The following is a 57,671-nucleotide window of genomic DNA, read 5'->3' as shown; positions in this document are numbered from 1 at the left end:
TACGTAGCGCAGGACGCCCCACATGGCGCGCTCGTCGGCATGTGGGGCGTCGTCGCGCCGGCATGCGTCGAGTTCCTTGCCCAGGGCCGCGGTGTCGATGCCGGAGCCGATGAGGACGAGCTGGGTGAGGCGGGGCTCGGCGGGCGGCCAGGGTTCCGGGTAGAAGCGCAGGAAGCGGCCGACGGCGTGCACGACGTACCGGTTGGCGGGGTCGTGGGCGCCGAAGCCGACGTACCCCTTGATCCGGTACAGCCCCTCGGGCCGGCTGTCGAGGAACTCCATCGACCGGCGCGGGTCGAGGGCGGTCTCGGAGACGAAGGACAGGCTGTCGTAGCCGGTGTGCAGGTGCTCGGCGTGGGGATCGTCGTCGTGCTCGTGCAGGTCGTCGAAGGAGAGCTGCCCGATGCGCTCCCGGCTCGGCCGGCAGTCGAAGAGGAGTTCGGGGTCGATGCGGCCGTAGGCGGCCGGGACGACGGCGGCCCGGTCGGTCAGGGACCGGACGAGCCCGAGGACGCGGTCGGCGTCGGGCGCCCGGTCGAGCTTGTTGACCACGACGAGGTCGGCGAGCGCGAGGTGCCGGTCGATCTCGGGGTGCTTCGCGCGGGTCTCCTCGAACTCGGCGGCGTCGACGACCTCGACGAGCCCGCCGTACACGATCCCCGGGTGCTCGCTGGCCAGCACCATCCGCACGAGCTCCTGGGGTTCGGCCAGGCCGCTGGCCTCGATGACGACGACGTCGAGGCCGGCGGAGGGACGGGCCAGCCGCTCGAGGTAGACGTCGAGCTCACTGGCGTCGACGGCGCAGCACAGGCAGCCGTTGCCGAGGGAGACGGTGGAGTCGCCGAGCGCGCCCGCCACGGCGAGGGCGTCGATCTCGATGGCGCCGAAGTCGTTGACGATCGCGCCGATCCGGCTGCCTCCGCTGCGGTGCAGGAGATGGTTGAGCAGGGTCGTCTTCCCGGAGCCGAGGAACCCGGCGAGAACGACGACCGGGATCTGCCGCGGACTGGGGCTCTGCGTCACGTGCGACCTCTCTGGCGCCTCCGCGTGCACCGGCTCACGGCCGGGCGCGCGTCCGGGGATGGAATGCCGACCCAGGATACGAGCCGTGGGAATCACCCCGGAGTGAACGCTTGTCAACCGCCCGCGCGGGGCAGACGTTGGGCAAGGCGCCCTGGCGTGCGACCCTCGCTTCCCTCCGTGCGCCTCCCCTCCGCCTCCCCCGCCGATCAGAGCCGCTCGGCACTCTGGGAGACGGCACGCGCCGCCCGCCGCTCGCCGGTCCCCGTCAGCCCGCCCGCACCCCGACGACCGGCGCACGGCCGCCCGATCGGGGGTTTTTGACATGGCCACACAGAAATCCGGGGTCCGCGGACTCGGCGCGGTCGCCGCGGCGGCCGCCGGCATGGCCGCGGGCGCTCTCGTCACCATGGCGGCCCAGCGCCATGCGCTGGAGGCACTGCGCGTACGGCTGGAACACCTGGAACGCACCGCCCACTCCCAGCAGCACACCAACCTGGCCAACCAGCAGCGCCTGCACTGGGAACTGCTGAGCAAGGCCATCGACGACCCCGAACTGGCGGAGGTGCTGGATCTCTTCGAGGCGCCCGTGTCCACCAAGCAGCGACGTCAGTACCTCTACGCCAACGCGCTCTACACGAACGCGCTCTTTTATTACCGGATCGGCAATATCTCCCGCGAAGAGTTCTTCGGTTACATCCGGGGCATTCTGCAGAATCCTGTCGTACGGGAGTACTGGTACGCGACCAGACACCAGCGGGCCACCATTGCCGACGGCTCGGACGAGGCGGAACTCGGCCGCATGGTGGACGAACTCCTGACACAACTCGAGGAGTCCGACACGGACGAATGGTGGGTGGTCGGCGAACCTCCGAGCACCTGACTTACCCCGGTCCTCGGCGCACTCCGGCAGCCGAGGGCTCGCACTTCCGGCCTCGCGACCCCGTCGGCGAATTCACACCCACGGCCCATAACGAACAGGTGAAGTACGCGGTTAAGCGGGACGTCAGGGAGTTGACTCACGCTTGATCGCGTAGGGGACCCCACCAGACCGCCGCCTACGCCGCCGGATGACGAGCGCACCCCACAGGGACCGCCTTGCGCCGCGCAGTCGTCGTGCGCAAGCCATCGGACCCAAGGGAAGCAACAGTGAGTCAGATCATCCGTCGGATCGGTGCATCTCCGCACGCTCGGGGAAGTGTGAGCGGAGCGAATTGCCCCGATATTTTCGAGCTTGCCGACGGGAATTTCGCCGTTATCGGTACGGATGCCACGGATTCACTGGACCCCGGCCTTCCGTCCGACGCCTCCCGCGCCGACTACGAACGCATCGTCGTCATCTCCCGCGAGACCCTCATTCGCGCGAAGGCCGATATTCCGGACGCCTGAGACCGGCCCGGGACAAACGCCCGGGCTCTTTTCGAGAAAGGCCCCGGACCGCCGAGCGCGACGCCGGGGCCTTCTTCTGTCACGTCGACGGGCGCCGCGCTGCCACTACGGTGACCCCCATGCGCGATCAAGACCCCGGCCCCGGCCGCCCCGACCGACGGCTGAGCACCAAGGAGGCCGCCGAACTGCTCGGTGTGAAACCCGAGACCGTGTACGCGTACGTCAGCCGCGGCCGGCTCAGCAGCCGGCGGGTGTCCGGCGGCCGGGGCAGCACCTTCGACGCCGAGGAGGTCGGGGCGCTCGCCCGGCGCAACAGGCGGGAGAGCGCCGGGAGTCCAGGATCGGGCGCCGACCTGTCCGTACGCACCCGCCTCACGTTCATCGACACGGACCGGTACTACTTCCGGGGCGTCGACGCGACCGAGTTGGCCGCCCGGCACTCCTACGAAGAGGTCGCCGAGTGGCTGTGGACCGGCCGGATGCACCCCGGAGCCGCCTTCACCGCGCCGGAGCCCTCGGTCGAGGCCGCCCGCCACGCGGTCGCCGCGCTGCCCGAGCACACCGGCCCCGTCGACCGGTTGCGGGTCGCCGCCATCGCCGCCTCGGTCGCGGACCCCCTGCGCTACGACCTGTCCGAGGAGGCCGTGCTCGGCACCGCGCGCATCCTGATCCCCACCCTAGTCGCCGCCCTCCCGCCGAAGCCGCTCACCTACCAAGACGAGGACCGGGAACAGCACCCGGACGAGGGCTCCCTGGCCCGCCGCCTGTGGAGGCGGCTCAGCGGGCGGCCTGCCGAGCAGGCGCGGCTGCGCGTGCTGGACACGGCGCTGGGCCTGCTCGCCGACCACGACCTGGCCGCCTCGACGCTCGCGGTGCGCGTCGCCGCGTCGGCCCGGGCACACGCCTACGCGGCCGTCTCCGCCGGGCTCGGCGTCATCGAGGGACCGCTGCACGGCGCGGCGAGCGGCCTCGCCCACCGCCTGCTGCTCGAGGTGCTGGACCTCGGCACGGCCGCCCCCGTGATCGCGGAGGAGCTGCGCGCGGGCCGCCGGATCCCGGGCCTCGGCCACCGGCTCTACCCCGGCGAGGACCCACGCGCGCGTGCCCTCTTCGCCCTCCTGGAGGACATCCCCGACGCCGCGCCCGCGCTCGCCGCGGCCCGCGACATCGCGGCGACGACCGCCCGGCACGCCCCGCTGCACGCCAACGTGGACCTGGCGCTGGCGGTGTTCACCGCGTCCTGCGGGATGGAGGCCTCGGCGGGCGAGACGATCTTCGCCGTCGCCCGTACGGCGGGCTGGATCGCCCACACCCTGGAGGAGTACGGCGAGCGCCCGCTCCGTATGCGCCCCAGCGGCCACTACGTGGGCCCTCAGCCGCCCCGACCGCTGCCGACGTAGGCAGGCTGGACGGGCCACGTGGGCGGGCAGGGGACGCTGTCCCGGTTTCACGTGCACCCACGCGCGCGTGGACGCGGGGCGGGAGCCGGGGGGGCAGAGCGGGAGCGGGGGGCGGGAGCCGGGGACGGGGGCGGGGGCGGGAGCCGGGGACGCGGGCGGGGGCGGGAGCCGGGGACGCGGGCGGGAGCCGGGGACGCGGGCGGGAGCCGGGGACGCGGGCGGGAGCCGGGGACGCGGGCGGGCGGGGGCGGGAAACATGCCCCGCCGGAAGTCACGTCGCGTCAAGTCAGGTTAGGCTCACCTCTGTGAGTACGTGCGCGACCGTCTCGCGGGACCTCGACGAGCCCCTGTCCGGAACCGCGGCCACGGCAACGACCTGGCTCCTGCTGGAACAGCCCGGCCCTTGGGGCGCCGACGCGCTGGTCTCGAGCCACCTGGACCGAGCGCTGGGCCGCGCCCTGGAGGCGGCCGTGCGGGACACGGGCGTACGGATCGCGCTCATCCGGCGTCCCGGACGTCACGCGGACTTCGGCGCGCCGCCGCTGCGCCAGGTGTACGCGGCCCACACGGCCCCCGGGAAGACGTGGCTGCGCAGCGCCGCGACCCACGATCCGGGGCAGCTGCTGGACATCGACTTCGCCGCGCTCGGCCGGGGCGACCACCACACCTTCGACACCGCGGTCCGGGGCCGTGCCCACACCGGGGATCCGCTCGCCCTCGTCTGCACCAACGGCAAGCGCGACCGCTGCTGCGCCCTGCTCGGCCGCCCGCTCGCCGCCGAACTCGCCGCGTCGGGGGTGGCGGGCGCCTGGGAGGTCACTCATCTGGGCGGACATCGCTTCTCCCCCACACTGCTCGTCCTGCCGTACGGCTACGCGTACGGGCGCGCCGAGGCCCACACCGTCAAGGAGGTCCTGCACGGCGTCCAGGAGGGCCGGATCGTCCTGGAGGGGTGCCGAGGACGTTCGGCCTGGGAGCGGCCCGGCCAGGCGGCGGAGCTGGCCGTGCGCGGGGTGACCGGCGAGGACGCGGCAGAGGCGCTCGGCGTCGTCCTCACCGCCGGGGAGGCGCCGCGCTGGGAGGTGACCGTCGCGCACACCGACGGACGCCGCTGGCGGGTCGTCGTGGCCCAGGTCGCGTCGCAGCCGCCGCGCGCGGAGAGCTGCGGGGCGTCGGTCCTCGGTTCACCCGGGCGGATGGACGTGGTGGCGGTGGAGGAGTTGCCGGCGACGCAGAAGCCGGCAGCGACGCACGCGCGGACAGCAGCGCACGAGCCGACAGCGGCGCACGCGCGGACGGCGACGCACCGGCTGACGGCGACGGCGCGCTGAAGCCCCGTATCCCCGTCCCGCACCACCCGTACCGCCCATCCCGACCGCCCATCCCGTAACCCCGTCCGGACCTCGTCCCAGGCGCGGCCGAACCGTTTCCTCTTGAGCCGGTCAAGAGATCCACACCACACACCCCTACGGCTGCGCGGGTCCACCCACGTACCGTCTTGGGTATGAGCCCCTCTCCCCCCGCCCGTCGCCTGCGCCTCGGCATGCCGCGGCGCATGTTCTCGCAGCTCCTGCTCATGCAGCTGGCGATCACCGCGGGGGTCGTGGTGCTCGCGACCGGGCTGTTCCTGGCCCCGCTCGGCGACCAGCTGGACGACCAGGCGATGAGCCGCGCGCTGGCCATCGCGCAGACCACCGCGGCGGTGCCGCAGATCGCCGAGGATCTGCGCACCACAGCCCCGACGGTCGACGGCCCGGTGCAGCAGGAGGCCGAACGGATCCGCAAGGCCAGCGGCGCGGAGTACGTCGTGGTGATGGACCTCAACGGCACGCGTTGGTCGCACACCGACCCCAAGCAGGTCGGCGGCCATGTCTCCACGGACCCGAGCCAGGCCCTGGCCGGCAAGGACGTGATGGAGATCGACAACGGCACCCTGGGGCGCTCCGCCCGCGGCAAGGTCCCCCTGCGCGACAGCGACGGCACGATCGTCGGAGCGGTCTCGGTCGGCATCGAGTACAACAGCGTGCGGGCCCGCCTGATCCACGCCATCCCGGGGCTGTTCGCGTACGCGGGCGGCGCACTCGCCGTGGGCGCGCTGGCCGCCTGGCTGATCTCCCGCCGCGTCCAGCGGCAGACCCGTGACCTGGCCTTCTCCGATATCTCGGCGCTGCTCGCCGAGCGCGAGGCGATGCTGCACGGCATCCGGGAAGGCGTCGTCGCCCTGGACCGGGCCGGCCGCGTCCGGCTGCTCAACGACGAGGCCCAGCGCCTCCTGGGCATCGGGGAGGAGGCGGTCGGCCGCTCCCCCGACGAGGCGCTCGGGGAGGGCCGTACGGCCGACGTGCTGGCCGGCCGGGTGACCGGCACGGATCTGATCGCCGTCCGCGGGCACCGCGTCCTGGTCGTCAACCGGATGCCCACCGACGACGACGGCGCCGTGGCCACCCTGCGCGACCGCACCGAGCTGGAGCAGCTCGGCCGCGAGCTGGACTCCACGCACGGCCTGATCGACGCGCTGCGCGCCCAGGACCATGAACACGCCAATCGCATGCACACGTTGCTCGGCCTGCTCGAACTGGAGATGTACGACGACGCCGTGGACTTCGTCGGAGAGGTGGTCGGCGACCACCGGGTCACCGCGGAGCAGGTGACCGAGAAGATCGGGGACCCGCTGCTCGCCGCCCTGCTGGTCGGCAAGGCCACCGTCGCGGCGGAGCGCGGGGTCGCCCTGTGGGTCTCGGACCGCACCCGGCTGCCCGACCGGCTGGTCGATCCGCGCGGGCTGGTCACCGTCGTGGGCAACCTCGTGGACAACGCGCTCGACGCCGTCGCGGGCACCCCCCACGCGCGCGTGGAGATCGAACTGCGCGCCGAGGGCCGCACCGCCGTCCTCAGGGTGTGCGACACCGGGCCCGGGATCCCGGCCGAGCAGCGGGAGCTGGTCTTCACCGAGGGCTGGTCCACGAAGAAGCCGCCGGCGCACGGCAAGCGGGGCATCGGGCTCTCCCTGGTCCGCAGGCTCGCCGAGCGGCAGGGCGGCAGCGCCGCGGTCGGCGAGGCGACCGGCGGGGGCGCGGAGTTCACCGTCGTCCTGCCGGAGGCGCTGGCCGAGCCCGCACCGGAATCCGCACCGGAATCCGCTCTGACAGGCCCCCTGGAGCCCGCTCTGGCCGCACCGGCGCGGAGCACGGCCGAGGAGGACACGCGATGATCGAGGTCCTGGTGGTGGACGACGACACCAGAGTCGCCCGGGTCAACGCCGCCTACGTCGAGAAGGTGCCGGGCTTCCATGTCGCCGGCGAGGCGCACAACGCGGCCGACGCCCTGCGCCAGCTCGAACTGCTGCCCCATCTGGATCTGGTCCTGCTGGACCACTATCTGCCCGACGAGACGGGTCTCGAGGTCGTCCAGGAGATGCGCCGGCGCGGCCACCAGACCGACGTGATCATGGTGACCGCGGCGCGGGACGTCACCACGGTGCAGGCCGCGATGCGCCACGGCGCCCTGCAGTACCTGGTGAAACCGTTCGCCTTCGCGGGCCTGCGCGCCAAGCTGGAGGCGTACGCCGATCTGCGCCGCACCCTGGACGGCGGCGGCGAGGCCGAGCAGGCCGACGTCGACCGCATCTTCGGCGCCCTGTCCGCGCCCTCGGAGCCCGGGCTGCCCAAAGGGCACTCCCCCACCACCGCCGAGCTCGTACGCCAGTCCCTGATGAACGCCGAAGGGCCCCTGTCGGCCCAGGAGATCGCGGATCGGACGGGAGTGAGCCGACAGACCGCCCAGCGCTATCTGAAGCTCCTGGAGCGCACGGGGAGGGCCCGGCTGACCCTGAAGTACGGCGACGCGGGCCGCCCGGAACACCGCTACGTGTGGGCGACCCGCGCCTGAGGGCACGGCCCATGGGGGCGGGGGAAGGAACCGTGCCCTCCTGGGATACGGATTCCGGCCCACCGCCCACTCGACCGTCAGACGGTCATTCCGTCAGACGGTCATTCCGTCATCCCACACCTCGTCACCCTGTCGCCTTGTCCACGAACTCGGTCGTGTAGGTCTTGCTCAGGTCCACCGTGGCGTTCTGGATGGTGGGGTTGAACGCCTTGAGGACCTTCTCCACGGTCTCGGGGCCGTCCTTGGGCATCACGCCGTCGTCGGTGAACATCGGCAGCGTGTTCTTGATGGCCACCGCGTACAGCAGCTTGCTGCCCTGGGAGTAGTCCGCCGGCATCTTGTCAGCTATGTCGGTCGCGCCGTGGGTGGACATCCACTTGAGCGTCTTGACGAATGCATTGGCCAACTTCTGGACCGTGTCCTTGTGACTGTTGACCCAGTCCGTCTGCATGTACAGGCTTGACGACGGATACGGCCCGCCGAGCGCGTCCTCGGAGCCCTGCGGAGTGCGCATGTCGAGGAGGACCTTCCCCGCCTTCTTGTCGAGGATGGTCGCCACGGTCGGGTCGGTCGTCATGCCGCCGTCGATCGCGCCCTGCTGGAGCGCCGCGATGAAGGTCGGCCCCGCGCCCACGGCGACCGGCGTGAACTCGCTGACCTTCACGCCGTTCTTGACGGCGAGGTACTTGGTGAGGAAGTCGGTCGAGGACCCGAGGCCGGTGACGCCGAGCTTCTTGCCCTTGAAGTCCTTGGGCGAGGTGATGTCGTCCTCCGCCTTGGTGGAGACGATCTCCACCTCGCCGGGAGCGTGCGAGAACTGCACGACGGACTCGACCGCCTTGCCCTTCACCTGAAGGTCGAGGGTGTGGTCGTAGAAGCCGACGGCGCCCTGGACCTGGCCGGAGACGAGCGCGGTCTCGGCCTGCACGCCGGCCGGCTCGCTCAGCAGCTCGACGTCGAGTCCCTCGGCGTCGAAGTAGCCCAGGCGCTGGGTGAGCATCGCGGGCAGGTAGATGACCTTGTCCAGGCCGCCGACCATGATCTTGACCTTCGTCCCCTTGCCGTCCCCCTTGCTGCCGGAGCCGGTGGAGGCGGTGGAGGCCGCGTCGTTGGCGCAGGCGGTGAGCGAGGAGAGGGCCAGCAGGCCGGCGGCGGCCAGGGCGGTGTATCTGGCGGTGATGCGCATGGCGGGTTCACGTCCTTGTGAGAGGGCGATGCGGGGGTGAGGCATGTGGGGGTGAGGCATGTGAGGGTGCGGATCGTTCAACGAAGGGGGAGCCGGCGGCGCCCTGAAGGGTCAGCTCTGGGAACTGGGCGGGAACCGGAGGAATCAGTGGTCCGAGCCCGCCGGCTTCCACCGGAAGATGCGGCTCTCGGCGAAGGTCAGCAGTCCCTCGGCGACGAGTGCGACGACGGCGAGGATGACCATCGCGGCGTACACGCCGGCCGCGTTGAAGGTGCCCTGGGACTGCGCGACGAGCAGACCGATGCCCTTGGTCGCGCCGATGTACTCGCCGACGATGGCGCCGATGAGGGCGAAGCCGAAGCTGACGTGGAGGCTGGTGAAGATCCATGACGTGGCGGACGGGACGACCACCTGAAGGGTCACCCTGCGGTCGCTCGCGCCGAGGATGCGGGCGTTGGCCACGAGGTTGCGGTCGACCTCGCGGGCTCCCTGGAAGGCGTTGAAGAAGACCGGGAAGAACACCAGCACGACCGCCGAGGCGACCTTGGAGGCGGGGCCGAGTCCGAACCAGATCACGAAGATCGGCGCCAGGACGATCCTGGGTATGGAGTTGAGCACCTTGATGTATGGACCAAGGACGTCGGCTAGGAAGGCGATGCGCCCGAGCGCGATCCCGCACACGACCCCGGCGGCCACCCCGATGACCCAGCCGAGCAGCGCCTCGTGGAGCGTGTACCAGATCTGTTCGCCCAGGGAGCCGAGGGCGGTCCCGTGCGTCACCCAGGTGTGGATCTGGTCCCAGATCTTCGAGGGCATCGAGAAGTTGAACGGGTCGATGACCTTGGCCCGGGAGAGCCCCTCCCAGAGGCCGAGCACCGCCACCAGGAGCAGCAGGCGGCACACGCTGACGAGGATCTTGCGTCTGCGTGCGGCACGCGCGCGTGAGTGCGCGCGATCCGGCGTCTTGACCGTGTCGACGACCGGTGTGCTGAGGACGTCAGGCGACATGGGAGGCACTCCTCTCGCGGGTGATGCGGACCTCTTCGCCGAGGGACTCCCAGATCTCGCGGTAGATCTCGATGAACCGCGGCTCCAGACGCACCGCCTCGACCTTGCGGGGCCGCGGCAGGTCGATGTCGAAGACGTGCTTCACGGTGGCGGGCCCCGCGGTCATGACGACGACCTTGTCGGCCAGCGCGATGGACTCCTCCAGGTCGTGGGTGACGAAGACGACGGACGCGCCGGTGCCCTCCCACAGCTCGAGGAGCTCGTCCGACATCAGGGCCCGGGTCTGCACGTCGAGCGCCGAGAACGGCTCGTCCATGAGCAGGATCTCCGGGTCGTTGACAAAGGTCGCGGCGAGGGCGACGCGCTTGCGCTGACCGCCGGAGAGCTGGTGCGGGTAGCGGTCCTCGAAGGCGGCGAGCCCGACCCGGGCCAGCCACTCGCGTGCCTGCCGCTTCGCCTCCGCCTTGGGCACGCCCCGGAAACGCGGGCCCGCCATCACGTTGGACAGGACCGTGCGCCAGGGGAACGTCGCATCCTGCTGGAAGACGAAGCCGACCTTGTCGCCGACGCCCCGCACGGGCTGCCCGGCGACCAGAACCTCGCCCTGGGTGGGCTCTTCCAGGCCGCTGACCAGGGTCAGCGTGGTCGACTTGCCGCAGCCGGTCGGTCCGACGACGGCCACGAACTCGCCGCGGCCGACCGTGAGGTCGAGGTCCCGCACGGCCGTGTGCGGGGCCCCCGACGGGGTCCTGAAGACCTTGCTCGCACCCCGCAGCTCGATGGCGGGGCTGGTGTGTGCGCTCATGGCCGGGGACGGTAGAGGTGACCAGGGAGACGGCATCAGCCTTCTGAGCGCATGCGCTTCTTTTGCTTGCAAGAGCCTGTTGTGCTCGTTTTGCGCGCGCTACAACAGCGGAGCCGAAACATGGGCTTAACGCCCTCCTGGCCTTGACGGAGAGAGGCCCGATGATTGACGTCCTGGTGGTGGACGACGACTTCCGTGTCGCCGAGATCAACGCCAAGTACGTGGGAAAGGTTCCCGGATTCCGGGTGGCCGCCCGCGCGCACAGTGCCGCCCAAGCGCTCGCCAGCGTGCAGCGCGGGACCATCGACCTGGTCCTGCTCGACCACTACCTGCCCGACGGGACGGGCCTCGAACTCGTCCACCGCATGCGGGAACAGGGGCACGGCACCGACGTCATCATGATCACGGCGGCCGGCGACGTCACGACGGTGCAGACCGCGATGCGCCTCGGCGCCCTCCACTACCTGGTCAAGCCGTTCACCTTCGCCGCGCTGCGCACCCGCCTCGACTCCTACGCCGCCCTGCGCCGCACGGTGGACCGGGTCGGCGGCCACGGCATCGCCGGCCAGGAACAGGTCGACCGGATCTTCGGCGCCCTGCGCACGGCGCCCGCGCCGTCGATCCCCGGGCTGCCGAGCGGCCACTCGGAGCCGACCACGGACCTGATCTGCGCCGTCCTGCACCGCGCCGACCACCCCCTCTCGGCCCACGAGGTCGCCGCCGAGACCGGCCTGAGCCGCTCCACCGCCCAGCGCTACCTCCGCCATCTGGAACAGGCCGGCCGCCTGCACCTCTCCCTCAAGTACGGAGACACAGGCCGCCCGGAACACCGCTACGCCTGGGTGGCCCCATAGAACAACTCCCTGACGCCCTACGAAGGCGAGGGAGCCCTACGAAGACGAGGGGTCCCTACGAGCATGAGGGTCCCTACGAGGATGAAGGGTCCCTACGAGGGTGAAGGGTCCCTACGACGATGAGGGAGCCGCCCGCTAAACGGCGCCCGCCCCCGTCAGCGACCGCACCTCGGTCTCCGCGTGCTTGGCCTCGTCCGCGACCTCGGCCGAGGTGACCGTCCCGAGCCAGCCGGCGAGGAAACCCAGCGGGATCGAGACCAGGCCGGGGTTCTGCAGCGGGAAGTACTGGAAGTCCACGCCGGGGAAGAGCGACTCGGGGCTGCCCGACACCACCGGCGACAGCACGACGAGCGCCAGGGCCGGCACCAGCCCGCCGTACACCGCCCACACGGCGCCCCGTGTGGTGAAGCCCCGCCAGAACAGGGAGTACATCAGCACCGGCAGATTTGCGGACGCTGCGACCGCGAAGGCCAGCCCGACCAGGAAGGCGACGTTCAGATCGCGGGCCAGCAGACCGAGGGCGATCGCGACCACTCCGATACCCACGGCGGCGATGCGCGCCACCGCCACCTCACTACGCGGCTTGGCGTGCTTGCGACGTAGGGACGCGTACAGGTCGTGCGCCACCGACGCCGAGGAAGCCAGCGTGATCCCGGCGACGACCGCGAGAATCGTTGCGAAGGCAATGGCCGCCACGACCGCGAACAGGACCGTGCCTCCCGTGGAGTCGGCGCCGCCGCCCAGGTCCAGCGCCAGGAGCGGCACCGCCGTGTTCCCGGCCGCGTTCGAGCCGCGTACGGCCTGGGGGCCGACGATCGCCGCCGCGCCGAAGCCGAGCACGATCGTCATCAGGTAGAAGCCGCCGATGAGCCCGATCGACCAGACCACGGACCGCCGGGCCGCCCGCGCGGTCGGAACGGTGTAGAAGCGCGACAGGATGTGCGGCAGCCCCGCCGTGCCCAGCACCAGTGCCAGCCCCAGGCTCATGAAGTCGAAGCGCGACGTCCAGTCCCCGCCGTACTTGAGCCCGGGCGCCAGGAACGCCGTGCCGTGCCCGCTGCGCTCGGCCGCCGTGCGCAGCAACAGGTCGAAGTCGCCGTGGAAGCGCACCAGAACGAGCGCCGTGAGCGCGATGGTGCCGCCCAGCAGCAGAACCGCCTTCACGATCTGAATCCACGTGGTGGCCCGCATCCCTCCCAACGACACATAGATCACCATCAGCGCGCCGACCCCGATGACCGCCCAGGACTGCGCCGCCTCGCCGGTGTTCCCCAGGAGCAGCGCGACCAGGCTGCCCGCACCCACCATCTGCGCCACCAGATAGAGAACGGACACCGTGACCGAAGAAGTTCCCGCCGCGATCCGCACCGGCCGCTCGCTCATCCGCGCGGCGACCACGTCGGCGAGCGTGAACCGCCCGCAGTTGCGCACCAGTTCGGCGACGAGGAACAGCACCACCAGCCAGGCGACCAGGAAGCCCACCGAGTACAGCAGCCCGTCGTAGCCGAAGAGCGCGATCAGCCCGGAGATGCCGAGGAAGGAGGCCGCCGACATGTAGTCGCCCGCGATGGCAAAACCATTCTCCATCGGCGAGAACAGCCGCCCGCCGACATAGAACTCCTCCTCCGAACCATGCCGGTTGCGACTCACCCACGTCGTGATCCCCAGCGTGACCGCGACGAAGGCGCTGAACAGCAGCAACGCCAGCGTCTGATGATGGCCGGTCACGACACACCGCCCGTCGCGCCACGCGTCAGTTCCTGTGTGTCCCAGCGCAGTTCGAGCGCCGCACGGTCCCGGCGCAGCCGTGCGTGCCGGGCGTAGGCCCAGGTGAGCAGGAACGTGCTGAGGAACTGTCCGAGCCCGGCGAGCAACGCCACGTTCACCGCGCCGACCACCGGCCGCGCCATGAACCCGGGCGCGGTCGTCGCCGTCACGACGTACGCCACGTACCAGAGGAAGAAGCCGGCGACCGCCGGCGTCACGAACTTCCGGTACCGGCTGCGCACCTCCTGGAAGGCCTCGCTGCGCTGGACCTCCAGATAGACCTGGGCGGCTGCCAGACGTCCGTCCTCCCGGCTTCGGCGCCCCGCCGGGACCTCGGCCGGGGGCACGTTCACGGTGCCCGACTCGCCCCAGCCCGACGCCAGGGCGTCGTACCACGGGTCCTCGTAGCACACCTCTCCCGGCGCCTCGACGAACGGCGGGCCCTGGGCTTGGCGGTACTCGCCGGATCTCTCGGGACCGTCCCCGTTGCTACGGGCACGACCGTTGCTTGACTGCATGCCCAAGGATGGACAGAACGGATAGATCCCCGACTTCTCTTCCCTGCGTACTTCACCCCATCAGGTGACCAACAAGCCATTCACCCTGCAGGCGGTCGCACCAACCCCTTGCCGAACGCGTAACGCACCGCCTGGGCACGACCCTTGAGTCCCGTCTTGGCGAACATGTTGTTGATGTGGGTCTTCACCGTCGCCGTGGACACATGGAGCCTGCGGGCGATCTCCTGGTTGTCGAGCCCTTCGGCGATCAGCATCAGCACCTCCGTCTCCCGCACCGTGAGCCCGTCCGGCGGGACGGCGGCCTCCACCGGCTCCGGCTCCGGCGCCGACAGACGCTCCAGAAGCCGACGCTGAACGCTCGGCGACAGCCCCGCGTCCCCGGACAGGACACTGTGCACGGCCCGTACGATCTCGTCCCCGCCCGCGTCCTTGGTGAGATATCCCCGCGCCCCCGCTCTCAGCGCCGGGAACAGGGACTCGTCGTCCGCATAGGTCGTGAGCACCACGACCTGCGTTCCGGGATGCTCGGCCCGGATGCGTCGTGTGGCCTCCACCCCGTCGCAGCGGGGCATACGCAGGTCCATCAGCACCACGTCCGGAGCGAGCTCAGCGACGAGCCTCACCGCCTCGTTCCCGTCCCCGGCGGCGCCCACGACCTCGACCCCCGGCAGCAGCCCGAGCAGCATCACGATGCCTTCCCGGACGACGGTCTGGTCGTCCGCGACCACGACCCGGGCGGTCTTCATCTCCGCCTCCTCCGTCATACCGGCACCTTCAGCGTCACCACGAATCCTTCCTCGTCCGGTCCGGCGTCGAGCGACCCGCCCAGCAGCTCGGCACGCTCCCGCATCCCCAACAGACCGTACCCGCCGCCCGCCTGGGCGAGTTCCCCCGGCGAACCCCCCGAGTCCCGCACGTCCAGAGTCACTTCATGGGCGCCGTACTCCAGCCGCACCCGCACTTTCGCCCCCGGGGCGTGCTTGCGGGCGTTCGTCAGGGCTTCCTGGGCGACCCTGCGCACCGCCTGGGACGCCTCGGCCGGCAGCGCTCTGCGTTCACCCCCGACAGTGACCTCGGCGCCCTCGGCCGTCCGCACGAGGTCGGTCAGGAAGTCCTCCAGCGGCGTCAGCTCGCCTCGCAGCGCGGACAGCGCCTGCCGGGTCTCGTCGAGACCGTCGCGTGCCATCCCGCGAGCCGCCACCACACGCTCGAGGATCCGATCGCGGTCCGCACCCCGCTCGATCAGCAGCCGGGCGGCTTCCAGATGCACGAGCTGCGCCGACAGGCTGTGCGCCAGCACGTCGTGGATCTCCCGGGCGATACGGGACCGCTCCGCGAGCGCGGCCGACTCCGCCTCGGCCGCCCTCGCCGCACGCTCCTGGGCGAGCAGCCGCTGGGCGCTGCCCCGAGCTTCGGCGTCCAGACGCAGTGCGTATCCCGCCAGGGCCATGCCCCCGATGGCGGCGGCCGTGGTCAGCCATACGTCGTCGTCCACCGCGGCGAAGGCGGCGAGGCCGACCGAGGCCACGGGCAGCGCGGCCCCCAGCGGCAGCCGCTCCAACGCAGCGATGGCGCACCCGCACCACAGAACGACGGCCGGAGACCGGAAGCCGGCGGCCTGGGCCCCGACCGCGAGCCCCAGCAACAGGAGGATGAGCGCCATGGACGACCACAGTCGGTGGTCAAGTGTCGTCTGGAAGAAGGCCCAGGCCAACGCACCTGCCGCAAGGACTCCGCCGACGCCGGCGACCGCGCCCCATCCATGGACGCGGCTGTCGTGGAAGGCGCTCCACAGCAGCGCCCCGAGCACCAGCAGCCGGACGGACCAGGCCAGCAGCCGCCTGGGCCGGGTGACCTGCTTGCGGTCCAGCGCCTCCCGAGAGGGCCAGCGGGTCCAGGCGTTCTCCGTCACACGCGCTCCTTCCACGCGGACCGGACCTCGTGGTCACCGTACGCCGTGCCGTGTACGGAGGGCTGGTGCGCGGACGCGGACGACCGGTGCAGGGACTGTGCGCGCCACCTCAGGATCCCGGAGCGGACCAGCAGGGTGCCCGCGAGCGCCAGCAGCAGGGCCGAGCTGTTCTGGTGGACGCCCAGCAGCGCGCCGAACGCGAAGAGACCCAGGCGCAGACCGATGCCGACGCCCCAGACGCCCGCACTCGCCTTGGTGCTCTTGCTCCACACCGCGCCGTCCGGCTCCACCCAGACCCGGGTGGTCCACGCCCAGCCGGCTCCGGTCGCCAGGCCCACCGTCAGCTCGGCGGCGATCAGCAGCACCGAAGCGGTGTGGTGATGAGCATCCAGCAGACCATGGTCACGCAGCGCTATGACGGCCAGGACGCCGGGCAGGATCCACCATCGGCGGTCCGTGTCGACGCGGTTTGCGCGGAACTGCCGCACGATCACCAGTGCGACCACGGCCACGATCACCAGTGTGTTGACTAGCCCGGACATCGCTGCCTCCGTGAGCGGGAAGACGATGCCGACAGCCAGCGCTGCCGACGCCTTCGACGCTACGGAATCGTGCAGGTCCGCAGATCGGAGCCAGGGTGGATCATGGGTGGATTCGGGGAGGTCAGGAGCTCCACCCCTGGGTGGAGAACCCTGCTGAACACCGCTGGTCGCGGACTGGCCGGCAGCCTCGTCCTCTCGCCCGGCGGGCGGACCGAACAGGCTGGGCACCGGGCAGAGAACCCGGGTCGGCGGGCCGACCGGACGGACGGCGTGAGCCAGACGGACCAGACGGACCAGATGAGCCAGACGGGCCGGATGAGCCGGATGAGCCGGATGAGCCGACCGGGCCGGACAGACTGGGTGAGGTGGTCGGACCGGATGGCAGCGCCGAGCGGGCCTCACCGACACAAGCGCGCTCGCACCAGATCAGCCCGGCCACGAGGCCCGGCTGTCCGGCTCGGTCAGCCCGTCCGGCCCGGTCGGCCCGACCGCCGGAACGCGCTCCGCAGCCGGTCACCCCGAGCAGGCCGCCGGTCGCGTCCCGGCACCCGGCACCCGGGCTGGTTGCCCAACCCGAAGTCCCCGCCCGGAGCCGATCACCGAATCCGGCCGCGCTCAGGCAGCCCCAGCCGACGGCACGCAGCCCCAGCCAGCTCAGCGCCATCCAACCCAGTCGTCCACCCCCGACCACCCGACCAACGGCCCGGCCCCTGAACGGAGCCGAGCCGCAGCCAAGGGCAGCCGAGCGGAGCGCCTACGCGTCGATGCGTGACCGGTCCAGCGTCGCCGCCGAGCTGGAGATGAACTCCTTGCGCGGGGCCACATCGTTGCCCATGAGCAGGTCGAACACCTGTTCCGCCGACTCCAGGTCGGAGAGGTTGATGCGACGCAGGGTGCGATGGCGCGGATCCATCGTCGTCTCGGCCAGCTGGTCGGCGTCCATCTCGCCCAGACCCTTGTAGCGCTGGATCGAGTCCTTGTAGCGGACGTTCTTGCTCTGGAACTCCATCAGCTTGTCGCGCAGCTCACGGTCCGAGTACGTGTACACGTACTTGTCCTGGCCCTTCTTGGGCTGGACGAGCTCGATGCGATGCAGCGGGGGCACCGCGGCGAACACCCGGCCCGACTCGACCATGGGCCGCATGTAGCGGTGGAAGAGCGTCAGGAGCAGGGTCCGGATGTGGGAGCCGTCGACGTCGGCGTCGGTCATCATGATGATCTTGCCGTAGCGGGCGGCGTCGATGTCGAAGGTGCGCCCGGAGCCCGCCCCTATGACCTGGATGATCGCGCCGCACTCGGCGTTCTTGAGCATGTCGGTCACGGACGACTTCTGGACGTTGAGGATCTTGCCCCGGATCGGCAGCAGCGCCTGGAACTCGGAGTTCCGGGCGAGCTTCGCCGTACCGAGCGCGGAGTCTCCCTCGACGATGAACAGCTCACTGCGCTCGACGTCGTCGCTACGGCAGTCGGCGAGCTTGGCGGGCAGGGACGAGGACTCCAGGGCCGTCTTACGGCGCTGCGCGTCCTTGTGCTGCCGGGCCGCGATACGCGTTCGCGCGGCGGCGACCGCCTTCTCCATGACGACGCGCGCCTGAGCTGCGGCATCACGCTTGGTGGAGGTCAGGAACGCCTTGAGCTCCTTGGAGATCACGGTGTTCACGATGCGGCGGGCCGCCGAGGTGCCCAGGATCTCCTTGGTCTGACCTTCGAACTGGGGTTCGGCGAGACGGACCGTGACGACGGCGGTCAGGCCCTCCAGGGCATCGTCCTTGACGATGTCGTCCTCGGCGACGCGCAGCAGCTTCTTGGCGCGCAGCACCTCGTTCATCGTCTTGGCGACCGCCTGCTCGAAGCCCGCGACATGGGTGCCGCCCTTGGGCGTGGCGATGATGTTGACGAACGACCGGAGGGTCGTGTCGTAACCGGTGCCCCACCGCATCGCCACGTCGACGCCGAGCTCGCGGGTGACCTCCGTGGGGGTCATCTGGCCGTGCTCGTCCAGGACCGGGACGGTCTCCTTGAAGGTGCCCTGCCCGGTGAAGCGGAGGACGTCGCAGACGGCCTTGTCGGTGGCCAGGTACTCGCAGAACTCGCTGATGCCGCCGTCGAAGCGGAAGGACTCCTCCCCCTTGCTGCCGCCTTCTCCGAGGCCGTACTCGTCACGGACGACGAGGGTCAGGCCCGGCACCAGGAACGCGGTCTGGCGAGCGCGCTGGTGGAGGTGCTCCAGGGAGAGCTTGGCGTCCTTGAGGAAGATCTGCCGGTCGGCCCAGTACCGCACGCGCGTGCCGGTGCGGGTCCTGGCGATCCGCTTGGTCTTGCGCAGGCCGCCCGTCTCGAACTTGGCGTCGGGACCGTCCGCGGCGAAGGCGCCGGGAACGCCGCGCCGGAAACTGATCGCATGGGTGTTGCCACTGCGGTCGACCTCGACGTCGAGGCGGGCCGACAGGGCGTTGACCACGGAGGCGCCGACGCCGTGCAGACCGCCGGAGGCGGCATAGGAGCCGCCGCCGAACTTTCCGCCGGCGTGCAGCTTGGTCATGACGACCTCGACCCCGGAGAGGCCGGTCTTGGGCTCGACGTCGACGGGGATGCCACGACCGTTGTCGCGCACCTCGACCGAGGCGTCGTCGTGGAGGATCACCTCGATGTGGTCGCAGTAGCCACCGAGGGCTTCGTCGACGGAGTTGTCGATGATCTCCCACAGGCAGTGCATCAGACCACGGCTGTCGGTCGAGCCGATGTACATACCCGGGCGCTTCCGCACGGCCTCGAGACCTTCGAGGACGAGCAGGTGCCGCGCGGTGTAGTTGGAACCGTCCCGGTCTGCTCCTGTCAGCAGCGCTGTGGACGGCACGGACGTCTCGGCGGTCACGCGGTTCGCTCCTCGCTGAATTTCAGGTGGGGCCCTTCTGGGTAAGGGCGCGGCTTCATTCGCCGCCAAGAGGGTACCGAGGCCTGGTAGAGCCGTTGTAACGCCACCCTCGTCTCAACTCAGACTAGTCCAGCGTCGCATGAGTGTTCGATCCCTCGATGGAGTGAAGTACATATCACGTTCCCTTCGACGCATGAACCATTTAGGCTCCGGGCACGTCCTCATGAACAAACCGGCAACCCAGCCGGGAGGACCGAACCATGACCGACAGCGCGAACCCGTAAGCACCACAGACACGCAATACGGCACATTCGCCGCCAAACCGGCAGCAGACGGCCACCTGGAAAGATTTTTTCGAGGAGAAGCCACGAGCGGGAACGTTTTGGGGCTGGTTGGATGTTGACCCTGGTACGACAGCTCGTCGAGCTAGAGAAGAGGCGACGTGACTACTGTTCTGACCCCCGCGAGCCCGATGACGGCCGCTGACCGCTGCGACCGCTGCGGCGCCCAGGCGTACGTGCGCGTCGTCCTGCTCAGCGGCGGAGAACTGCTCTTCTGCGCCCACCACGGCCGCAAGTTCGAGCCGGAACTCAAGAAGATCGCCGCTGAGATACAGGACGAGACGGAGCGGCTGACGACCGCTCCCGCATCCGCCTCTGAGGAAGAGCGCTGATCCTGCACGTCGACGACGAGCCAGAACCGGCATAGGCCGGCGCACGGGCGGCCGCCCCTGGAAACAAGGGCGGCCGCCCGTTCTCATGGGCGTTGCAGGCCTCCCCGTGGTGAAGAACTCCACGGGGACGGCACAGCCCCTTCGGGCACCCTCAGCGGGCCGTTTCGAGCGCCCTCAGCGGGCCGTGTGCGGCCTCCGGGCACCACCGCCGGGAGTCAGCGCTCGCACGACGTCCGAGACGCGCGTGTAGACGCCTGGGCTCCCCGGCCTCCCGCAGCCGCTGCCCCAGGACACCAGTCCGATCAGCCGCCCCTGTGCGACCAGCGGCCCGCCGCTGTCCCCCTGACAGCCGTCGCGACCGCCCCGCGCCTCTCCCGCGCACACCATGGTCTGCGCGAGGTAGGTGCCGTCCGTCGAGCCGGGATACGCCCGTTGGCAGAGCGCGTCGGCCAGCACATGGACGCGGGCGGCTCGCAGGCTGTGGGCGTAGGCGCCGAACCCCGTGGTGTCGCCCCAGCCGTAGACCGTGGCTTCCGTTCCGGGCGTGTACGCCGCGTCGCCCGCGGCGGCCAAACCGATGACCTCTGCTGCCGGGATGGGCTCGGCAAGCGTCAGCACGGCGAAGTCCCCGGCGTTACTGGAACTGTCGTAGGCCGGATTGACCCAGACGGCGCGGACGGGGATCTCCCGGCCCGCGGCCGTGTACAGGTCTGTACGGCCCGTGATGACCTTCAGGTCGCGCGCCCGGCCCGGCGGCGCTCCCAGGACGTCCTCGCCCATGCAGTGGGCCGCTGTGAGCACCAGGGTCGTACTGACCGCCACGCCGCCGCAGAACTGTCCCGACCGCATGCCTCCGAACCGGTCACGGCTGGACAGCGCGACCGTCCACGGGCTTTGGGAGACATCGACGGGAAGGCCGCCCACGACGACGTCGTCGGAGGCCGCCGGGGCGGCTGAGAGCAGTGGTATGGCGATCGCCGCGGCCGCCAGGGCCAACGGCCGGGCCAGCGCCCGGACCAAGGGACGACGCATGCAGGACTCCTCACTCTGGAGTGATCGGTGGACACCCAGAGTGATCCAGTGCGCGGCGCCCCGCACCCGCGCACCTCAGCCGGAAGGCCCGGTTCCCTGATCGGGAACCGGGCCTTCCGCGTCGTAGCGCCACGACGTGTCGCGCGAGAGCGACCTAGTCGAGGTAGTCGCGCAGGACCTGCGAACGCGACGGGTGGCGCAGCTTCGACATGGTCTTGGACTCGATCTGGCGGATGCGCTCGCGCGTGACGCCGTACACCTTGCCGATCTCGTCGAGGGTCTTCGGCTGACCGTCGGTGAGACCGAACCGCATGGAGACGACGCCGGCCTCGCGCTCCGACAGCGTGTCGAGGACCGAGTGCAGCTGCTCCTGCAGCAGCGTGAAGCTGACCGCGTCCGCGGGGACGACGGCCTCGGAGTCCTCGATGAGGTCACCGAACTCGCTGTCGCCGTCCTCGCCCAGCGGCGTGTGCAGGGAGATGGGCTCGCGGCCGTACTTCTGGACCTCGATGACCTTCTCGGGGGTCATGTCGAGTTCCTTGGCCAGCTCCTCCGGGGTGGGCTCGCGGCCCAGGTCCTGGAGCATCTGGCGCTGCACGCGCGCGAGCTTGTTGATGACCTCGACCATGTGCACCGGGATACGGATGGTGCGGGCCTGGTCGGCCATCGCGCGGGTGATCGCCTGACGGATCCACCAGGTGGCGTACGTGGAGAACTTGTAGCCCTTGGTGTAGTCGAACTTCTCGACCGCACGGATCAGACCGAGGTTGCCCTCTTGGATGAGGTCCAGGAAGAGCATGCCGCGGCCGGTGTAACGCTTGGCCAGGGAGACCACCAGACGGAGGTTCGCCTCCAGGAGGTGGTTCTTGGCGCGGCGACCGTCCTCGGCGATGATCTCCAGCTCGCGCTTGAGCTTCGGCGCGAGCTTGTCGGCGTTGGCCAGCTTGTCCTCGGCGAACAGGCCCGCCTCGATGCGCTTGGCGAGCTCGACCTCCTGCTCGGCGTTGAGCAGCGGGACCTTGCCGATCTGCTTGAGGTAGTCCTTGACGGGGTCGGCGGTGGCGCCGGCCACGGCGACCTGCTGCGCCGGCGCGTCGTCCTCGTCGTCGTCGGAGAGGACGAAGCCCTTGTTCTCGGCCCCTTCCTCCTCCTCTTCACCAGGCTTGGGAGCGTCCTCGAGGACCTCTTCCTCGACCAGCTCGGCGTCGTCGCCCTTGGCGGTGGTCTTCTTGGCCACCGTCTTCTTGGCGACGGTCTTCTTCGCGACCGTCTTCTTGGCGGTCGTCTTCTTGGCAGCCGCCTTCTTGGCGGGGGCGGCTTCCTCTGCGGGATCGTCGACAGCGGGCGCGACCGGGGCGGCCGTGGTGGCGGTGGCCTTCCTGGTGGTCACCGTCTTCGCCGCGACCGTCTTGGTGGCGGTGCGCTTGGCCGGACTCTTCGCTGCGACGCTCTTTCGGGTGCGCTTGGGCTCCGCGGCACTGACCATCAGCGTCACACCCTCTTCCTCGAGGATCTGGTTGAGGCTGCGCAGTACGTTCTTCCACTGAGTGGCCGGAATCTGGTCAGCTTCGAAGGCCCGACGCACATCGTCGCCGGCGATCTGCCCCTCAGCCTTTCCCCGCTCAATGAGCGCCATGACAGAGACGGACTCGGCGATCTCCGGCGGGAGCGTACGGGATGTGCTGGCCGACACGAACAACCTCTCGGAACGTTGGAAAACGGCTTCCGGCCCCGTCCACAGTGGACAGGAGCCGACCACCGGCCTGGGGGTGGGCCGACGGCGCGGGCGGGGGCCGGGAAGATGCACAGCGCCTTGAACGGCGTCCGTATTCCCTCCGCGGCTGTCACCTCTTAGGTCATCGCGTTGTTCCCACAAGCGTTACGCCCAATCTTCGTGGCCCGAGTCACACCCCGTAACCGCTCAAAAGCGGTCAGAGAAGGGCAGAAGAGGTCACCCCTGGCGTCCGGCGGGCTGCCACGACCGAACCGACCCCGTTGCGCGGTCGGACCCCGCAGGTCCCGTGACGGGCTCTGCGGGGTCCGACGGGAGGGCGGGGAAGCGACCGAGGACGACACAGGAGGGGGGGCGTCCCCGGGCCGTACCACCCACGGTGTGCGGTCAGTGTTCGCGCGGCGCCGGTACGACGCGCTCCACCTCGGGATGAACGGTGAGCAGCTGACGCATGGCCGTCTCGGCCCCGCTGCCGTCGCCCGCCGCCAGGGCGTCGACGATCCTGCCGTGATGCCCCAGCGATGCCTCGTTCGGCCGGTCACAGCCCGTGACCGGGCCGCCGGAGACCTGGAGGGCGGCCGACACGATCCCGGAGAGGTGCTCCAGCATGCGGTTGCCTGCGACCTGGATGAGCAGGTTGTGGAACTCGGCGTCGGCCCGGGAGTAGGTGAGCGCGTCGCCCTGCCCCATGGCATGCCCCATGATCTCGACCATGTCGGCCAGTCGCTGCTGGACGTCCTCGCGCCCGTGTCCGGCGGCGAGGCGGGCGGCGAGCGGCTCGATCGTCCAGCGCAGCTCGCTCAGCTCGCGCCGCTGGTCGTCGCGCTGCGGACCGTAGGCGCGCCACTCGATGATGTCCGGGTCGAGGAGGTTCCAGTCGCTGACGGGACGCACGCGCGTGCCGACGTTCGGCCGGGCGCTGACCAGGCCCTTGGCCTCCAGGACGCGAAGCGACTCACGGACGACGGTGCGGGAGACCTCGAAGCGCTGGCCGATCTCCTCGGGCACGAGCGGACGGTCGGCGCCCAGGTCACCCGAGACGATCATCTGGCCCAGTTGCTGAACGAGTTGGCCGTGCAGTCCGCGGCCGCGGCTGCCCGCACTGCGCCGGCCCACGCGGCCCAGCTCGGGCTCCGCGCTCTCCCAGACGGAAGCTCCGATGCGGTCGACGGCAGGGGTCTCGGCGTAGGGGTAGCGGTCGAGTTCGCCCGGGCCGGCCAGACCGGAGTCGGTGGAGCGGGCGGCGGTCATCATGGTGTGCGCAAGGGTACTCACGGATCCTTTGTCGGCTCTGTCTCCAACTCCCTTGAGGTCTTTGGTGAAAAGCACACGAAAGGGTGATCGCTCACCCCGTCGCAATTGACGCCTTATCGGAAAGAAATGGGCTTTCTCCGGGGAGTTGTGCACACGCCAGGATCGGATGGGCTCGGACGGTCGTCATCGCACCCTGCTCCGCAGGGTCGTGAGCAGATACGCACACAGCAAAGTGGCCAGCGACAACGTCAGTGCTCCGCCGACGGGTTGGGCGATCACCCCTGCCACGGCGGACAGATAGCGCTCTCCCCCGAAGGGCCACTGCACCAGAAGCGTCTCGCGCAGCCGCATCGAGAACCCGGCCGCCGTCCGCACGGACGCGCCCTCCACGGACTTCTGCACGACCGGGACGACGGCGACCGGTACGGCGACCACCGCGGCGAGTCCTGCCGTGGCGGACCGGAAGACTCCGGCGGCCAGGACGCCGGCCCAGGCGCAGCCGATCACGAGGCCGAGCCAACTCGCGCTCAGCGGAAGCCAGTCCGCGGGAACTTGCGCGAGCTCCCGTCCGTACACGAGATAGAGCATTTCGGCGTTGCAGCCCACGGTGAGGAAGGCCAGCATCAGCGCGGTGAGCGCGGCGACGAGGAGCTTGGCGGTGAGCACACCCAGTCTCCTGGGCACGGTGCCGCGGTCCGCGGCCAGGGCGGGATGGCGGAACTCGTCTCCGAAGGCGAGCGCGCCGAGCAGCCCCGCACCGAGCGCCGCCGGCGGCAGCGGCAGCTCCACGGGCCACGCGGCCAGCAGCCGCGCCTGCGGAGTGTGCCCCATGCGGGCCAGGAGCACGGCGGTGAGGGCCGAGACGAGCAGCACGACGGCGCCGGTGACGAAGCTGGTGCTGATCCCGGTGGCGCGCCGGAGTTCGTAGCGAAGGGGGCGAAGGGGACTGGGAGCCGAGCGTACGGCGATGGGGGGCGGGAGAGTGGAAAGGGCGTCGAGGGCGCGGGGCGTCGGCGGGCGGAGTGCGGGCGAGGTCGAGAAGGTGACAGGTGACGTCGGGGAGGCTGAGACGGGGTGATGGACGGCTGGGGCGGCGGCAGTGGTAGTGCCGGCTTCGTCGGGCTGGTGGAGCTCGTTCGCTGACGCGTCCGCGGGGGTGGCTGCCTCGGGCGTGGGTCGCGGTTCATCGTCGGCGGGGGCGAGGGGCGGCGCACCCGGGGCGTCCGTCTCCGTCGGACTGTCGGCGGTATCGGGTTCGGGCCGGGACTCGTCCTGGCCCTCGGACTCGTCCTCACCCTCGACTTCGTCGTCCCCCTCGGACACGCCCTCGCCCTCCATCTCGACCTCACCCTCGGAGGCCGGTGTGCCGTCGGAAGGGGACGGGTCGGTCGGCCGGTCAGGCTCGGGGGAAGGCAGCGGTTCGCCGTCGGATGTGAGTGCGGTGCGAGCGGCGGTGTCCTCCCGCGCGCCGCTCGGTGCCCGTGAACCGTCGGCGTCTTCCACGTCCTCGGCGCTCGGCGCAGGGGGGTCGACCTGAGTCTGTTCAGCGGTCTGTTCACCGATCTGTTCACCGCTCGGAGGGACCGGGCCGCTCTCGACGGACGTCCGTGCCAGGTCCTCAGGTCCTGTTCCCGGCCCCGATCCCATGTCTCCCGTCTCGTCGGCGAGTTGGTGGACGAGGATGCCGTGCCGGAACGCGGTCTCGCCGACGTGCGCGCAGGTACTGCCGTACACGGAGAGCCGGTTGCCGTCCTCCTGCACGACCTCGACGGAGCGGTGGGCGGTACGGGCCTCCTTGGCGAGGAGGGCGGCCAGGCGGGCGGCGTGGGGGCTGCGGACGGCCACCCGGGGACGCAGCCGGGTGCGAGCGAAGTCAGCGACCTCCTGATCGGCCGCGAGCTTGCCCTGCTCCAGGGTGACGACCCGGTCCGCGGTACGGGCGGCCTCCTTGGGATCGGCCGTGGTCATGAGGACCGTGCCGCCCTGGGCCGCATGCGCGCGCAGCATTCCGTGCAGCCAACGGTCTTCGCGGCCGGAGAGACCGCGGACCGGCTCGTCGAGCACGAGGGTGTGCGGGTCGCCGAGGAGGGTGCAGGCCAGGCCGAGCCGTCGGTCCATGCCGCGGGAGAGGGTGCCGAGACGTTCGTCGCGCAGGCTGACCAGCCCGACGACCTCGAGCACTTCGTCGGCCCGCCGGGCGGGAACGCCGGCGGCCGCGCACAGCATGCGCAGATGGCCCCGGACGGTGCGGGACGGGTGCCCCGGTACGTCGCCCAGCAGGACGCCCACCTCGCGCGAGGGGTGGGCGATGCGGTGCAGGGGGCGGCCTCTGAAGTAGGTGAGGCCACGACCCTGTTGGAGTTCGAGCATGAGTCTCAGCACCGTGGTCTTACCCGCGCCCGGCGCTCCGAGCAGCACGGTGACGCGCCCCGCGCGCGCTTCGAAGGAGACGTCGTCGACGGCGGGCGGAAGCGCCTTGCGGGGGTTGCTGGTCAGTCCGAAGGCCTGGATCACCCGTAGCAAGATAGCGCCCTATATCCGATTTTTCCGGTCACCGCACGGTCGACTGCGCAGGCTTGATCAAGACGCCCGGTCCTGTTCACCCTGCCGACGGCCATGACGCCGACCGCCCCAGCCGCCAACGGATTCACCGAGCCGCGGGCGAACGAGGCCGGCCGGCCCGATCTCGGCGGCCGCGACAGGCCGTCCTCACCGACGCGTCACCGGCGTCGTCAGACCTCGGGCCGCAGCATCGGCGGGTTGAGCAGGGTCGCGCCGCCGGCCCGGAAGAGCTGGGCGGGGCGGCCGCCCTGGCGTGTGGTGGTGCCGCCGGTGGGGACCAGGAATCCGGGCGTGCCCGTCACCTTGCGGTGGAAGTTGCGGGGGTCGAGCGCCACACCCCACACCGCTTCATAGACGCGGCGCAGCTCCCCCACGGTGAACTCGGTGGGGCAGAACGCGGTGGCCAGCGACGAGTACTCGATCTTCGAACGGGCGCGTTCCACCCCGTCGGAGAGGATCTGGGCATGGTCGAAGGCGAGAGGTGCCAGGGGTTCGCCGTCACGGCCGTATCCACCTTGCTGCAGCAGCTCCTCGACGGGGGCCCAGCGCGCGTTGCTGGCGTCGCCGCCGGCGCGCGGAGCGGGGAGGTCCGGGGCGAGCGCCAGGTGCGCGACGCTGACGACGCGCATCCGGGGGTCGCGCTTCGGGTCGCCGTACGTGGCGAGCTGTTCCAGATGGGCGCCGTTGTCCTGAGCCGGAGTGGAGGGGTCGTGGGCGCGCAGTCCGGTCTCCTCGGCCAGTTCGCGCGCCGCGGCCTGGGAGAGGTCCTCGTCGTCCCGTACGAAGCCGCCCGGCAGCGCCCACCGTCCCTGGAACGGCGACTCGCCCCTGCGCACCGCCAGCGCGCACAGGGCATGGCGGCGCACGGTCAGCACGACCAGGTCCACGGTGACGGCGAAGGGCGGAAAGGCTGACGGGTCGTAGGGCATGCGGCGATCATAGTCGTCTTCCTGACGATAAACACTCCCTTCTCCGGCCGCTTCGCCGGCTGGTCCGCTCCGGTCGGGCACGGCTGTCACAGCCGTCCCGGCTCCCCTCCTGTGCCACGTCCTACGAGGTCACACTCCCAATTGCAGCCCGTCGACACCTTCCTCGACCATGGCGAGTCCGAGCCGACTGACCCGTACGGAGAAGGGGGCGCCCGCGACCCGTAATCCGGTCAGACCGATCTCGCCAAGGGGTGCGCTGTGCAGGGGGCGCAGGGTGACCGTCCCGGCCGGGGCGTCGGGCCGGATGCCGGCCAGGGTGGTCAGCAGCAGGACTCCGGCGGCCGCCGCGGTGGCGGCGGGGCGGCAGGCGGCCGGGTGGGGAAGAGGGGCGCTCCCGTCGGTGCGCCGCTCCCCCGCGTACATCTCCGGGAGGCGATGGCCGAAGGCCTCGGATGCCGCCAGGACGCCTCGCAGCAGCGCACCGGACTCCTTCTCGTATCCTGCGGCGGCCAGACCCGCGACGGCGATCGCCGTCTCATGGACCCGTACGGCGCCGCTGCGATGGCCGAAGGGGTTGTAGCCCGCTTCCTTTGCGCCCAGGCCCCGCAGTCCCCAGCCCGAGTCCATGACGGGGCTCCCGAGCAGCCGGGCCAGTTGTTCGGTCTGCACCTTGTCGAGCAGCCCGGGGGCCTGCCGGCCGCCGCCCAGCAGACCGGTGTCGAGGAGGTGGACCGTGGTCGCGCAGAGGAGGGGCACCGGCCGCCCGTCCGGGGTACGAGCGGCCGCGGGCCGGCCGCCGCCGGGGTCGTCGATCCAGAAGTCTTGCCGGAACGCGGCCCGCAGTGTCTGCGCCCACTGCCTCAGCGCTCCGCCGCCCGGTCTGCCGCAGGAGTCGAGCAGATCGGCTCCGAGCAGCGCCGCCCGGTGGGCATGCGCCTGTGTCTCGCAGCGGACGGGCCCGCTGGGCTGGGGGTCGGACAGATAGGGCCCCTCTCCGGCGGCGGTCCGCAGCCAGGTCAGGCAGCGCTCGGCCGCCGGCAGCAGTTCCTCCGTCTCCTGGTCGGGCAGCCCCCATCGACGGGCCTCCGCGAGGAGTGCCGGGAAGAGCAGCGTGGCCTCCGTCCCGGTGCACCCCGGCGGCAGGTGTGCCCCCGCGTCCCGACGCGGGCCGGGGATCACGCCGACGCGCGGGCCCTGGCCGGTGATCTGGGTCCGGGCGAGGGTGCGCAGCGTGCCCGCGGCGAGCCGGGTGCCTAGGGGCAGCGTCATTCGGGCCGCGGCGAGCGCCTCGGCCGGGGCCAGCCCGCAACGCCACGGCACCCCCGCCGCGAGGTACGTGTCCACGGGGTGTGCGGGGTCGCGCACCAGCAGGGCCTGCAGGTCCTCGACGCTGGTGGCCAGCAGCCCCTGGACACGCGGATCGTCGCCCGTGGCGCGTGCGGGAGCCAAGGGGCTGGTCGCCGCGCGGCCCACGGCACGAACGGGGCCGGCACCCTCCAGCCGAACCGTCAGGTGCACGGACACGCTCCCTCCAGGAGGCACGTCCACCTCCCAGCGCAACAGCCCGGCGGAGGCGAGCGCGTCCGCGGGTGGCGGATCGGCGGTGACGTACGACGTCCCGGTCGCGCAGGACCAGCGCAGGCCGGAGTCATGGACGCTGGCGGGCAGTTCGGGGCCCTGGGCACCGGACGCGATCGCCCCGAGGTCGGCCAGGTCCGTGCCGAGAGCCACCTCGACCGGGAGGCGCAACGGCCGGGCGGCGGCGCTGTGCAGGGTGATCCGCTCGGTGCCGTCCGCGCAGCGGGTCCGCTCGACGACGACGTCCGGATCCGGGCCGCCGTGGGGCGTGACGCGCAGAGCCCCGATGAAACGGGCCCGGTCGGACGACGTCATCCGGGCCTGGACCACCAGGGGTTCACGTCCGGCGACCCGGACTTGGCAACGGGCCAGGATGCGCCGACCCGCACGGTAGAACCCCTCCAGTCCCCGGCCGGTCAGCTGCCCTTGCTCCGTGGAGATGGCGAGGCCCGGCAGAGCGACGCAGATCATCGCCGTGTGGGTGGGCGGCAGGTCGGCAGAGCGGCGCGGCGCGGTGGGTGCGGTCGACACGGTCGACGATCCGGCGCTTCTGGGGGTGGGAGGAGACAGGCGGCGCGCTGTTCCGGTGGACGGGAAGGAGGACGCGCCACGCATGCCGGGGCCCTGGCCCTGGCCCTGTTCTTGGACCTGGCCCTGGACCTGGCCCTGACGCGGGGACGGACCAGGACCGCCCGCCGGTCCGACAGGGGGAGCAGAGCGTCGGCTGTTTCCGGGAAACCTGGTCCCCTGCGACCCCGACCCGTCCCCCGGCGGCTGGTCAGCGCCTGCTGCGGGGGGCGGTGCCGACGTGCTGCGGCCAGGGTGTTCGTCGGCGGTGGAGGGCTGAGTCTGCTGATGCATGCGGTGACTTCTTCTGCTCTCTGTGCGCCTCGGACAGGGACGGTGCCGGCGGAGGGCTCCGGCAGGGCAGGTGCGCTGCGGCGGCACGCCAAGTGCAGGCGTTCCGCCACTCAGGTGAACGGGACGGGACTCACCCAGGTCACGCCTGTGATCCAAGGGCCCCACCGAATGGCGGTGGGGCGAGGCAGGCGGGCGGTGGCTCTGGGCAGGGCGGGACGGTCCGTTCTCCCCGCTGCATCCGCTGCGATCCTCGAAGGCTCCCTGGCCGGGGGAGTCGAAGGCTGCCCGCCTGGGCCTGGGGGCGCTGTCCTCGTCGCGCCGGTGGGGGCGCTCACCCCTGCCCGCCGAGGTCGTCGCCATCGGACCGCACACCCTCCGTGCAGGTGTCACGGCGTCGTGCGGAGCCCTTCCCCTCGGTGCGCGGGCGTGATCCGCCCCGGCTGGTGGCATCAGGCCGCGTGGTGCGTGTCGTCGGTGCATGAGGACGGGCACGACGACGTGCGCGGCCGACAGCCGGGACGAGGGGCGCTGCCGCAGGTTCTGACACATCGTTCACTTCATCCGAGCGGTCCGAGTAGTCCGAGCGGTCCGAGCGGTCCGAGCGGTCCGAGCGGTCCGAGCGGTCCGAGCGGTCCGAGCGGTCCAGTCCGCTCACCTGGTCGGGAGAGTCGGCGCACATCGCTTCGAGGTCCTCCTGTCCCGCCCTTCCCCCACGCTCGGAGCGCAGGCACCGTCGTACCGACTCGGGATCGAGGCCCTCGTTGCAGGCCTGGTGCAGGAGGCGGGCGAAGAGATAGTCGGGGTCCGCGCCCAGGGCCATGGCAAGGGCCTCCCTGGCTTCGAGTTCGTCGCCGCTGGACCAGGCGACCCAGCCGGCGAGGGTGAGAGGCGCCGCCGCGTGCTCGCCGTAGGGGCCGACGCAGCGGCGTGCCAGGGCCCGCCACAGGCGCAGTGCGGGAGCGGCCTCGTCGCCCTCCATCCACTCCGCGGCGCGATCGCGCGTCACACGGTCCTGAAGGCCGAGGATCAGCGCCGCGGCTTCGTCGATACCGAGCAGTTCGTCGTCTCGGCGGTCCGCGATGAGGGCACCGGACACGAGGGGCGCCTCGGCGAAGCGCCGCATGACCCGTGCGGCGAGCTCGACCGTCTCATCGGCCACCGCGCGGCGACTCGTCTCGTCGAGGATCCTCGGAACCAGGGCCATGCCGGCGGCGTCCAGGGAGGCCTCTTGGTCCAGCGCGGCGCCGGTCTCCAGGGGCAGCAGCCGGGCGCGCAGCTCGCGCAGGGTGCCGCGGACCTGGATTCCGGCGTAGGTCGCGGCCGCGGCCAGTACGGAGGTGCCGGGCAGGCCCATCGGGACTCCGTCCACCGGGCAGCAGCCCTCACGCCCGCAGCAGTACGACCAGAAGCGGCCGTCGGCGATGCACAGAGCCTCGATCACCGGGACGTCGAGCTGACCGCAGGCGAGACGCAGGTGCTGGGCCAGCGGCTTGAGTCGTTCCATGACCTGACGCCCCGTCTCACCCTTCACCGGCTCCTGGCAGAGGTAGGCGACCATCTGCGCGGGGCGGGTGCCTCGGCGTTCGCTTCCCTTCACGAGGCCCTGCGCGAGCTGCTGGGCGACGGCCGCCCAGTCGTCCGGGCTCGAGGGAATGCCGAGTCGAGCCCGGCCGCCGAACCGGCCCCGGCCGCCCCGGTCGTGCAGGGCGACCAGGACGATGCTGTCCTCCGGCCGGTACCCCAGCAGGTAGGGCAGGGCGTCGGCCAGCTCGCCCGGAGAACGGAGGGTGACCTGGTGGGCGGCGGGGACTCCGTCGTACGCGACGTCACCGTCGTACGGCGTGTGGCTGACGTACGCCGTGGACCCGTCGTCGTACGACGCTCCTTCGCCATGTCCGTGACGGCCGGTGATGTCGCCGTTTTCGGAGGATCCAGTGGTTTCGCTGTGATTCGTCATGCGCCGACGATCTCGCGGATTGCGAAGTTCCGCTTTACCCTGTGGATAACTCCGGTCAGGGACACGCCAGCGAGACGGCCCGCCGCAGGTCAAGCGGGCCGCGGGGGCACGCCACAGCGTTTCCCTGCTCCTGCCCCCGCCTCCACCATGACCGGATTGTCAGCGGCGTCCTGTTGTATGGGAGGCATGGAGCACACGAGCAACACGGATCTCCGGGTAGACGCCGACACCGTCCTAGCCCGCCTCGTCGGCGACGCCACCAGCGCGGCCCGGCTGCGGGAGGACCAGTGGCGGGCCATCGAGGCGCTGGTCGCCGACCGGCGCCGGGCCCTAGTGGTCCAGCGCACGGGGTGGGGCAAGTCCGCGGTCTATTTCGTGGCGACCTCGCTGCTCCGGGCCCGCGGCTCGGGCCCCACGGTGATCGTCTCCCCCCTGCTCGCCCTGATGCGCAACCAGGTCGAGGCCGCGGCCCGGGCCGGCATCCACGCACGGACGATCAACTCCTCGAACACCGAGGAGTGGGAGACCGTCCAGGCCGAGATCGCCGCGGGCGAGGTCGACGTCCTGCTGGTCAGCCCAGAGCGGCTCAACAACCCGGACTTCCGGGACCAGGTGCTGCCCGCCCTGGCCGCCGCGACCGGGCTGCTCGTGGTCGACGAAGCGCACTGCATCTCGGACTGGGGCCACGACTTCCGGCCTGACTACCGTCGGCTGCGGACCATGCTCAACGATCTCCCACCGGGCGTTCCGGTGCTCGCGACCACCGCGACCGCCAACGCGCGCGTGACCGCCGACGTCGCCGAACAGCTCGGCACCGGAGGCACCTCGGACGCCCTGGTGCTCCGCGGCCCACTGGACCGGGAGAGCCTGAGCCTGAACGTGCTGCGGCTGCCCGACGCAGCCCACCGGATGGCCTGGCTCGCCGACCACATCGACGCACTGCCCGGCTCCGGGATCATCTACACGCTCACCGTGGCGGCCGCCGAGGAGGTCACCGCGTTCCTCCGGCAGCGCGGGCACATCGTCGCCTCGTACACGGGCCGGACGGAGAACGCCGACCGGCAGCAGGCAGAAGAGGATCTGCTCGCCAACAAGGTCAAGGCCCTGGTCGCCACCTCCGCCCTCGGGATGGGCTTCGACAAGCCCGACCTGGGCTTCGTCGTGCACCTTGGCTCGCCCTCCTCCCCCATCGCCTACTACCAGCAGGTGGGCCGCGCCGGACGCGGCGTCGAGCACGCCGAGGTGCTCCTGCTGCCGGGGAAGGAGGACGAGGCGATCTGGGAGTACTTCGCGTCGCTGGCCTTCCCGTCGGAGGACCTGGTGCGCCGCACGCTGGACGTCCTCGCACGCGCGGAGCGGCCCATGTCCCTGCCCGCCCTCGAGCCTTTGGTCGAACTGCGCCGCTCCCGACTGGAGACGATGCTGAAGGTCCTCGACGTGGACGGGGCGGTCAAGCGGGTCAAGGGCGGCTGGCTCGCGACCGGTCTGCCATGGACGTACGAGACCGAGCGATACGACTGGGTCGCGCGCCAGCGCAGGGCCGAGCAGGAGGCGATGCGGCGCTACGCGTCGACGACGGACTGTCGGATGGAGTTCCTGCAGCGCCAACTCGACGACGACGGCGCCAAGCCCTGCGGGCGGTGCGACAACTGCGCGGGAGCCCGCTACACGGCCGACACGTCCACGGCCGCGCTGGACGCCGCACGCGTCGATCTGGGCCGCGCGGGCGTCGAGGTGGAAGCCCGACGGATGTGGCCGACCGGCCTCCCGGCGATCGGCATGGAGCTCAAGGGGCGCATTCCGGCCGGTGAACAGGCGGCGACCGGGCGGGCCTTGGGGCGTCTGTCGGACATCGGCTGGGGCAATCGGCTGCGGCCGATGTTCGCCGCCCAGGCCCCCGACGGACCCGTGCCGGACGATGTGGCGAGGGCCGTGGTGACCGTGCTCACCGACTGGGCGAAGGGGCCCGGCGGTTGGGCCTCGGGAGCGGTCGACGCCCAGCCGCGCCCGATCGGCGTGGTCACCGTCGCCTCACGCACGCGTCCCCGGCTGATCCACTCCCTGGGCGCGCGCATCGCGGAGGTGGGCCGCCTGCCGCTGCTGGGCACGGTGGAGTACGCCGATGACGCCCCGCCCGTCTCCCGGAGCAACAGCGCCCAACGGCTGAAAGCGCTCGACGGCCTGCTGGAGGTGCCGCCCGCGCTCGCCGCCGTGCTCGTCGAAGCCCGGGGGCCCGTCCTGCTCGTGGACGACTACACCGAGACCGGTTGGACTCTCGCGGTCGCGGCCCGGATGCTCCAGCGCGCCGGCGCACAGGGGGTGCTGCCCCTCGTCCTGGCTGTACAGGGCTGACCCGGCGCGCGGTGCCGTCTGAGGCTCCAACTCCCGAACACGGGGCCCGCCCTGGCTGCGGTCGCAGCCGCAGTGCCCTGCAACCCACACACCAAGGGCGCTCACAAGGCGTGCACGGCTGGCTCAGGCGTCGTTCCGCGAATCACTGGGTAGGGATATAAGACCTGTACGGCCACATAACGGTCGGTGGCCCCAATTGCTCGTTGCCGCATCCAAGTTCGACAGGAAGAATTGAGGTCCGCTCCCCGCACGGCCGGCCCGTACTCCGGTAGGGCTCTGCTGCGGCGTGCGCTCCCCCGAATCCGACCCGCCCGCAGTGTGGGCCGTAGCCGAAGGGAGGATCGTGACCTTCGGATTCGCTCCGTCCTCGGCGGCATCGTTGTCGACGTCCACGTCCACCGCGTCCGCCAACCGCTTGCTCGAGCCTGCGGAGTGGGCCGCGGCCGGCATCCCGCTGCTGCGCAACCCGCGGGAAGTCGTCAGTGGTCTGCACTCGCGGCACCGGCCCAGACCGGCCACCGCGATCGTGGCCGTACTCGACCCGGACGAACGGGTGTGCGCAAGCGCCTCGTTCACCCGCCGCCAGGCGCCGGCCGACGGCTGGATGTTCCGCAACGCGCTGCTCGCCCAGCTCCGCAGGGTCATCCCGCACGACCTGCGCCGCCGCACTCCGGTGCGCACCGCCGTGCTGCTCTACTGCCGCGACGGCGACGCGCGCTGGACCGAGGAGGACGGGGCCTGGATGTGGGGCCTGCGTGATGCCTGCACGCTCCATGGACTGCGTTGCGGGGCGTACATCACGCTGACCCGGGACGGCTGGCAGGTTCTCGGCGAGGGACGCGGAGGGCGTCGCCCCAACATGGACTCCGCGCCGGAGCCGTTCGCCCTGTCCGAGGCGCCACCCCCGTTCCCACGGACCGGTGGCGCCGCCTCGGAGGTTCTGCGTCGCGCGGCCGCCCGCTGAAGGCGAACGGCCTGACGCGGACCCCGGCGGACCCAGCGGATCCCAGCAGGCGGCCCGGGGGCATCCGCGCTCGGGCGTGGGCCGATCGCGCCATGCGGCTGTACGGCGGGGAAGCCTTCGAGCCCTTCTGACGCAGGCCCTTGCTCGACACGGGGAAGCGCCCGCGATGACGCGTACGCGACGCCACGGCTCGGATCGGATCGGATCGGATCGGATCGGCACACCCCGCCACCGCAACGACGCGTGCGCCACCCCCGCAGACAAGGCAGACAAGACGGACTGCCGGCCAGCGTCACCACGGTCGCGTCTCCGTACCTCCGCGAAGGAAGACACGGAGAGGGACACGGGGCCTCGTCGGCACCGCGTCCGCGATCCGGGATCCTCGCGCGTCGCCCCTGCCCAGGGCGATGCCGGAGAGTCGGGCCTCGGGCACGCCGACGTGCGCGCGCCCAGACTCCCTTCATCTGCGCGCGCGAAAGCACACCGTGGAGGTGTCGCAACTGCGACGCCTCCGGGCGCCCCGAGGCCTCCCGGCCTACCGGAGCGGGCTCAGACGCCCGTGCCCAGCACCGCGTTGATCCGCTGCGGGTCTCCGCAGACGATCAGCAGGGCGCCGGCCCGAGCGAGGGCCAAGGGCAGGGCGGTCGCAGCAGTGGCGTCGGAACCGCCGTTGACGGCGACCACGACGACAGGGCGCACAGCCGCCCGGCCCACGTTGCCGGCATCGGCGTAGAAGACGTCGTCTCCCGCGTCGTGCTGCGCCCAGTAGGAGGTCTCGCCGAAGGACAGCTCGTGGGCGGCCCAGGCGTGTTGCTCGCCGGTGGTGATCACCAGCAGGTCGCCTGGGGCGCGCCCCGAGTCCAGCAGCAGGTCCACGGCCTCCTCGGCGGCGTCCAGCGCCCCCTCGGCCGAGGCCGGGATCAGCTGGACCTGAGGAGTCGCCGCGGCGGGCGTGGCAGGGACAGGGGCGGCCGGGGCCGAGGGCCCCGGCTTGGCGGCTACGTCACGCGGCGCGCGTTGCACCGGCGGCGTGGGCCGGAGAGGTCCGGGCCGACCGGGACGCGGCGGCGCCACGGGACGGGGGCCGGGTACGGGGCGAGGGGTCGGCGCGGTGCGGCCGCTGGCCGGAGTGGCGCGGGGACCCTGGGCACTCTCGTGAATCTGAGGCTCCTCGGGAATGAGAGGCATGAGCTGTTATTTATCAAACGTTGGTGCGGCTCGCGCCAGTGGGTGGCACATCAGTGCGAGCGGAATCGTCAGAAGTCGAAGCCGAGCTGGCCCTCGATCTCCGGAGCGTTTCCATCCGCCCAGCTGCGGGCCTTCTTCAAGTGCCGCCACTGGGGCAGCGCATCAAGATACGCCCACGACAACCGGTGGTACGGGGTGGGGCCCCGCTCCTCCAGTGCGGCCTTGTGCACGGGCGACGGATACCCGGCATTGGCCGCAAAACCGAAGTCTGCATGGTCGATACCCAGTTCGGCCATCATTTTGTCGCGCTGAACCTTGGCGATCACCGAGGCCGCCGCGACCGCCACGCACGACTGATCGCCCTTGATCACCGTACGGACCTTCCAGGGGGCGCCGAGATAGTCGTGCTTCCCGTCGAGGATCACCGCGTCGGGACGGACCGGCAGCGCTTCCAGTGCGCGTCCGGCCGCGAGTCTCAGCGCGGCCGTCATCCCCATGCCGTCGATCTCCTCCGGCGAAGCATGCCCCAAGGCGTACGACGTCACCCACTTGCGCAGTTCGTCGGCAAGCTCGGTGCGCCGCTTGACGGTGAGCAGCTTGGAGTCGGTGAGGCCTTGGGGCGGTCGACGCAGTCCGGTGACCGCCGCGCAGACGGTGACGGGTCCCGCCCACGCACCGCGGCCCACCTCGTCGACGCCGGCAATGACCTTCGCTCCGGTCGTGGCGCGGAGGGAGCGCTCGACGGTGTGAGTAGGTGGTTCGTACGGCATGGCGACCTTAGGGTACGCCGCCGGGATCCCCTCGCGACACCCCGGTTTCCCGCAGCCCCTCGCCGACCGACGGCGGGTGCGCCCAGACCCTGCTCAGGGGGCGTGGATCCGGAGCAGCGGCAGCATGAGCCGGTCCACCATCTCCTCGAGTTCGTGATCACTCCATTCGCTTGTGTACATCTTTGATCGGTACATCATCATGGCTGGAATGGCATCGAAGACGTAGCTGTTCGCCGCGTCCGGCCGCACCTCACCCCGCTCGATTCCGCGGTTGATGACCTCGTGCAGCAGCTCGACCGTCGGCTCCACCACCCCCTCCCTGATCAGCGCATGGAAGCGCTCAGCCCGAGCGGGATCGCATTCGTGAATTACCGAACGCAACGCGAAACCGGGACGGGAGAACATCGCTTCGCGGGCTTGGCGGCAGAGCGCCACCAGGTCCTCGCGCACGTCTCCCAGGTCGGGCGCCGCGTCCAGCCGGGGCAGCCCGGCACGCAAGGCGTCCGCGACGAGGTCCTCCTTGGACGGCCAGCGGCGATAGACCGCCGCCTTGCCGGTCTGAGCCCCGGAGGCGACACCCTCCATCGTGAGGCCGTTCCAGCCGACGGTGCCCAGCTGCTCGAGCGCGGCATCGAGAATCGCGCGTTCGAGCACGGCGCCGCGCCGGCGGGGAGAGGCCGTCCGAACGGGGGCGGCCGTCCAGCGCACAGTAACCATCTGAATGTCTCCAGCGAGCAGAAGGAGCGGGGATTTCGGGGAGGAGTGCGTTGCCACGCGGCAGCGACGAGGGGGACGCCGACAGGCGCTCGCCGCAAGTGAACGCTTGCGTTCACTAGTGGGGACTCACTACCGTTGACGCGCCAGTGAACGCGAGCGTTCACTAACGCACTTTTGGGGGACCCATAGTGACAACCTCTCAGTTGATGCAGAACCAGAAACCAGGTGCGGCCCGCCGGGAGGGACACCCGGGCATCGCACTCACCGTCATCGCGGCCTGCCAACTCATGGTGGTACTCGACGCGACGATTGTGAACATCGCACTCCCACACATTCAAGACGCGCTCAAGTTCAGCACCACCGACCTCACCTGGGTGGTCAGCGCCTACACGCTCACCTTCGGCGGTCTGCTGCTGCTCGGCGCCCGGGCCGGCGACATCCTCGGCCGACGCCGAGTCTTCATGACCGGCATCCTGCTCTTCACCTTCGCCTCGCTGCTCGGCGGACTGGCCCAGGAACCCTGGCAACTGCTGGCCGCGCGCGCTCTGCAGGGCATGGGAGGCGCCATCGCGTCGCCTACCTCTCTGGCGCTCATCACCACGACCTTCCCGGAGGGCCCCGAGCGGAACCGGGCCTTCGGCGTCTTCGCCGCTGTCTCGGCGGGCGGTGGCGCCATCGGTCTGCTCGCGGGCGGCATGCTCACCGAGTGGCTCGACTGGCGCTGGGTGCTGTTCGTCAACGTGCCCATCGGCCTGCTCATCGCCGCGCTCGCGCCGCTCTACATCAACGAGTCCGAGCGCCATCCCGGGCGGTTCGACATCGCGGGCGCGCTGACCTCGACACTGGGCATGGCATCCCTGGTCTACGCCTTCATCCGCGCGGCGGAGAGCGGCTGGCGGGACAGTCTGACACTCGGGGCCTTCGCAGCCGCTCTGGTCCTGCTGATCGGCTTCGTGTTCACGGAGATGCGGGCCAAGGAACCGATCACTCCGCTGAAGATGTTCGCCGACCGCAACCGCTCGGGAACGTACGTGATCATGCTGAGCCTCGCCGCGGCCATGTTCGGCATGTTCTTCTACGTCGTCCTCTTCGTGCAGAACGTGTTGGGCTACAGCCCTATCAAGGCCGGTCTCGCGTTCCTCCCCGTCACGGTGGCGATCGCGATCGGCGCGGGCCTGTCCCAGCGTTTCCTGCCGGTGCTGGGACCCAAGCCGTTCATGCTCACCGGCTCCGCGCTGGTGGTGGTCGGCCTCACCTGGCAGACGTTCATCAACCCCCACAGCTCCTACGTCGGCGGTGTACTCGGGCCGATGGTGGTGTTCGGCTTCGGCATGGGCCTGAACTTCGTGACGGTGACGGTCACCGCGGTTTCCGGTGTCGCCCCGCACGAGGCGGGGGCCGCGTCCGGCCTGCTCAACGCCACACAACAAGTGGGAGGTTCGCTCGGGCTGTCCATCCTGACGACCGTCTTCGGCTCGGCCAGCAAGAACGAGGCGGAGAAACAGCTGCCGAAGTTCCTCGCCGACGGAACCTCGGAGCAGAAAGCCGAGTTCGCCCGGACCCACCAACTGCCCGCCCCCTGGGGACACGACGTACTCGCCCACGGCATCTCGACGGCCTTCGTCCCGGCCGCCGCGATGGCTGCGCTCGCCCTGGTGACGGCCTGGTTCGTGATCCGGGTCCGCAAGAGCGACCTGGAGGCCCTGGCCGGCACGACGGGCCCCATGGCCGGTTGAGGGCAAGACCCCGCCGGGGCGTGCAGGGACAGCCTGCGGACGGCCGGGCCTCGTCCGGCGGAGGGAGGGCAAGGACGGCCGGACGGCCATCCGCGCGCCGCCGAGCCTAGGCCCGCCCTCTCCTCCGGCCAGCCCAGCCAGCCCAGCCAGCCCAGCCAGCCCAGCCAGCAGCATGATCACGAACAGGCCGAACCGCATGGCCACCCCCTACGCCGCTCCGAAGCCACCCACCCGCAGGTGCACTCACACACCACACAGCGGATGCCCGAAGAACGTCCGAATGGTCACGCAGAGTTCCCGCCGAACACCGAGAGTTTCCTCGGCGGGGCCGGCCACGACCGGTCGACATCGTGAAGCGGCGTCACACAGACGCAGGCATCCAGCCCGGCAGCGACTCCACCTGCGCCGACCACGAGCCGGGAGGCCTCCCGGCCTTCCCCGTGGCAAGGACTCCGCCCACGATGGCGCAGGTCGTGTCCACGTCCCCACCGACCTGTGCGGTCGTCCAGAACGCCTCCTCGTAGTCACCGAGGGAGCGCGCGGCCGACCAGATCGCGAAGGGCACGGTGTCATGGGCCGACGTACGCCGTCCGCAGCCCAGTACGGCTGCGACGGTGGCCGCGTCGCCGTAGTCGAGCATGTCGCGGGCTCGGCGCAGGCCGGCGCCGACGGCGCTCTTCGGGACGAGGGCGATGACGCCGTCCAGCAGCGCCTCGGCGCGGGGAGGGCCCCCGGGAGCTCCGGCCAGCGCGGCCGCTGCGGCGACGGCCATGGCTCCGACCACGGCCTCCCGGTGCTGATGGGTGGGGTAGGCGGAGATCTCCGCCTGGTGGATCGCCTGCTCGGGGTCGTCCGCGTACCAGGCGCCCAGGGGCGCGATCCGCATCGCCGCGCCGTTGCCCCAGGACCCCTGCCCGTTGAACAGCGCGGCCGACAGTTCGCGCCAGTCGGCGCCTTCCCTGACCAGCCTGAGCAGTCGGTTGACCGCGGGGCCGTACCCGCGGTCGAAGTCGTGGTGCTCCGCGAAGGAGCGGGCCAGGGCGTCCTGGTCGATGCGGTGATGGGCGGCCAGGACGGCCACGACGGAGCAGGCCATCTCCGTGTCGTCCGTCCACTGCCAGGGGCCGGGGGGCAGCTCGCGGCGCTTCAGCAGCGGATAGTTCACCGGCACGAAGAACTGTGAGCCCAGAGCGTCGCCCACCGCCAGTCCGCGCAGGCTGGCCAGGGCACGCTCCAGGCGCCTGCCGGGAGAGGAGTCAACAGTCATCGCTCTGCAACTCTAGCCGGTGATCCCGTACGACTCCGGATCTCGCCAGCGATCGAACGGTCGGTCGAGCGCGTACCGGTCGTCGTCGCCCAGAACGAGCATGCGCATCTCGGCGTTCCCCGGATTCGACAGCGACTCGAACTCGGCGACCGTCCAGTGGAACCAGCGCATGCAGAACAGCCGCATCGCGAGGCCATGGGTCACGAGCAGTACGTTCGGCGGGTGGTCCGGGGCCTCGAAGCTGCGGAACAGGCTCTCCAGGAAGCCGCCGACCCGGTCGTACACGTCGGCTCCGCTCTCCCCCTGGGCGAAACGGTAGAAGAAGTGTCCGTAAGCGTCCCGGTAGGACTTCTGCAGCCGTACGTCGTCGCGGTCCTGCCAGTTCCCCCAGTCCTGCTCGCGCAGCCGGGGCTCCTCACGCACGCGTATCAGCTCGGGATCGAGGTGGAAGGCGCGGAGGGTCTCGTGCGTGCGCCGGTATGGGGAGACGTACACGCTGACCCGCTCGCGGCCGAACACCTCCCGCACTCTCTTGCCTGTCTCCTCGGCCTGCTGCCAGCCCTGCTCGGTCAGGGCCAGCGCGTGGTCGGGTTCACGCTCGTAGACGGTGTCATCAACATTGCCCGTTGACTCCCCGTGCCGGACAAGGACGATGCGCCGTGGTCGTGCCATGCCAAAACCCTAGATCGGTTGACGGCAGATCGAGCACTCGTACGGCCTCCATACAGCGTAGGTCACACGAATCCGGCACCAGAAGGCACACAAGAGCAGACGATTCACGGATCCAACGGTGAGTTGGGTTTTCAAACTATCCAGCTCGGTTCGAGCTCCACGATGTCACCGGTGAGGGACGCGATGTCCGCTTCCGTCTGGGCGCGCAGGGCGAGCCGCTCCACGCGCTCGGTGCGGTATTTGCCGTGCTCGGCCTCGGAGCGCCACATCGACAGGACCATGAACTCATGCCCGGGCGCCTCGGCGAAGAGTCCGCGGATCATGCCGGGCGAGCCGGCCATGGCGGGGTTCCAGACCTTCTCCTGCATCAGGGTGAAATGCTCCGCGCGCTCCTCGTGGACCCGGCACAGGGCCACCCGTACCAGGTCTGCGTCGGTGAAGCGGGGTTCGAAGCCCGTCTTCACGTCGAAGCGGTAGTCGAACAGCCGCACCTGGGCGTCCTTGAAGGTGCCCGCCTGAGTCGTGGCCAGCCGGTCGTGGGAGCGCGCCATGAAGGAGTCGTAGAAGGCGCGGCTCTCCCAGAAGGCGAAGACATGCGCGACCGAGGGCCGGCTCCTGCTCCAGCCCCCGCCCTGTCCTCGAAATCCCGGCTCCCCCAGAAGCCCCGCCCACTTTCGCTGTCCCCGTTCGAAACCGCGGCGGTCCACCACGGTGCAGCGAATCCACTTGACCAGCACCGCGCCATGGTAAGGCCACGGGGCGTGGCGTCGGTCACTCTCTGGCGCAGAGCAGCCATGCGGGCGGCCACGTACGCGTGGCAGGATGGACAACCGGCCCTGATGATCGGGCAGTTCAAGCCGACCGCAGACGGGGATACGGGGAGGGGAAGTCTGGTGAACGGCCTCAACAAGGGGATCCGCAAGGTCGAGATGGCGCTGAAGTGGGACCCGAGTCCAGCGGGGCAGCCGCCCACGGATCTGGACATAGTGGCCGCGACCTATGTGGAGGGCGATCCGAATGGCGCCCCCGCCTATGTGGTGCATTTCGACAGCCGTTCGCCCGACGGCACCATCTATCTCAACCGGGACAGCAAGGACGGCAAGGGCTTCGGCTGGGACGAGGTCATGACGCTGGAGCTGGACCGGCTCGACGCGCGGTACACCCGCGTGGTGGTCGGCGTCGTCCTCCAGCAACACCCGGCCCACCGGACCTTCGTCAGCGTGATCAACCCGGCCTTCCGCATAAGGGAGGGCTACAACGTCCTGGACGAGGACGACTTCGGCAGCGTTCTGGGCGCGACGGCGGCGACCGTGGCGGAGTTCGTGCGCGAGACGAGCGACGGATGGTCGCTCCACACCGGTGTCCAGGGGTTCGAGGACGACCCCGCGACGTTCAGCCGGGTCATGGGCCGACTGCGCTCTTCCTGAGCGCCGCGTGCCGCGGACGGCGCGCTGACCACGGAGGATCAGCGCGCCGACAGCACCGAGGGCGGTGGAGCCGAAGTCCGGCTCCACCGCCCTCTGCCAGGTCGTTCAGCCACCCTGGCCGGCGCGGCTGGGATCAGCTGCAGCCGCTGGTCGAGCCGCAGCCCTCGCAGATGTAGCAGGAACCGGCCCGCTGCATCTTCGTACCGCAGGAGAAGCACAGCGGGGCGTCGGCCTGGATGCCCAGCTGCATCTCGACCAGCTCGGCGCTGGTGTGGGCCTGCTTCAGGGCGGGCTTGGCCACCTCGATCTCGGCCTTCGGCGGGGCGACGGCCTTCAGGTCCGTCGGGCGCGGGGCCGACTGGGCCAGACCTTCGACGTCCACGTCGTCGTCGAGATTCGGCTCGTACGAACCGGTCTCCAGGTGACGCTGACGCTCCTCGGCGGAGTGGATGCCGAGCGCGGAGCGCGTCTCGAAGGGCAGGAAGTCCAGCGCCAGGCGGCGGAAGATGTAGTCGACGATCGACTGCGCCATCCGCACGTCCGGGTCGTCCGTCATGCCGGCCGGCTCGAAGCGCATGTTGGTGAACTTCGAGACGTACGTCTCCAGGGGCACGCCGTACTGGAGGCCGACGGAGACCGCGATGGAGAACGCGTCCATCATGCCCGCGAGGGTCGAACCCTGCTTCGACATCTTCAGGAAGACCTCGCCGAGACCGTCGTCCGGGTAGGAGTTGGCGGTCATGTAGCCCTCGGCGCCGCCGACCGTGAAGGAGGTCGTGATGCCGGGGCGGCCCTTGGGGAGGCGCTTGCGGACCGGGCGGTACTCGACGACCTTCTCCACCGTCTCACGGATGGTCGCCTCGGCCTTCGCCGTGACGGCGTCGGTCGCGGCCTTGTCCTTCTCCTTGGTCTTGGCGGAGAGGGGCTGGCCGACCTTGCAGTTGTCGCGGTAGATCGCGAGCGCCTTGACGCCCATCTTCCACGCCTCGAAGTAGACCTCCTCGACGTCCTCGACGGTCGCCGTCTCCGGCAGGTTGACCGTCTTGGACAGCGCGCCGGAGATCCAGGGCTGGATGGCGGCCATCATGCGGACGTGGCCCATCGCGGAGATGGAGCGCTCGCCCATGGCGCAGTCGAACACCTCGTAGTGCTCGGGCTTGAGGCTCGGGGCGTCGACGACATTGCCGTTCTCGGCGATGTGGGCGACGATCGCCTCGATCTGCTCCTCCTGGTAGCCCAGGCGGCGCAGGGCCTGCGGGACGGTGCCGTTGACGATCTGCATCGAGCCGCCGCCGACGAGCTTCTTGAACTTGACCAGGGCGAGGTCGGGCTCGAGACCGGTGGTGTCGCAGGACATCGCGAGACCGATGGTGCCGGTCGGGGCGATGACGGACGCCTGGGAGTTGCGGAAGCCGTTCTTCTCACCGAGACGCAGCACGTCCTGCCAGGCCTCCGTGGCGGCGGCCCAGATCGGCGTGTCCAGGTCGTCCACGCGGACGGCCTTGGTGTTCTCGTCGGAGTGCTGCTTCATGACGCGCAGGTGCGGCTGCGCGTTGCGGGCGTAGCCGTCGTACGGGCCCACGACCGCGGCGAGCTCGGCGGAGCGCCGGTACGACGTGCCCGTCATCAGGGAGGTGATGGCGCCGGCGAGGGCGCGGCCGCCGTCGGAGTCGTAGGCGTGGCCGGTCGCCATCAGCAGGGCGCCGAGGTTGGCGTAGCCGATGCCGAGCTGGCGGAACGCGCGCGTGTTCTCGCCGATCTTCTGGGTCGGGAAGTCCGCGAAGCAGATCGAGATGTCCATCGCGGTGATGACCAGCTCGACGACCTTGGCGAAGCGCTCGATCTCGAAGGACTGGTGGCCCTTGCCGTCGTCCTTGAGGAACTTCATCAGGTTCAGCGAGGCGAGGTTGCAGGACGTGTTGTCCAGGTGCATGTACTCGCTGCACGGGTTCGAGCCGTTGATGCGGCCGGACTCCGGGCACGTGTGCCAGCGGTTGATGGTGTCGTCGTACTGGATGCCCGGGTCGGCGCAGGCCCAGGCGGCCTCGGCCATCTTGCGGAAGAGGGACTTGGCGTCGACCTCCTCGATGACCTCGCCGGTCATACGGGACGTCAGGCCGAACTTGCCGCCCGTCTCGACGGCCTTCATGAACGCTTCGTTCACCCGGACCGAGTTGTTGGCGTTCTGGTACTGGACGGACGTGATGTCGTCGCCGCCCAGGTCCATGTCGAAGCCCGCGTCACGCAGGGCGCGGATCTTCTCCTCTTCCTTCACCTTGGTCTGGATGAAGTCCTCGATGTCGGGGTGGTCGACGTCGAGGATGACCATCTTGGCGGCGCGGCGGGTGGCGCCACCGGACTTGATGGTGCCGGCGGAGGCGTCGGCGCCGCGCATGAAGGAGACCGGGCCCGAGGCGTTGCCGCCGGAGGACAGCAGTTCCTTGGAGGAGCGGATGCGGGAGAGGTTCAGGCCGGCGCCGGAGCCGCCCTTGAAGATCATGCCCTCTTCCTTGTACCAGTCGAGGATGGACTCCATGGAGTCGTCGACGGCCAGGATGAAGCAGGCGGAGACCTGCTGGGGCTGGGGCGTCCCGACGTTGAACCAGACGGGGCTGTTGAAGCTGAAGATCTGGTGCAGGAGGGCGTACGCCAGCTCGTGCTCGAAGATCTCGGCGTCGGCGGGCGAGGCGAAGTAGCTGTAGTCCTCGCCGGCCTTCCGGTACGTCTTCACGATGCGGTCGATCAGCTGCTTGAGGCCGGTCTCGCGCTGGGGGGTGCCGACGGCACCGCGGAAGTACTTGCTGGTGACGATGTTGACCGCGTTCACCGACCAGAAGCCGGGGAACTCGACGCCACGCTGCTCGAAGTTGATCGAGCCGTCGCGCCAGTTGGTCATGACGACGTCACGGCGCTCCCAGACCACCTCGTCGTACGGGTGCACGCCGGGGGTCGTGTGGATGCGCTCGATACGCAGGCCCTTGGTCGCCTTGGCGCCCTTCGCTCGGGAACCTCGTGCCGGACCGCTCGCCGTCTCTGTCATGCCGCCTCCCTGTACAGGCAAAAACGCCCTGAAATGCCACGATGTTCCCGTGACATGGGTGTTGTCTCTGGTGTTGCGGGCATCCACGAACCATCGCCCGCAACAAGTCTTCGTCCGCCGTCGGCGGCCGGCCCCGGGGTCTGAGCCCGGTCCCGGCGCGCCGTCAGTCGGCGGCGTGGGCGGGCTCGGGGACCTGAGTGGTCCCTCCGGGCCCGCCGTCGTCTTCTCGGCTCCCCGCGACAGCGCCTGAGGCGCCTTCTGCGTACACGCGGTCGTCGTCGTCCGCGGCGGGGTGCCCCGTCTGTTCCCGGAGCTCCACGATCGCGGCCTCGAAGTCCTCGAGCGAGTCGAACGCCCGGTAGACGGAGGCGAATCGCAGATAGGCGACGAGGTCGAGCTCCTGCAACGGACCGAGTATGGCCAGTCCCACGTCATGGGTGGTCAACTCGGCGCTTCCGGTGGCCCGCACCGCCTCCTCGACCCGCTGGCCGAGCTGAGCGAGGGCGTCCTCGGTGACAGGCCGTCCCTGGCATGCCTTGCGCACGCCGTTGATGACCTTGGTGCGGCTGAACGGCTCGGTGACCCCGGACCGCTTCACCACCATCAGCGAGCACGTCTCCACGGTCGTGAAACGACGGGAGCAGTCAGGGCACTGGCGGCGCCTGCGGATCGACGTGCCGTCATCGGTCGTACGGCTGTCGACCACACGACTGTCGGGGTGCCTGCAGAAGGGGCAGTGCATGAACTCCAACCCTCCTCACAGCAGACTCAATGGCTTCGCCGGGCCTCATGGGCCCCTCGAAGCAGCCCCAAGCATAGGCGATCCGCGAGCGTCCGAAGACACGGGGGACCACAACTTCTGGGCCACTGATGCAATCCAACCACTACATGTGGGGATTGGCTCATACATCCACACCCCCCGCGCGTGTCGCATTCGCACGGTCACACCCCGTGAACCCCGACCGGCACGCCGAACCCACGGCACGCACCCGGACACGCGCGCGTGCGGCCGTATCGCGCCGGCATGTACGGCGATACCGTGGGCGCCGTACGGAGGATGAGTGGGACTCTCGCACAGAGCGGGCCCGGTTCCCGGGCGACGGGAGCACCGGATGGCAGACTGGGTCGGCGCCTCACAAGGTCCTCGGCCCCGGCGGTGAAGAGTACAACGATGGGCTCTTTTGCCTGCCAGGCACCGCGTTAGCCATACACCCAGACACGTGATCAAGTCAGGCTATTCACGCTTTTTCACTCGAACGTGTGTTTGGCGCAACCTTTCGAAAGCAACTACCGTTGTCCAGCAGGGAGACAACCGAGAGGGGCCGACGTGACCACCACCGCAGACAGTGCCACCATCACTGCCCAGGACCGCTCCCAGGGCCGACTCGAGCCGGTGCATGCGATGAACGAAGCCACGAATCCCGAGGGACACAAGCGCTCGCTGCCGGGCCGACCTCCAGGCATCCGCGCAGACAGCTCGGGGCTCACCGACCGGCAGCGGCGGGTGATCGAAGTGATCAGGGACTCCGTGCAGCGGCGCGGCTACCCGCCGTCCATGCGGGAGATCGGCCAGGCCGTCGGCCTGTCCAGCACCTCTTCGGTCGCGCACCAGCTGATGGCACTGGAACGGAAGGGCTTCCTGCGCCGCGACCCGCACCGCCCGCGCGCGTACGAGGTGCGCGGTTCCGACCAGGCCGCCTCCGTGCAGCCCACGGACACGGCCGGCAAGCCCGCCGCGTCGTACGTCCCGCTGGTCGGCCGTATCGCCGCCGGCGGCCCGATCCTCGCCGAGGAATCGGTGGAGGACGTCTTCCCTCTCCCCAGGCAGTTGGTGGGCGACGGTGAGCTGTTCGTGCTGAAGGTCGTCGGCGACTCGATGATCGAGGCCGCCATCTGCGACGGCGACTGGGTCACCGTCCGCCGCCAGCCCGTCGCCGAGAACGGTGACATCGTGGCGGCGATGCTCGACGGCGAGGCCACGGTGAAGCGCTTCAAGCGCGAGGAGGGCCATGTCTGGCTCCTCCCCCACAACGCTGCGTACGAGCCGATCCCGGGCGACGACGCGACCATTCTCGGCAAGGTGGTGGCCGTGCTGCGCCGCGTCTGAGAACGGCGGCGTGCGGGCCTGCCCGCACCGCCCCCTGACTGGGCCCCGGGATCCCTGCGCCGGTTCCGGGGCCCTGTGCTGTCCCGGGCTGTCTACTGCGCCTCTGTCTGCTTGGCCACGGCGTCGATCGCCGCGAGCGACTTGCGCACCTGATTGCGGTCCGTGGTGTACCAGAAGTCCGGCAGGGACGCCTTCAGATAGCTCCCGTAACGGGCTGTCGCCAGTCGCTGGTCCAGGACGGCCACCACGCCACGATCCCCGGACGCCCGGACCAGACGGCCCGCGCCCTGCGCCATGAGGAGCGCCGCGTGCGTGGCGGCGACAGCCATGAAGCCGTTGCCTCCGGCCTCCTCCACCGCCTTCTGGCGGGCGCTCATCAGCGGGTCGTCCGGGCGCGGGAACGGGATCTTGTCCATCACGACCAGCTGGCAGCTGGGGCCGGGCACATCCACGCCCTGCCAGAGCGACAGCGTGCCGAAGAGACATGTCTTCGGGTCCGCCGCGAAGTTCTTGATCAGCTCGCCCAGGGTCTCCTCGCCCTGCAGAAGGATCGGGAACTCGGGGATGCGGCCGCGCAGTTCCTCAGCGGCGAGCTGCGCCGCCCGCATGGAGGAGAAGAGACCGAGCGTGCGGCCACCGGCCGCCTGGACCAGTTCGGTCAGTTCGTCCAGCATGTCCGCGCGGTCGCCGTCGCGCGCGGGGCGCGACAGGTGCTTGGCGACGTACAGGATCCCCTGCCGGGGGTAGTCGAAGGGCGAGCCGACGTCGAGGCCCTTCCACTTCGGAAAGTCCTCGCTCTCCGTGCCCTCCGGGGCGAGGCCGAGGGAGGCGCCGACACCGTTGAAGTCCCCGCCGAGCTTCAGGGTGGCCGAGGCCAGGGTCACGGAGCGGTCCGCGAAGAGCTTCTCTCGCAGCAGGCCCGATACGGACATGGGGGCGACGCGCAGGGAGGCGCCGAAGCGGTCGTGCCGCTCGTACCAGACGACGTCGTACTCGGAGCCGTTGACGATCCGCTCCGCCACGTCGTGCACGGATTCCACGGACGCGAGCGCCTGCTTACGGACCGCGTCCTCGTCCTGGACGGACTTGTCGCGGGTCGCGCCGATCCCGGAGATGACGGTGCGCGCGGCGTCGCGCAGCGCCATCAGGGCATAACCGAGGTCCTCCGGGATCTCCTCCAGGCGGCCCGGCAGCGCCAGCTCCATCAGCCGCTCGAAGCCCTCCGCTGCGGTCTGGAGCTGATCGGCGGCCTTCTCGTTGACCAGCTTCGCCGCACGCCGTACCGCCCGGTTGACCTGGCCCGGGGTGAGCTCGCCGGTGGCGACGCCGGTGACCCGTCCGACCAGTTCGTGCGCCTCGTCGACGATCAGCACCTCGTGCTGCGGGAGGACCGGGGCGCCCTCGATGGCGTCGATGGCGAGCAGCGCGTGGTTGGTGACGACGACCTCGGACAGTTTGGCGCGCTCACGGGCCATCTCGGCGAAGCACTCGGCTCCATACGCGCACTTGGTCGCGCCCAGGCACTCTCGGGAGGAGACCGACACCTGGGCCCAGGCCCGGTCGGACACGCCGGGCGTGAGGTCGTCGCGGTCGCCGGACTCGGTCTCGTCCGCCCAGTCGCGCATGCGCAGCAGGTCCTGGCCCAGCTTGCTGGTGGGCGCGGCAGCCTCGAACTGGTCGAAGAGGCCCTCCTCCTCGTCCTGCGGAACGCCTTCGTGCAGGCGGTGCAGGCACAGGTAGTTCGATCTGCCCTTGAGCATCGCGAACTCGGGGCGTCGGCGCAGCAGCGGATGCAGGGCGTCCACCGTGCGCGGCAGGTCCCGCTCCACGAGCTGACGCTGCAGGGCGAGGGTGGCGGTCGCCACCACGACCCGCTCACCGTGCGCGAGCGCGGGCACGAGGTACCCCAGCGACTTACCGGTGCCGGTGCCGGCCTGGACCAGCAGATGGGATCCGTCGTCGATCGCCTCCGCGACGGCTTCGGCCATGGTCACCTGGCCGGGGCGCTCCGTACCGCCCACGGCGGAGACGGCAGCATGCAGGAGTTCGGGGAGTGAGGGCTTCGTCATAGCGCGACCACCCTACGGCTCGGGACTGACAAACGGGTCATGAACCAGGTGGTCAGGGGGGAGGACAGCGACAGGATCAAGGTGCGGGTTTCTTGGGTTCGGGGGACGGCGGGGGCGGATCCGAGGGACGGCGAGAAGCGGCGAGAAGCGGGGCGGGGACTGGTCGAAGGCTGATCGGGGGCTGGCGGGGCGGTGTCCGAGGGGCGACGGGCACGGGTGGGAGAAATTGGCGGGAACTGCCGAGGCGTCCGCGGCGTTCCATGTGTGACGGCGCGACTTCGGAGCGTCACATCAGATCACGCAGGTTCCGGTCTCGGATCATGAGGGCGGCCCGCTTGGTGGGCAGGGCGACCTCGGCGGAGAACCGGAAGCCTGCGGTCAGGAAGGCGGCGATGGAGGGGGTGTTGCGAAGATCGGGTTCAGCCACGACGCGTGCGCATGTGGGTCTCCTGTCGAGTACGAGGTCGGCGACGGCCCGGAGCAGCAGGCTGCCGAGCCCTCGGCCGCGGTCGGCGACACCGCCGATGAGGAGGTGGATTCCGGTGTCGTGCGGTCGGGCCGGGTAATGGCGGGCCAGCGGGTCGAGGTCGGCTCGGTAGATCTCCCAATAACTCATCGGCATGCCCTCCAGTACGCCGAGACACGGAACGCTCCGTTCCTCGTCGGCGAGTTGGCTCCGCAGGTGTCGCTCGGTCACCGACCGAGGGCCCGCGAGTTCCCAGAAGGCCGCGACAGCAGGGTCGTTCATCCACCGGCCGACTCGGAGAAGGTCTCTCTCGACCTGAACGGGGGCGAGGTGGAACACGCCCGCGGGCGTGAGAGTGGTGCCCCAGTCGCCGACGCGGTCGAGCAGGTCGGCGGTGGCGACGACGGTGGCGGTGGCAGGGATGACGGTCGCCGTGTTGACGGGGGGCACAGCGATGCTCCTCTCAGCCGGTGGGGCGGACATGTTCCTTGAGGACGGAAGGGTTTGAGGATGGAGAGGTCGGAGGTGGGAGACGTTGGAGGTGGGAGACGTTGGAGGTTGTGGAATACGGACGGCTCAGGAATGCAGGGGGTTGGCGATGGTGACGTAGACGGACTGGGTGTCCACCGGGCCCACGAGTTCGTCGAGGCCGTGCAGTCGGGTCAGCAGGTTGGCCTTACAGCGCAGAACGGGTGAGTCGAGCAGGCGGGCGGGCAGTGAACTGCGCAGCCGGTCGGGGCCGGAGGCGGCGTCGGTGAGAAAGCGTCGGAAGGCGGCGAGCAGCAGGCGTTCGTCGGCGAGCCGTTGGGAACCGAATGCGCCGACGAGTCCGAGCACGTTGTTGATCCCCAGGTAGTAGGCGAAGCGCTCGTCGGTCACCTCGTCGGAGACGAAGGTGTCGCTGTGTTCACCGATACCGGGCAGTTGGGCTTCGAGTTCCGCACGGCGGGAGTCGCGGAAGTAGTAGCCCTGGTTGTCCCGGTAGCGGCCGCCCTGGGGCCAGCCGTCGGGGTCCAGCAGGAGGAGCGTGTTCTGCTGGTGCGCCTCCAACGCGATCCCGGCCTCTCCGTCGAGCCACAGGACGGGGCGGACGACCTGCTCCAGGTAGCGCAGGAACCACTCGACGGCGACCGCCCCCAGCGGGCGCCCTGTCCGCCCGGCGAGACGCGTGACGATGGCGGCCAGCCGGGAACTGTGGGCGGGAACCGTGTCCGGGGAGGACGAGTGCGGTGGGGGTGATCCGGCGTACGGCCGGGGTGAGACGAGGCCGGCGATGCAGGAGACGTCGTCGGCCGCAGTGAACGGGTTGTGCCGGATCACCACGTCGAGTCCCGGCACCGGAAGCCCGTCCGTGCCGTCGATCGCGAGCCAGGCCGGGTCGCGAACGATGTCGAAGCCCGCGTGGACCGCCTGCCACCGCTTGGAGAGGCCCGCGCGCAGCAGCCGGTGCACCTCGACACCGCGGTGGAGTTCCTTGCGGAGGTTCTCACGACGGGAGTTGGTGATGCGCAGCCCCAGCGACAGTTTGAGCATGGCGGGGGCGCCGGACCGGTGGACCGTTCGTACGGAGGAGGTGGGGTGCCACGGGGGGCCGAGCGGGCCGAGATCCCGGAGCAACCCGGCGTCGAGCAGGGCCGCGACGTCAGGACGGTTCCGGGCCTCGCCCAGCTGCCACGGGTGCACGGGCAGGGCCGCGTACCCATCGGGCAGCGGCAGCCCGGGGCCGGCGAGTGGGGCTGTCAGCCGGTCGGCGGGGACGGTGCGACCGCGTTCCGTCCAGGCGGAGTCGGTGGCGAGCGCGGAAGGAGCGACAGCCAGCCAGTGAAGGGGGAACGAACCATGCAGTTCAGGTGAGTACAGGCGCGCTTCGGCATCCGAGAGGCCTTCTCGGCTCTTCGGGGTCGGGTGCAGGGGGTGTCCGAGCAACAGCGCCTGTTCGGCGGCCAGAAACAGGTCGGGCGCGTCGGCGGGGCACTTCCGGCGCTCGCGGATGAAGACCGCGGTGCGACGCAGGGAGTCGGCGACGCGGGCGACCAGGTCGACGCCTTCGCCGGTTGCGGGGGCGAGGGCGTGGTCCAGGGCGAGGGCCGGCTGAGCCGCCGTGCCGTGTGCGCCGAGCGCCTCGCGGGACAGCAGGGCTGCGGCGGTGACGGCGTCGGCCGGTGGGGACTGCTCGGGAGCGTCGGCCAGGCGCGGGAGTCCGAAACGGTGCCAGCCCGTGGCGGACCAGTAGAGGACGGGGACCAGCAGCGCGGTGCCGCTGGCGGGCAGCGGTACGTCGAGGGCGCCGTCGCTGGGGGCGGGCAGGCCGGTCTCTCGTACCCAGCAGCGCAGCAGGTTCTCCACGGCCGCTGCCTGGGCCGCCGTGTGCGGGTCGGGATGGTCCAGGAGGTCGGCTGTGGCGTGGGGCGACGGTTCGGCGTGGGAGACGTCTGCCGACTGGTGCGGGACCGAGACGGTGGCAGTGACAAGAACGGACGGGACGGAGGAGGTGGACGCTTGTGTGGGAGCGACGGCTGAGGCGGGAGCGGGAGAGTCGGCGGGCTGTGGGGAGCTGGTCAAGGTCGTTCCTGGTGTGGTGGGGCCGGTTCGGTCGGCGGTGCGGTGGGACAGGGCGGCGGTGGGTGCCGGGCTGCGTGAGGGCCGCCGCGTCGGTGGGCGTCCGGCTTCGCGGAAGGACAGCCGGCCTCGGCGGGGGTGACCGGGTTCGGTCCCGCGGTGGCGGCGGTGTACGCACAGGTTCGGGGGACGTGCGGATGGGGTGCCTGCCTGGGCTAACCCGGTCCGTCGGTGCCGTCGCCGCGCCAACTGCGTTGCCGGGGCGTCCGGTTCGTCCGGTCACCCTGGCGATCCCCGGCGCTGTGGCCTGCGCGGTCGCCGTGATCGGCGTGATCGCGAGCCACCGCTTCCATCGCGTCCGCGAGTCGGTCGAGTACCGCGGCCACTTGTTCGTCGGTGATCGTCAGCGGCGGAAGCAGGCGTACGACGCTCGCGTGGCGGCCGCCGAGTTCGACGATCAGGCCGCGCCGCAGGCACTCCCGCTGGACGGCGACGGCCAGTTCCGGGGCGGCAGGGTACGGGCCATGGGCAGAGTGAGCGGTGTGAGCGGCGAACGCCGGGGAGCCGTTGCTTCCGTGATCCGTACGAGGAGGGCTCAGGGGGGTGGTTCCGCCCACCCCGGCATGCCTTGCCGAAGCTCCCGCCGGGCCCTCATCGCCGTATCTGATGCCTCCGTGTCCGATCGGCTCGCCGAAGCCGTTTCCGCGCTTCCCCGTCGGGTCCACCATCTCGATGCCGATCATCAGCCCGCGTCCCCGGACGTCTCCGATGCACGGGAAGCCCTCCGCGAGGTGGCGGAGGCGGCGCAGCAGATGGGCTCCGAGGGTGGCCGCACGGTCGGCGAGGCCGTTCTCGCGGACGTAGGCGAGGGTGGCCGTGCCGGCGGCCATGGCGAGTTGGTTGCCGCGGAAGGTGCCCGCGTGGGCGCCGGGTTCCCAGACGTCGAGGTCGTCGCGGTAGACGACGACGGCCAGGGGCAGGCTGCCGCCGATGGCCTTGGACAGGACCATCACATCGGGGGTGATCCCGCTGTGTTCCACGGCCCAGAAGGCACCGGTCCGGCCGACGCCCGTCTGGACCTCGTCGGCGATCAGCGGGATGGAGCGGTCGGCCGTGATCTGCCGCATGCGGCGCGTCCAGGCGTCCGGTGCGGGGATCACCCCGCCCTCCCCCTGCACGGGTTCGAGGATCATCCCGGCAGGCTCCCGTACGCCCGACTTGGGGTCGTCGAGGAGGGATTCGGTCCAGCGGGCGGCGAGTTCGGCGCCGCGCTCGCCTCCGATGCCGAACGGACAGCGGTAGTCCTGCGGGTACGGCAGACGCGCCACTCGTACGTCGAAGGCGCCGCCGGAGGCTTCGAGGGAGCCGGCGGTCATGCCGTGGTAGGCGCCGGTGAACGCCAGGACGCCCGTACGACCGGTGGCGGCTCGGACCAGTTTGAGCGCCGCCTCCACGGCGTCCGTGCCGGCCGGTCCGCAGAACTGCACGCGCGCGTGGTCGGCGAGGCCGGACGGCAGGGTGCGGAACAGTTCGGTGATGAAGGCGTCCTTGACGGGGGTCGCGAGGTCGAGGACGTGAAGGGGCGCGCCCGAGTCGAGAACCTTGCGGATGGCCTCCAGTACCACGGGGTGGTTGTGGCCGAGCGCGAGCGTGCCGGCGCCGGAGAGACAGTCGAGGTAACGACGGCCGTCCGCGCCCTCGATGGTCAGTCCGCGGGCCCGTACCGGCACGATGGGCAGGGCCCGCGCATAGGTACGGGCGGCGGACTCGCGGGACGACTGGCGTCGCAGGATGCCCTCGTGCGCGGGACGTCGGCCCGTCGGGACTCCGACGACTGCGGCGGCGGTCCCGGCAACGGGCACACCGGTGGAACGGCCCTCGGAGGCCTCCTTGGGCACAGGCTCGGTCACGGCACGACTCCTGTTCTCCCGCTGGGGAGGGCCGGACGCAGACAGCAGACCCCCCACCGCTACCAACCGCCGAGCGCCGACCGGGTTACGGGTTGTCCCAAACCTGGTCACGGGTTGTCTCGAGATCGCGCACCAGGAGTCCGCGCCTTGGCTTCGAGTGCGGTTCGATTCGCAGCGTCGCCGCATGACCACAGCTCGGCAGAAGACGGAATCGGGCTTCGGAGCCCGGAGTACGGCGTCGGGGGTCACATCCCCCCGGCAGGAGCAGATCGACGCCGGATGCATCGTGGAGCCCTGGAGCGGGGGCGACCTCACGGGCGGGGCTCGCGACCATGCGACGGATCCCGAGCAGGCGGCGCGGCTGTGGCGGCTTTCAGTCGGACTCACCGGCATGGACGCCTTCGCCGCGACGTCCTGAGCAGGGTCCGACGCTGCGAGGATGACTCGATGAGAGCCGAGACCGCCTACCACGGTGAGATGGGCGAGCAGTTCGCCGCCAACGCCACGGACAGCGCCTACAACGCGCACACCGATCGCCCGGCCATGCTGAGGCTGGCCGGTGACGTGAACGGATCACGGGTGCTGGACCTTGGATGCGGAGCGGGCCACTACGCCGCCGAACTGCTGGATCGAGGCGCCTCACAGGTCGTCGGCGTCGAGGCCGGCGAAAGCCTGCTGCGCGTCGCGCGGGAGCGGCTCGGAGACGGCGCGGTCCTGCACCACCACGATCTGGAGGAGCCGCTGGTCTTTCTGGAGGACCGGTCGTTCGATCTGGCGGTGATGGCCCTCGTCTATCACCACATCGACGCACGCGGGGAGTTGCTCGCCGAGATTCGGCGCGTTCTGCGGCCCGGCGGCACCCTGCTCGTCTCCACGACCCACCCCACCAGTGACTGGAACTACGTGGGTGGTTCCTACTTCGCCGATGGTCGCGTCGAGCTTCCGTTCGGTGAGGGATTCGCCGTCAGGTACTGGCGGATGACGCTGGAGGGGTTCCTCGGTGAACTGCTCGGCGCCGGGTTCGTGTTGGAGGAGCTGGTGGAGCCGCGGGCCACGGAGGAGGCTCGGCTGATCGATCCGCGTCGATACGACAAGACCCACAACTCCCCGGTGTTCCTGGCCGTCAGGCTCCGTCGGCCATGAAGCCGTCAAGTCCGTCGGCCGTGAGGGAGCGGTCCTCGCGCTCCCCGCTCTTCCCGCGTCTCCCGCCCTCCGCGCGCTCCCCCCTCTTCCCGCACTCCCCATCCTCCTTGCCCACCCCATCCTCCTTGCCCACCCCATCCTCCCCGCGCCTCCCGCCCGTCCTCCGCACGAACCGAATCACCGGATGGCCGGGTTCGTGGGTCACCTCGGCGTGGACGCCGTAGACCTTCTTGATGAGGGCCGGGGTGAGGATGTCGGCGGGGGCGCCCTCGGCGACGGTGTGGCCGGTGTCGAGGACGAGGAGGCGGTCGCAGTACATCGCGGCGAGGTTGAGGTCGTGCAGGGCGATCACGGTGGTGACGGGGAGGTCGGCGATCAGGTCGAGCAGGTCCAACTGGTGCTGGATGTCCAGGTGGTTGGTCGGCTCGTCGAGCAGGAGTTCGCGGGGTTCCTGGGCGAGGGCGCGGGCGATCTGGGCGCGTTGGCGTTCGCCGCCGGAGAGGGTGTGCCAGGACTGGGCGGCCCGTTCGGTCAGCCCGGTGCGTTCCAGGGCCTCGGCGACGGCGCGGGCGTCGGCGGCCGACGCCGGTGACCAGGCGCGTCGGTGGGGGATGCGGCCGAGGGCGACGACGTCGCGGACGGTCAGTTCGGTCTGGGTGTGGGTGTGCTGCTCGACGGTGGCGATACGGCGGGCGGTGGCACGGCGGCCGACCTCGGGCAGGGGCCGGCCGTCCAGGGTGACGACTCCGGCCGAGGTGGCCAGGACGCCGGCGAGCAGGCGCAGCAACGTCGACTTGCCGGAGCCGTTGGGGCCGAGCAGGCCGACGGTCTCGCCGGGGCGCAGGACGAGGGTGGCACCGTCGACGATGAGCCGGCCGTCGGTGCGGCGACCGACCCGGTCCGCGCGCAGGCCGCTGTCCGGGCAGGGGGCGCTCATGTCTTCCACCGGCCTCGATGGAGCACGACCACGAACGCCGGTACGCCGATCAGGGACGTCACCACGCCCACCGGCACCTCCTGCGGATCGACGACGGTGCGGGCGAGGGTGTCCACCCAGACCAGGAAGACGGCTCCGGTCAGTGCCGTGACGGGCAGCAACCGGGCGTGCCCGGAGCCGGTGAGCGCGCGGGTGACGTGCGGCAGGACCAGGCCGACGAAGCCGATCGCCCCGGCGCAGCTGACGAGGACGGCGGTGAGCAGCGCCGTGGCGCAGAGCAGGATCAGGCGGGCGCGGGAGACGTTCACGCCGAGGCCGGCGGCCGCCTCCTCGCCGAAGGCGAACGCGTCCAGGGTGGTGGCGTATCCGAGGCAGACGACGAGGACGACGGCCAGGGCCGGTGCGCACAGCAGCACCTGGCCCCAGTCGGCCCCCGAAAGCGAGCCGAGCAGCCAGAACAGCACGCCCTTGGTGGTCTCGGCGTCCGCCGAGGTCAGCACTATGAAGGAGGTCAGCGCGGAGAAGAGCTGCATGGCCGCCACCCCGGACAGCACCACCCGGTCCATGCTCGCGCCGAGGCTGTGGCTGAGCAGCATGACCAGGCC

45 protein-coding genes and 1 pseudogene (2 of these 46 running past the window's edge) are annotated in these 57,671 nt (G+C 70.7%); 15 read left to right on the top strand and 31 right to left on the bottom strand.

Annotated elements, in window-relative coordinates; translation table 11 throughout:
* A protein-coding gene (locus OG562_RS32005; protein ID WP_266404151.1) for a GTP-binding protein crosses the window boundary here: on the bottom strand, nucleotides 1-1,023 show its 5' portion. Its footprint begins 99 nt before the window's first position; 1,023 of the gene's 1,122 nt are visible here — the first part of the coding sequence; the start codon lies at nucleotides 1,021-1,023; its stop codon lies beyond the left edge, outside the window.
* 322 nt (nucleotides 1,024-1,345) lie between these two features.
* On the opposite strand from OG562_RS32005, the gene OG562_RS32000 reads away from it, so the two are divergent.
* The 6 genes from OG562_RS32000 to OG562_RS31975 all read left to right on the top strand — a co-directional run bounded on the left by OG562_RS32000 (nucleotide 1,346) and on the right by OG562_RS31975 (nucleotide 7,697).
* Complete coding sequence (locus tag OG562_RS32000) at nucleotides 1,346-1,903, top strand: DUF6082 family protein (RefSeq protein WP_266404148.1); 558 nt, start codon at nucleotides 1,346-1,348, stop codon at nucleotides 1,901-1,903.
* Nucleotides 1,904-2,169: 266 nt separating this feature from the next.
* The gene (locus tag OG562_RS31995) at nucleotides 2,170-2,409 is read left to right on the top strand and encodes a hypothetical protein (RefSeq protein WP_266404145.1); all 240 of its coding nucleotides are present in this window, start codon (nucleotides 2,170-2,172) and stop codon (nucleotides 2,407-2,409) included.
* A gap of 119 nt (nucleotides 2,410-2,528) precedes the next feature.
* Nucleotides 2,529-3,809, top strand: a complete 1,281-nt coding sequence (locus tag OG562_RS31990) for a citrate synthase (RefSeq protein ID WP_266404144.1) — start codon at nucleotides 2,529-2,531, stop codon at nucleotides 3,807-3,809.
* A 305-nt stretch (nucleotides 3,810-4,114) separates the two neighbouring features.
* The gene (locus tag OG562_RS31985; protein ID WP_266404141.1) at nucleotides 4,115-5,140 is read left to right on the top strand and encodes a sucrase ferredoxin; all 1,026 of its coding nucleotides are present in this window, start codon (nucleotides 4,115-4,117) and stop codon (nucleotides 5,138-5,140) included.
* 173 nt (nucleotides 5,141-5,313) lie between these two features.
* Nucleotides 5,314-7,020, top strand: coding sequence for a sensor histidine kinase (locus OG562_RS31980; RefSeq protein ID WP_266404139.1), 1,707 nt, complete (start codon nucleotides 5,314-5,316; stop codon nucleotides 7,018-7,020).
* Nucleotides 7,017-7,697: a response regulator gene (locus tag OG562_RS31975; RefSeq protein WP_266404137.1), complete on the top strand. Its 681-nt coding sequence runs from the start codon at nucleotides 7,017-7,019 to the stop codon at nucleotides 7,695-7,697. The genes OG562_RS31980 and OG562_RS31975 overlap by 4 nt, the downstream gene beginning before the upstream one ends.
* Before the next feature lie 124 nt (nucleotides 7,698-7,821).
* Here the strand turns inward: OG562_RS31975 and OG562_RS31970 are convergent, their stop codons facing one another.
* The 3 genes from OG562_RS31970 to OG562_RS31960 all read right to left on the bottom strand — a co-directional run bounded on the left by OG562_RS31970 (nucleotide 7,822) and on the right by OG562_RS31960 (nucleotide 10,696).
* A complete protein-coding gene (locus OG562_RS31970; protein ID WP_266404136.1) occupies nucleotides 7,822-8,883 on the bottom strand; it encodes an ABC transporter substrate-binding protein in 1,062 nt (353 codons plus the stop codon).
* Nucleotides 8,884-9,027: 144 nt separating this feature from the next.
* Nucleotides 9,028-9,891 carry an ABC transporter permease gene (locus OG562_RS31965; RefSeq protein ID WP_266404135.1) on the bottom strand — a complete coding sequence of 288 codons (864 nt, stop codon included), beginning with the start codon at nucleotides 9,889-9,891 and terminating at the stop codon, nucleotides 9,028-9,030.
* Nucleotides 9,881-10,696 (bottom strand): ABC transporter ATP-binding protein, encoded by an 816-nt coding sequence (locus OG562_RS31960; RefSeq protein WP_266404134.1) that lies wholly within the window; start codon nucleotides 10,694-10,696, stop codon nucleotides 9,881-9,883. Before OG562_RS31960 ends, OG562_RS31965 begins: the two co-directional genes overlap by 11 nt.
* 161 nt (nucleotides 10,697-10,857) lie before the next feature.
* On the opposite strand from OG562_RS31960, the gene OG562_RS31955 reads away from it, so the two are divergent.
* Nucleotides 10,858-11,550 (top strand): response regulator, encoded by a 693-nt coding sequence (locus OG562_RS31955; RefSeq protein ID WP_266404133.1) that lies wholly within the window; start codon nucleotides 10,858-10,860, stop codon nucleotides 11,548-11,550.
* A 135-nt stretch (nucleotides 11,551-11,685) separates the two neighbouring features.
* On the opposite strand, the gene OG562_RS31950 is transcribed toward OG562_RS31955, so the two are convergent.
* From OG562_RS31950 to OG562_RS31925, 6 genes are all read right to left on the bottom strand, one after another.
* The gene (locus OG562_RS31950; RefSeq protein ID WP_266404132.1) at nucleotides 11,686-13,278 is read right to left on the bottom strand and encodes a cation acetate symporter; all 1,593 of its coding nucleotides are present in this window, start codon (nucleotides 13,276-13,278) and stop codon (nucleotides 11,686-11,688) included.
* Entirely contained in the window at nucleotides 13,275-13,835 is a 561-nt protein-coding gene (locus tag OG562_RS31945) for a DUF485 domain-containing protein (RefSeq protein ID WP_266404131.1), read from the bottom strand. Before OG562_RS31945 ends, OG562_RS31950 begins: the two co-directional genes overlap by 4 nt.
* Before the next feature lie 80 nt (nucleotides 13,836-13,915).
* Nucleotides 13,916-14,599, bottom strand: coding sequence for a response regulator transcription factor (locus OG562_RS31940; protein ID WP_266404129.1), 684 nt, complete (start codon nucleotides 14,597-14,599; stop codon nucleotides 13,916-13,918).
* Nucleotides 14,596-15,747 (bottom strand): sensor histidine kinase, encoded by a 1,152-nt coding sequence (locus tag OG562_RS31935; protein ID WP_266404128.1) that lies wholly within the window; start codon nucleotides 15,745-15,747, stop codon nucleotides 14,596-14,598. Before OG562_RS31935 ends, OG562_RS31940 begins: the two co-directional genes overlap by 4 nt.
* Nucleotides 15,744-16,289 (bottom strand): DUF1453 domain-containing protein, encoded by a 546-nt coding sequence (locus OG562_RS31930; RefSeq protein ID WP_266404127.1) that lies wholly within the window; start codon nucleotides 16,287-16,289, stop codon nucleotides 15,744-15,746. Before OG562_RS31930 ends, OG562_RS31935 begins: the two co-directional genes overlap by 4 nt.
* 754 nt (nucleotides 16,290-17,043) lie before the next feature.
* On the bottom strand, nucleotides 17,044-19,164 hold the full coding sequence (locus OG562_RS31925) for a type IIA DNA topoisomerase subunit B (protein WP_266404126.1): 2,121 nt from the start codon (nucleotides 19,162-19,164) through the stop codon (nucleotides 17,044-17,046).
* Nucleotides 19,165-19,606: 442 nt separating this feature from the next.
* Between OG562_RS31925 and OG562_RS31920 the strand changes: the two genes are divergently transcribed.
* Nucleotides 19,607-19,837, top strand: coding sequence for a hypothetical protein (locus OG562_RS31920; protein WP_266404125.1), 231 nt, complete (start codon nucleotides 19,607-19,609; stop codon nucleotides 19,835-19,837).
* Between the two features lie 174 nt (nucleotides 19,838-20,011).
* Here OG562_RS31920 and OG562_RS31915 read toward each other — a convergent pair whose 3' ends face one another.
* From OG562_RS31915 to OG562_RS31885, 7 genes are all read right to left on the bottom strand, one after another.
* The gene (locus OG562_RS31915; RefSeq protein ID WP_266404123.1) at nucleotides 20,012-20,869 is read right to left on the bottom strand and encodes a serine protease; all 858 of its coding nucleotides are present in this window, start codon (nucleotides 20,867-20,869) and stop codon (nucleotides 20,012-20,014) included.
* 154 nt (nucleotides 20,870-21,023) lie between these two features.
* Complete coding sequence (locus tag OG562_RS31910; RefSeq protein WP_266404120.1) at nucleotides 21,024-22,562, bottom strand: RNA polymerase sigma factor; 1,539 nt, start codon at nucleotides 22,560-22,562, stop codon at nucleotides 21,024-21,026.
* 426 nt (nucleotides 22,563-22,988) lie between these two features.
* On the bottom strand, nucleotides 22,989-23,876 hold the full coding sequence (locus tag OG562_RS31905) for a FadR/GntR family transcriptional regulator (RefSeq protein WP_266404117.1): 888 nt from the start codon (nucleotides 23,874-23,876) through the stop codon (nucleotides 22,989-22,991).
* A gap of 162 nt (nucleotides 23,877-24,038) precedes the next feature.
* Nucleotides 24,039-26,369, bottom strand: coding sequence for an ATP-binding cassette domain-containing protein (locus OG562_RS31900; protein WP_266404114.1), 2,331 nt, complete (start codon nucleotides 26,367-26,369; stop codon nucleotides 24,039-24,041).
* Nucleotides 26,370-26,587: 218 nt separating this feature from the next.
* Entirely contained in the window at nucleotides 26,588-27,346 is a 759-nt protein-coding gene (locus tag OG562_RS31895) for an NUDIX hydrolase (protein ID WP_266404111.1), read from the bottom strand.
* 129 nt (nucleotides 27,347-27,475) lie between these two features.
* Nucleotides 27,476-29,395, bottom strand: coding sequence for a glycogen debranching N-terminal domain-containing protein (locus OG562_RS31890; protein ID WP_266409633.1), 1,920 nt, complete (start codon nucleotides 29,393-29,395; stop codon nucleotides 27,476-27,478).
* Between the two features lie 721 nt (nucleotides 29,396-30,116).
* On the bottom strand, nucleotides 30,117-31,742 hold the full coding sequence (locus tag OG562_RS31885; RefSeq protein ID WP_266404110.1) for a DUF4192 domain-containing protein: 1,626 nt from the start codon (nucleotides 31,740-31,742) through the stop codon (nucleotides 30,117-30,119).
* A 186-nt stretch (nucleotides 31,743-31,928) separates the two neighbouring features.
* Between OG562_RS31885 and OG562_RS31880 the strand changes: the two genes are divergently transcribed.
* Complete coding sequence (locus OG562_RS31880) at nucleotides 31,929-34,094, top strand: RecQ family ATP-dependent DNA helicase (RefSeq protein WP_266404109.1); 2,166 nt, start codon at nucleotides 31,929-31,931, stop codon at nucleotides 34,092-34,094.
* Between the two features lie 343 nt (nucleotides 34,095-34,437).
* The gene (locus OG562_RS31875; RefSeq protein ID WP_266404106.1) at nucleotides 34,438-35,058 is read left to right on the top strand and encodes a hypothetical protein; all 621 of its coding nucleotides are present in this window, start codon (nucleotides 34,438-34,440) and stop codon (nucleotides 35,056-35,058) included.
* Between the two features lie 549 nt (nucleotides 35,059-35,607).
* Here OG562_RS31875 and OG562_RS31870 read toward each other — a convergent pair.
* The 3 genes from OG562_RS31870 to OG562_RS31860 all read right to left on the bottom strand — a co-directional run bounded on the left by OG562_RS31870 (nucleotide 35,608) and on the right by OG562_RS31860 (nucleotide 37,733).
* Nucleotides 35,608-36,246 carry a hypothetical protein gene (locus OG562_RS31870; RefSeq protein WP_266404104.1) on the bottom strand — a complete coding sequence of 213 codons (639 nt, stop codon included), beginning with the start codon at nucleotides 36,244-36,246 and terminating at the stop codon, nucleotides 35,608-35,610.
* Nucleotides 36,247-36,314: 68 nt separating this feature from the next.
* Entirely contained in the window at nucleotides 36,315-37,016 is a 702-nt protein-coding gene (locus OG562_RS31865) for a ribonuclease HII (protein ID WP_266404102.1), read from the bottom strand.
* Nucleotides 37,017-37,109: 93 nt separating this feature from the next.
* Nucleotides 37,110-37,733: a TetR/AcrR family transcriptional regulator gene (locus OG562_RS31860; RefSeq protein ID WP_266404101.1), complete on the bottom strand. Its 624-nt coding sequence runs from the start codon at nucleotides 37,731-37,733 to the stop codon at nucleotides 37,110-37,112.
* 206 nt (nucleotides 37,734-37,939) lie between these two features.
* Between OG562_RS31860 and OG562_RS31855 the strand changes: the two genes are divergently transcribed.
* Nucleotides 37,940-39,469, top strand: a complete 1,530-nt coding sequence (locus OG562_RS31855; protein ID WP_266404099.1) for an MFS transporter — start codon at nucleotides 37,940-37,942, stop codon at nucleotides 39,467-39,469.
* Between the two features lie 361 nt (nucleotides 39,470-39,830).
* Here the strand turns inward: OG562_RS31855 and OG562_RS31850 are convergent, their stop codons facing one another.
* The 3 genes from OG562_RS31850 to OG562_RS31840 all read right to left on the bottom strand — a co-directional run bounded on the left by OG562_RS31850 (nucleotide 39,831) and on the right by OG562_RS31840 (nucleotide 42,145).
* Nucleotides 39,831-40,736 (bottom strand): ADP-ribosylglycohydrolase family protein, encoded by a 906-nt coding sequence (locus OG562_RS31850; RefSeq protein WP_266404097.1) that lies wholly within the window; start codon nucleotides 40,734-40,736, stop codon nucleotides 39,831-39,833.
* A 12-nt stretch (nucleotides 40,737-40,748) separates the two neighbouring features.
* Entirely contained in the window at nucleotides 40,749-41,408 is a 660-nt protein-coding gene (locus tag OG562_RS31845; protein WP_266404095.1) for a histidine phosphatase family protein, read from the bottom strand.
* 131 nt (nucleotides 41,409-41,539) lie between these two features.
* Nucleotides 41,540-42,145: a YdbC family protein gene (locus tag OG562_RS31840; protein WP_266404092.1), complete on the bottom strand. Its 606-nt coding sequence runs from the start codon at nucleotides 42,143-42,145 to the stop codon at nucleotides 41,540-41,542.
* Between the two features lie 156 nt (nucleotides 42,146-42,301).
* Between OG562_RS31840 and OG562_RS31835 the strand changes: the two genes are divergently transcribed.
* Nucleotides 42,302-42,835 carry a TerD family protein gene (locus OG562_RS31835; RefSeq protein ID WP_266404089.1) on the top strand — a complete coding sequence of 178 codons (534 nt, stop codon included), beginning with the start codon at nucleotides 42,302-42,304 and terminating at the stop codon, nucleotides 42,833-42,835.
* Nucleotides 42,836-42,968: 133 nt separating this feature from the next.
* On the opposite strand, the gene OG562_RS31830 is transcribed toward OG562_RS31835, so the two are convergent.
* Together OG562_RS31830 and nrdR are read right to left on the bottom strand one after the other, a co-directional pair.
* Entirely contained in the window at nucleotides 42,969-45,875 is a 2,907-nt protein-coding gene (locus OG562_RS31830; protein WP_266404086.1) for a vitamin B12-dependent ribonucleotide reductase, read from the bottom strand.
* Between the two features lie 163 nt (nucleotides 45,876-46,038).
* Entirely contained in the window at nucleotides 46,039-46,617 is a 579-nt protein-coding gene (gene nrdR / locus OG562_RS31825) for a transcriptional regulator NrdR (RefSeq protein WP_266404083.1), read from the bottom strand.
* A 585-nt stretch (nucleotides 46,618-47,202) separates the two neighbouring features.
* On the opposite strand from nrdR, the gene lexA reads away from it, so the two are divergent.
* Complete coding sequence (gene lexA, locus OG562_RS31820; protein ID WP_266404082.1) at nucleotides 47,203-47,982, top strand: transcriptional repressor LexA; 780 nt, start codon at nucleotides 47,203-47,205, stop codon at nucleotides 47,980-47,982.
* Between the two features lie 92 nt (nucleotides 47,983-48,074).
* Here the strand turns inward: lexA and OG562_RS31815 are convergent, their stop codons facing one another.
* From OG562_RS31815 to OG562_RS31800, 4 genes are all read right to left on the bottom strand, one after another.
* Nucleotides 48,075-50,051 carry an ATP-dependent DNA helicase gene (locus OG562_RS31815; RefSeq protein WP_266404080.1) on the bottom strand — a complete coding sequence of 659 codons (1,977 nt, stop codon included), beginning with the start codon at nucleotides 50,049-50,051 and terminating at the stop codon, nucleotides 48,075-48,077.
* Nucleotides 50,052-50,337: 286 nt separating this feature from the next.
* Complete coding sequence (locus OG562_RS31810) at nucleotides 50,338-50,967, bottom strand: GNAT family N-acetyltransferase (protein ID WP_266404078.1); 630 nt, start codon at nucleotides 50,965-50,967, stop codon at nucleotides 50,338-50,340.
* 126 nt (nucleotides 50,968-51,093) lie between these two features.
* The gene (locus OG562_RS31805; RefSeq protein WP_266409632.1) at nucleotides 51,094-52,905 is read right to left on the bottom strand and encodes an IucA/IucC family siderophore biosynthesis protein; all 1,812 of its coding nucleotides are present in this window, start codon (nucleotides 52,903-52,905) and stop codon (nucleotides 51,094-51,096) included.
* Nucleotides 52,906-53,291: 386 nt separating this feature from the next.
* A complete protein-coding gene (locus OG562_RS31800; RefSeq protein ID WP_266409631.1) occupies nucleotides 53,292-54,938 on the bottom strand; it encodes a diaminobutyrate--2-oxoglutarate transaminase family protein in 1,647 nt (548 codons plus the stop codon).
* A 232-nt stretch (nucleotides 54,939-55,170) separates the two neighbouring features.
* Here OG562_RS31800 and OG562_RS31795 point away from each other — a divergent pair, with 232 nt between their 5' ends.
* Both OG562_RS31795 and OG562_RS31790 read left to right on the top strand, forming a co-directional pair.
* Complete coding sequence (locus tag OG562_RS31795; protein WP_266409882.1) at nucleotides 55,171-55,404, top strand: hypothetical protein; 234 nt, start codon at nucleotides 55,171-55,173, stop codon at nucleotides 55,402-55,404.
* Nucleotides 55,405-55,433: 29 nt separating this feature from the next.
* On the top strand, nucleotides 55,434-56,129 hold the full coding sequence (locus tag OG562_RS31790; protein ID WP_266404076.1) for a class I SAM-dependent methyltransferase: 696 nt from the start codon (nucleotides 55,434-55,436) through the stop codon (nucleotides 56,127-56,129).
* 160 nt (nucleotides 56,130-56,289) lie between these two features.
* Here OG562_RS31790 and OG562_RS31785 read toward each other — a convergent pair.
* Both OG562_RS31785 and OG562_RS31780 read right to left on the bottom strand, forming a co-directional pair.
* Nucleotides 56,290-57,066 (bottom strand): annotated as a pseudogene (locus OG562_RS31785) (ABC transporter ATP-binding protein); the annotation flags it as partial.
* Nucleotides 57,063-57,671, bottom strand: partial view of an iron ABC transporter permease gene (locus tag OG562_RS31780; protein WP_266404074.1) — the 3' portion only. Its footprint extends 405 nt past the window's final position; the window shows 609 of its 1,014 coding nt (coding positions 406-1,014); the start codon falls outside the window, past its right edge; the stop codon is at nucleotides 57,063-57,065. The pseudogene OG562_RS31785 and the gene OG562_RS31780, both read right to left, overlap by 4 nt.

This window comes from Streptomyces sp. NBC_01275, from assembly GCF_026340655.1.
GTDB lineage: Bacteria > Actinomycetota > Actinomycetes > Streptomycetales > Streptomycetaceae > Streptomyces.
Note: the sequence above shows the minus strand (reverse complement) of the source record. Positions and strands in the feature narration are given on the sequence as shown.

Bases quoted from the DNA above. Each gene is read 5' to 3' on its own strand.
- OG562_RS32000 (WP_266404148.1), top strand. From the start codon at position 1,346: ATGGCCACACAGAAATCCGGGGTCCGCGGACTCGGCGCGGTCGCCGCG.
- OG562_RS31990 (WP_266404144.1), top strand. From the start codon at position 2,529: ATGCGCGATCAAGACCCCGGCCCCGGCCGCCCCGACCGACGGCTGAGC.
- OG562_RS31980 (WP_266404139.1), top strand. From the start codon at position 5,314: ATGAGCCCCTCTCCCCCCGCCCGTCGCCTGCGCCTCGGCATGCCGCGG.
- OG562_RS31975 (WP_266404137.1), top strand. From the start codon at position 7,017: ATGATCGAGGTCCTGGTGGTGGACGACGACACCAGAGTCGCCCGGGTC.
- OG562_RS31970 (WP_266404136.1), bottom strand. From the start codon at position 8,883: ATGCGCATCACCGCCAGATACACCGCCCTGGCCGCCGCCGGCCTGCTG.
- OG562_RS31965 (WP_266404135.1), bottom strand. From the start codon at position 9,891: ATGTCGCCTGACGTCCTCAGCACACCGGTCGTCGACACGGTCAAGACG.
- OG562_RS31960 (WP_266404134.1), bottom strand. From the start codon at position 10,696: ATGAGCGCACACACCAGCCCCGCCATCGAGCTGCGGGGTGCGAGCAAG.
- OG562_RS31955 (WP_266404133.1), top strand. From the start codon at position 10,858: ATGATTGACGTCCTGGTGGTGGACGACGACTTCCGTGTCGCCGAGATC.
- OG562_RS31945 (WP_266404131.1), bottom strand. From the start codon at position 13,835: ATGCAGTCAAGCAACGGTCGTGCCCGTAGCAACGGGGACGGTCCCGAG.
- OG562_RS31940 (WP_266404129.1), bottom strand. From the start codon at position 14,599: ATGACGGAGGAGGCGGAGATGAAGACCGCCCGGGTCGTGGTCGCGGAC.
- OG562_RS31930 (WP_266404127.1), bottom strand. From the start codon at position 16,289: ATGTCCGGGCTAGTCAACACACTGGTGATCGTGGCCGTGGTCGCACTG.
- OG562_RS31915 (WP_266404123.1), bottom strand. From the start codon at position 20,869: ATGCGTCGTCCCTTGGTCCGGGCGCTGGCCCGGCCGTTGGCCCTGGCG.
- OG562_RS31895 (WP_266404111.1), bottom strand. From the start codon at position 27,346: ATGCCCTACGACCCGTCAGCCTTTCCGCCCTTCGCCGTCACCGTGGAC.
- OG562_RS31890 (WP_266409633.1), bottom strand. From the start codon at position 29,395: ATGATCTGCGTCGCTCTGCCGGGCCTCGCCATCTCCACGGAGCAAGGG.
- OG562_RS31885 (WP_266404110.1), bottom strand. From the start codon at position 31,742: ATGACGAATCACAGCGAAACCACTGGATCCTCCGAAAACGGCGACATC.
- OG562_RS31880 (WP_266404109.1), top strand. From the start codon at position 31,929: ATGGAGCACACGAGCAACACGGATCTCCGGGTAGACGCCGACACCGTC.
- OG562_RS31870 (WP_266404104.1), bottom strand. From the start codon at position 36,246: ATGCCTCTCATTCCCGAGGAGCCTCAGATTCACGAGAGTGCCCAGGGT.
- OG562_RS31865 (WP_266404102.1), bottom strand. From the start codon at position 37,016: ATGCCGTACGAACCACCTACTCACACCGTCGAGCGCTCCCTCCGCGCC.
- OG562_RS31860 (WP_266404101.1), bottom strand. From the start codon at position 37,733: ATGGTTACTGTGCGCTGGACGGCCGCCCCCGTTCGGACGGCCTCTCCC.
- OG562_RS31855 (WP_266404099.1), top strand. From the start codon at position 37,940: ATGCAGAACCAGAAACCAGGTGCGGCCCGCCGGGAGGGACACCCGGGC.
- OG562_RS31850 (WP_266404097.1), bottom strand. From the start codon at position 40,736: ATGACTGTTGACTCCTCTCCCGGCAGGCGCCTGGAGCGTGCCCTGGCC.
- OG562_RS31845 (WP_266404095.1), bottom strand. From the start codon at position 41,408: ATGGCACGACCACGGCGCATCGTCCTTGTCCGGCACGGGGAGTCAACG.
- OG562_RS31830 (WP_266404086.1), bottom strand. From the start codon at position 45,875: ATGACAGAGACGGCGAGCGGTCCGGCACGAGGTTCCCGAGCGAAGGGC.
- nrdR (WP_266404083.1), bottom strand. From the start codon at position 46,617: ATGCACTGCCCCTTCTGCAGGCACCCCGACAGTCGTGTGGTCGACAGC.
- OG562_RS31815 (WP_266404080.1), bottom strand. From the start codon at position 50,051: ATGACGAAGCCCTCACTCCCCGAACTCCTGCATGCTGCCGTCTCCGCC.
- OG562_RS31795 (WP_266409882.1), top strand. From the start codon at position 55,171: ATGACCACAGCTCGGCAGAAGACGGAATCGGGCTTCGGAGCCCGGAGT.
- OG562_RS31790 (WP_266404076.1), top strand. From the start codon at position 55,434: ATGAGAGCCGAGACCGCCTACCACGGTGAGATGGGCGAGCAGTTCGCC.